At 57.1% G+C, this 57,671-nt stretch carries 44 protein-coding genes (1 of these 44 running past the window's edge); 23 read left to right on the top strand and 21 right to left on the bottom strand.

Annotation, left to right across the window (positions count from 1 at the left end):
• Nucleotides 1–1,068 (bottom strand): right-handed parallel beta-helix repeat-containing protein (locus AC2FFD_RS20405; protein WP_496873972.1); only part of this gene is annotated, 1,068 nt, incomplete at its 3' end.
• A 481-nt stretch (nucleotides 1,069–1,549) separates the two neighbouring features.
• On the opposite strand from AC2FFD_RS20405, the gene AC2FFD_RS20410 reads away from it, so the two are divergent.
• Complete coding sequence (locus tag AC2FFD_RS20410; protein ID WP_496873973.1) at nucleotides 1,550–2,821, top strand: right-handed parallel beta-helix repeat-containing protein; 1,272 nt, start codon at nucleotides 1,550–1,552, stop codon at nucleotides 2,819–2,821.
• A 506-nt stretch (nucleotides 2,822–3,327) separates the two neighbouring features.
• On the top strand, nucleotides 3,328–4,371 hold the full coding sequence (locus AC2FFD_RS20415; protein ID WP_496873974.1) for an O-antigen ligase family protein: 1,044 nt from the start codon (nucleotides 3,328–3,330) through the stop codon (nucleotides 4,369–4,371).
• Here AC2FFD_RS20415 and AC2FFD_RS20420 read toward each other — a convergent pair.
• The 4 genes from AC2FFD_RS20420 to AC2FFD_RS20435 are packed head-to-tail and all read right to left on the bottom strand — an operon-like array spanning nucleotide 4,291 to nucleotide 8,178.
• A complete protein-coding gene (locus tag AC2FFD_RS20420) occupies nucleotides 4,291–4,971 on the bottom strand; it encodes a polysaccharide deacetylase family protein (RefSeq protein WP_496873975.1) in 681 nt (226 codons plus the stop codon). The genes AC2FFD_RS20415 and AC2FFD_RS20420 overlap by 81 nt on opposite strands.
• Nucleotides 4,968–6,011 (bottom strand): lipid II:glycine glycyltransferase FemX, encoded by a 1,044-nt coding sequence (locus AC2FFD_RS20425; RefSeq protein ID WP_496873976.1) that lies wholly within the window; start codon nucleotides 6,009–6,011, stop codon nucleotides 4,968–4,970. Before AC2FFD_RS20425 ends, AC2FFD_RS20420 begins: the two co-directional genes overlap by 4 nt.
• Entirely contained in the window at nucleotides 6,008–7,228 is a 1,221-nt protein-coding gene (locus AC2FFD_RS20430; RefSeq protein WP_496873977.1) for a GNAT family N-acetyltransferase, read from the bottom strand. The genes AC2FFD_RS20425 and AC2FFD_RS20430 overlap by 4 nt, the downstream gene beginning before the upstream one ends.
• On the bottom strand, nucleotides 7,225–8,178 hold the full coding sequence (locus AC2FFD_RS20435; protein ID WP_496873978.1) for a glycosyltransferase family 2 protein: 954 nt from the start codon (nucleotides 8,176–8,178) through the stop codon (nucleotides 7,225–7,227). Before AC2FFD_RS20435 ends, AC2FFD_RS20430 begins: the two co-directional genes overlap by 4 nt.
• Nucleotides 8,179–8,409: 231 nt before the next feature.
• On the opposite strand from AC2FFD_RS20435, the gene AC2FFD_RS20440 reads away from it, so the two are divergent.
• Nucleotides 8,410–9,564: a DegT/DnrJ/EryC1/StrS family aminotransferase gene (locus tag AC2FFD_RS20440; protein ID WP_496873979.1), complete on the top strand. Its 1,155-nt coding sequence runs from the start codon at nucleotides 8,410–8,412 to the stop codon at nucleotides 9,562–9,564.
• Nucleotides 9,565–9,610: 46 nt separating this feature from the next.
• Here the strand turns inward: AC2FFD_RS20440 and AC2FFD_RS20445 are convergent, their stop codons facing one another.
• Nucleotides 9,611–11,137, bottom strand: a complete 1,527-nt coding sequence (locus AC2FFD_RS20445) for an oligosaccharide flippase family protein (RefSeq protein WP_496873980.1) — start codon at nucleotides 11,135–11,137, stop codon at nucleotides 9,611–9,613.
• Nucleotides 11,138–11,518: 381 nt separating this feature from the next.
• Here AC2FFD_RS20445 and AC2FFD_RS20450 point away from each other — a divergent pair, with 381 nt between their 5' ends.
• Together AC2FFD_RS20450 and AC2FFD_RS20455 are read left to right on the top strand one after the other, a co-directional pair.
• Nucleotides 11,519–12,781 (top strand): nucleotide sugar dehydrogenase, encoded by a 1,263-nt coding sequence (locus tag AC2FFD_RS20450; protein WP_170346987.1) that lies wholly within the window; start codon nucleotides 11,519–11,521, stop codon nucleotides 12,779–12,781.
• The gene (locus tag AC2FFD_RS20455) at nucleotides 12,768–14,024 is read left to right on the top strand and encodes a glycosyltransferase family 4 protein (protein ID WP_496873981.1); all 1,257 of its coding nucleotides are present in this window, start codon (nucleotides 12,768–12,770) and stop codon (nucleotides 14,022–14,024) included. Before AC2FFD_RS20450 ends, AC2FFD_RS20455 begins: the two co-directional genes overlap by 14 nt.
• 12 nt (nucleotides 14,025–14,036) lie before the next feature.
• On the opposite strand, the gene AC2FFD_RS20460 is transcribed toward AC2FFD_RS20455, so the two are convergent.
• The 7 genes from AC2FFD_RS20460 to AC2FFD_RS20490 form a co-directional block, all read right to left on the bottom strand.
• The gene (locus AC2FFD_RS20460) at nucleotides 14,037–15,125 is read right to left on the bottom strand and encodes an acyltransferase family protein (RefSeq protein ID WP_496873982.1); all 1,089 of its coding nucleotides are present in this window, start codon (nucleotides 15,123–15,125) and stop codon (nucleotides 14,037–14,039) included.
• A gap of 57 nt (nucleotides 15,126–15,182) precedes the next feature.
• The gene (locus tag AC2FFD_RS20465; protein ID WP_496873983.1) at nucleotides 15,183–16,730 is read right to left on the bottom strand and encodes a hypothetical protein; all 1,548 of its coding nucleotides are present in this window, start codon (nucleotides 16,728–16,730) and stop codon (nucleotides 15,183–15,185) included.
• A 182-nt stretch (nucleotides 16,731–16,912) separates the two neighbouring features.
• Complete coding sequence (xrtD, locus tag AC2FFD_RS20470; protein ID WP_496873984.1) at nucleotides 16,913–18,463, bottom strand: VPLPA-CTERM-specific exosortase XrtD; 1,551 nt, start codon at nucleotides 18,461–18,463, stop codon at nucleotides 16,913–16,915.
• Between the two features lie 201 nt (nucleotides 18,464–18,664).
• A complete protein-coding gene (locus AC2FFD_RS20475; protein WP_170346997.1) occupies nucleotides 18,665–20,098 on the bottom strand; it encodes a hypothetical protein in 1,434 nt (477 codons plus the stop codon).
• A gap of 156 nt (nucleotides 20,099–20,254) precedes the next feature.
• The gene (locus AC2FFD_RS20480; protein ID WP_496873985.1) at nucleotides 20,255–20,866 is read right to left on the bottom strand and encodes a polysaccharide biosynthesis/export family protein; all 612 of its coding nucleotides are present in this window, start codon (nucleotides 20,864–20,866) and stop codon (nucleotides 20,255–20,257) included.
• A gap of 115 nt (nucleotides 20,867–20,981) precedes the next feature.
• A complete protein-coding gene (locus tag AC2FFD_RS20485) occupies nucleotides 20,982–23,435 on the bottom strand; it encodes a tetratricopeptide repeat protein (RefSeq protein WP_496873986.1) in 2,454 nt (817 codons plus the stop codon).
• 70 nt (nucleotides 23,436–23,505) lie between these two features.
• On the bottom strand, nucleotides 23,506–24,195 hold the full coding sequence (locus AC2FFD_RS20490) for a sugar transferase (RefSeq protein ID WP_496873987.1): 690 nt from the start codon (nucleotides 24,193–24,195) through the stop codon (nucleotides 23,506–23,508).
• A 654-nt stretch (nucleotides 24,196–24,849) separates the two neighbouring features.
• On the opposite strand from AC2FFD_RS20490, the gene AC2FFD_RS20495 reads away from it, so the two are divergent.
• The 4 genes from AC2FFD_RS20495 to AC2FFD_RS20510 are packed head-to-tail and all read left to right on the top strand — an operon-like array spanning nucleotide 24,850 to nucleotide 28,971.
• Nucleotides 24,850–25,707 carry an ExeA family protein gene (locus AC2FFD_RS20495; protein WP_496873988.1) on the top strand — a complete coding sequence of 286 codons (858 nt, stop codon included), beginning with the start codon at nucleotides 24,850–24,852 and terminating at the stop codon, nucleotides 25,705–25,707.
• A gap of 1 nt (nucleotide 25,708) precedes the next feature.
• Nucleotides 25,709–27,247, top strand: coding sequence for a GumC family protein (locus tag AC2FFD_RS20500; protein ID WP_496873989.1), 1,539 nt, complete (start codon nucleotides 25,709–25,711; stop codon nucleotides 27,245–27,247).
• A 31-nt stretch (nucleotides 27,248–27,278) separates the two neighbouring features.
• Nucleotides 27,279–28,106: a CpsD/CapB family tyrosine-protein kinase gene (locus AC2FFD_RS20505; RefSeq protein WP_170347007.1), complete on the top strand. Its 828-nt coding sequence runs from the start codon at nucleotides 27,279–27,281 to the stop codon at nucleotides 28,104–28,106.
• On the top strand, nucleotides 28,087–28,971 hold the full coding sequence (locus AC2FFD_RS20510) for a glycosyltransferase family 2 protein (protein WP_480719026.1): 885 nt from the start codon (nucleotides 28,087–28,089) through the stop codon (nucleotides 28,969–28,971). Before AC2FFD_RS20505 ends, AC2FFD_RS20510 begins: the two co-directional genes overlap by 20 nt.
• 59 nt (nucleotides 28,972–29,030) lie before the next feature.
• Here AC2FFD_RS20510 and AC2FFD_RS20515 read toward each other — a convergent pair whose 3' ends face one another.
• Nucleotides 29,031–29,597, bottom strand: a complete 567-nt coding sequence (locus AC2FFD_RS20515; RefSeq protein WP_496873990.1) for a VPLPA-CTERM sorting domain-containing protein — start codon at nucleotides 29,595–29,597, stop codon at nucleotides 29,031–29,033.
• 631 nt (nucleotides 29,598–30,228) lie between these two features.
• On the opposite strand from AC2FFD_RS20515, the gene AC2FFD_RS20520 reads away from it, so the two are divergent.
• The 3 genes from AC2FFD_RS20520 (at nucleotide 30,229) to AC2FFD_RS20530 (ending at nucleotide 33,639) form a co-directional block, all read left to right on the top strand.
• On the top strand, nucleotides 30,229–30,939 hold the full coding sequence (locus AC2FFD_RS20520; protein ID WP_170347013.1) for a methyltransferase domain-containing protein: 711 nt from the start codon (nucleotides 30,229–30,231) through the stop codon (nucleotides 30,937–30,939).
• A gap of 184 nt (nucleotides 30,940–31,123) precedes the next feature.
• Complete coding sequence (locus AC2FFD_RS20525) at nucleotides 31,124–32,617, top strand: hypothetical protein (protein ID WP_496873991.1); 1,494 nt, start codon at nucleotides 31,124–31,126, stop codon at nucleotides 32,615–32,617.
• Nucleotides 32,614–33,639 carry a glycosyltransferase family 2 protein gene (locus AC2FFD_RS20530; RefSeq protein ID WP_496873992.1) on the top strand — a complete coding sequence of 342 codons (1,026 nt, stop codon included), beginning with the start codon at nucleotides 32,614–32,616 and terminating at the stop codon, nucleotides 33,637–33,639. Before AC2FFD_RS20525 ends, AC2FFD_RS20530 begins: the two co-directional genes overlap by 4 nt.
• Before the next feature lie 37 nt (nucleotides 33,640–33,676).
• Here AC2FFD_RS20530 and AC2FFD_RS20535 read toward each other — a convergent pair whose 3' ends face one another.
• From AC2FFD_RS20535 to AC2FFD_RS20545, 3 genes are all read right to left on the bottom strand, one after another.
• The gene (locus tag AC2FFD_RS20535; protein WP_496873993.1) at nucleotides 33,677–34,324 is read right to left on the bottom strand and encodes an FkbM family methyltransferase; all 648 of its coding nucleotides are present in this window, start codon (nucleotides 34,322–34,324) and stop codon (nucleotides 33,677–33,679) included.
• A 229-nt stretch (nucleotides 34,325–34,553) separates the two neighbouring features.
• On the bottom strand, nucleotides 34,554–36,521 hold the full coding sequence (locus tag AC2FFD_RS20540; protein ID WP_496873994.1) for a hypothetical protein: 1,968 nt from the start codon (nucleotides 36,519–36,521) through the stop codon (nucleotides 34,554–34,556).
• A gap of 472 nt (nucleotides 36,522–36,993) precedes the next feature.
• On the bottom strand, nucleotides 36,994–38,481 hold the full coding sequence (locus tag AC2FFD_RS20545; protein WP_496873995.1) for an NAD(P)/FAD-dependent oxidoreductase: 1,488 nt from the start codon (nucleotides 38,479–38,481) through the stop codon (nucleotides 36,994–36,996).
• 671 nt (nucleotides 38,482–39,152) lie between these two features.
• On the opposite strand from AC2FFD_RS20545, the gene rfbF reads away from it, so the two are divergent.
• The 6 genes from rfbF (at nucleotide 39,153) to AC2FFD_RS20575 (ending at nucleotide 45,671) form a co-directional block, all read left to right on the top strand.
• Nucleotides 39,153–39,926, top strand: a complete 774-nt coding sequence (rfbF, locus tag AC2FFD_RS20550; RefSeq protein ID WP_496873996.1) for a glucose-1-phosphate cytidylyltransferase — start codon at nucleotides 39,153–39,155, stop codon at nucleotides 39,924–39,926.
• Nucleotides 39,923–41,002 (top strand): CDP-glucose 4,6-dehydratase, encoded by a 1,080-nt coding sequence (rfbG, locus tag AC2FFD_RS20555; protein WP_496873997.1) that lies wholly within the window; start codon nucleotides 39,923–39,925, stop codon nucleotides 41,000–41,002. Before rfbF ends, rfbG begins: the two co-directional genes overlap by 4 nt.
• Nucleotides 40,999–42,240: a methyltransferase domain-containing protein gene (locus AC2FFD_RS20560; protein WP_496873998.1), complete on the top strand. Its 1,242-nt coding sequence runs from the start codon at nucleotides 40,999–41,001 to the stop codon at nucleotides 42,238–42,240. The genes rfbG and AC2FFD_RS20560 overlap by 4 nt, the downstream gene beginning before the upstream one ends.
• A complete protein-coding gene (locus AC2FFD_RS20565) occupies nucleotides 42,240–43,118 on the top strand; it encodes an NAD-dependent epimerase/dehydratase family protein (RefSeq protein ID WP_425080224.1) in 879 nt (292 codons plus the stop codon). Before AC2FFD_RS20560 ends, AC2FFD_RS20565 begins: the two co-directional genes overlap by 1 nt.
• The gene (locus AC2FFD_RS20570) at nucleotides 43,115–43,516 is read left to right on the top strand and encodes a GtrA family protein (RefSeq protein ID WP_170347032.1); all 402 of its coding nucleotides are present in this window, start codon (nucleotides 43,115–43,117) and stop codon (nucleotides 43,514–43,516) included. The genes AC2FFD_RS20565 and AC2FFD_RS20570 overlap by 4 nt, the downstream gene beginning before the upstream one ends.
• Nucleotides 43,517–43,634: 118 nt before the next feature.
• Nucleotides 43,635–45,671: a B12-binding domain-containing radical SAM protein gene (locus tag AC2FFD_RS20575; RefSeq protein ID WP_496873999.1), complete on the top strand. Its 2,037-nt coding sequence runs from the start codon at nucleotides 43,635–43,637 to the stop codon at nucleotides 45,669–45,671.
• 10 nt (nucleotides 45,672–45,681) lie between these two features.
• On the opposite strand, the gene AC2FFD_RS20580 is transcribed toward AC2FFD_RS20575, so the two are convergent.
• Entirely contained in the window at nucleotides 45,682–47,724 is a 2,043-nt protein-coding gene (locus AC2FFD_RS20580) for a hypothetical protein (RefSeq protein ID WP_496874000.1), read from the bottom strand.
• The gene (locus tag AC2FFD_RS20585; RefSeq protein ID WP_496874001.1) at nucleotides 47,721–48,761 is read right to left on the bottom strand and encodes a glycosyltransferase family 2 protein; all 1,041 of its coding nucleotides are present in this window, start codon (nucleotides 48,759–48,761) and stop codon (nucleotides 47,721–47,723) included. The genes AC2FFD_RS20580 and AC2FFD_RS20585 overlap by 4 nt, the downstream gene beginning before the upstream one ends.
• Before the next feature lie 185 nt (nucleotides 48,762–48,946).
• Between AC2FFD_RS20585 and AC2FFD_RS20590 the strand changes: the two genes are divergently transcribed.
• Together AC2FFD_RS20590 and AC2FFD_RS20595 are read left to right on the top strand one after the other, a co-directional pair.
• Complete coding sequence (locus tag AC2FFD_RS20590) at nucleotides 48,947–50,452, top strand: PepSY-associated TM helix domain-containing protein (protein WP_496874002.1); 1,506 nt, start codon at nucleotides 48,947–48,949, stop codon at nucleotides 50,450–50,452.
• A 47-nt stretch (nucleotides 50,453–50,499) separates the two neighbouring features.
• On the top strand, nucleotides 50,500–51,630 hold the full coding sequence (locus AC2FFD_RS20595) for a glycosyltransferase family 4 protein (RefSeq protein ID WP_496874022.1): 1,131 nt from the start codon (nucleotides 50,500–50,502) through the stop codon (nucleotides 51,628–51,630).
• A gap of 7 nt (nucleotides 51,631–51,637) precedes the next feature.
• Here the strand turns inward: AC2FFD_RS20595 and AC2FFD_RS20600 are convergent, their stop codons facing one another.
• Both AC2FFD_RS20600 and AC2FFD_RS20605 read right to left on the bottom strand, forming a co-directional pair.
• On the bottom strand, nucleotides 51,638–52,906 hold the full coding sequence (locus AC2FFD_RS20600; RefSeq protein ID WP_170347043.1) for a glycosyltransferase: 1,269 nt from the start codon (nucleotides 52,904–52,906) through the stop codon (nucleotides 51,638–51,640).
• On the bottom strand, nucleotides 52,907–54,343 hold the full coding sequence (locus AC2FFD_RS20605; protein WP_496874003.1) for a lipopolysaccharide biosynthesis protein: 1,437 nt from the start codon (nucleotides 54,341–54,343) through the stop codon (nucleotides 52,907–52,909).
• 308 nt (nucleotides 54,344–54,651) lie between these two features.
• Here AC2FFD_RS20605 and AC2FFD_RS20610 point away from each other — a divergent pair, with 308 nt between their 5' ends.
• The 3 genes in view from AC2FFD_RS20610 to AC2FFD_RS20620 are tightly spaced (at most 44 nt apart) and all read left to right on the top strand, a layout consistent with a single transcriptional unit that may run on beyond the window.
• Nucleotides 54,652–55,578: a glycosyltransferase family 2 protein gene (locus AC2FFD_RS20610; protein ID WP_496874004.1), complete on the top strand. Its 927-nt coding sequence runs from the start codon at nucleotides 54,652–54,654 to the stop codon at nucleotides 55,576–55,578.
• Between the two features lie 44 nt (nucleotides 55,579–55,622).
• Nucleotides 55,623–57,065: a protoporphyrinogen/coproporphyrinogen oxidase gene (locus tag AC2FFD_RS20615; RefSeq protein WP_496874005.1), complete on the top strand. Its 1,443-nt coding sequence runs from the start codon at nucleotides 55,623–55,625 to the stop codon at nucleotides 57,063–57,065.
• Between the two features lie 3 nt (nucleotides 57,066–57,068).
• Nucleotides 57,069–57,671: the 5' portion of a polysaccharide deacetylase family protein gene (locus tag AC2FFD_RS20620; protein ID WP_496874006.1), read on the top strand. Its footprint extends 147 nt past the window's final position; 603 of the gene's 750 nt are visible here — the first part of the coding sequence; its start codon is at nucleotides 57,069–57,071; its stop codon lies off the right edge, out of view.

Below are 57,671 nucleotides of genomic sequence, written 5' to 3' on the forward strand. Positions count from 1 at the left end.
GTCCGTCTGCGCCGTGGCCTGATAGGTAAAGTGCTGGTCGTATTCGGTGGGCTTGATCAGGACGTTGTCAGAAACAGTCCAGCCCGCCTGACCATTATGCCCCAGAATCTGCGATGTGATGTTTTGGGTGATCGCGACATTGCTGGAGCCGTTCGAGACGAAGATGAGCGGAATTTCAATGCCGCCTGTCTGTGTTTTTTCATCTACGTGCAGAACGGAGTTCTTTGTGATGGTGATACCATCCGCGCCGTAAACCGAAATGCCATGCAGATGGCCGTTATAGATCACGTTCCCTTCGATCAGGACATTGTGGTGGATGACGTTCGGGTCGCTGAGATCCTTGCCGTCCCCACCAAACCAGATGGTCTGGGTGTAATCTCCGTTGCCCATGTCGAAGACGTTGTTGCGGATGGTGATGTTGTCACTGCCGCTGCCGTTTGCACGCTGGACCTGGATCATGTCACGGTGATCGCCCGCGCCCGCAGCGCCGCCGAAATCGTGAATATAGTTGTTCTCTACCAGGATATTGTCGACATTGTCGAACACCAGACCATCCGAGCGGATCGAATGAACATCGTTCCCGGTGAAGCTCACCCCATCGGAGTTAAGAGCGATGGCGCCCTTCCACCATTTCGAGAATTCGGTATTGATGACGTCGATATTGTTGGAACCGGAGATCATCAGACCGGTGCCATATCCGGTGCCATCCGCAGATGTTCCGGTGCCGCTGGCAAAATCACCGTCGAAGTTCGAATTCTGGAATGTGATGTTCGAACTGTTGGTGACGCTGAATTTATTCTGGAAGTGATAGTCGCCAGGGCTGTACGTGTAATCGAATTTGATCGTGTCGAACGTTACATTCGACGCCCCATTGAGATGCGCTTCAGAGAAGCTTGCGCTTGCATTCGGATCAGCGGATTTAATCGTTACGTTAGATGAAAACTGTTTACCATTCAGGCTGAGCTTGCCGTAATTGCCGGCCGCAAGCAGTATTGTTTCCCCACCTGTTGCCTGTGACAAGGCCTGGTTCAGCTCTGCCGCAGAGGTTACCGTAATTGTCGTCGACATATTTCACCTTCTGTTTCATAGGCGCTGTGAGTGGCAGCGCACGAGTTCCCGCACACCCAGGACAAATGGAACAGCTGCCCGAGGGCAGTAGAGTGGCCTAAATATGGCTATGTTTGGAAATTGTTGCCTGCATTGGGACAATGACGTCCCTTTGCCTTCATTTCCGAGTGAACTCGATACTCGATACTGGGAATTGTTCCACTTCCCTTGGCGGTTGACGTCTGTTTGGGTAATTGATTCCCGTTAAGCAACAATGAACACATAATTGCCACTATTCCGGCGCGTCCTTGCGTATCTCTGGTAGGTGTCGGCAATGAATTGCCCGGTGCCCCTACGGAAGCTTGCAGATTTAATTGAGACCACCCCGGAAAAGCACCGCTGAGTGTCTCGGAAATGTCATGCGATCCGAGGGGCACCACAATAGACAGTATGCGGGGGTTCGCCTAAGCTTCCGAACGGTCGCAGATCAGAAAGGTACGTCATGCCCAGATCACGTATTCTTGCGCTGGCAGGTATGATCCTGCTGTTCATTAGCCCCGCCTTGCATGCAAAGACCCCTTGCGACAGGCAGCAATTCAAACCCAGATTCACGGCCCAGACCCAAGGTCAGGCCATTTCCGACGCAGCAACGCTGGCAAGTGCTTTGCAGAATGCCCGTGGCGGTGAGGTCTATCTGCTTGCACCCGGAAACTATGGTACTCTGAAACTGGGTAAGGCTTTCCCGTCACCGGTGGTGATCAGATCGGCTGATCCTGCCAGCCTCGCGTGTTTCAGTGCCGCCATTCTTGACGGGGCCGAGAATGTCCATCTGGATGGCATCAGGTTCGACTATACCTTCAAGAACGCTGACCCGTATCACCTGGCCAACTTTGTTGTTCGCAACAGCCGGAACATCACTATCTCCAACTCCGCGTTCAGCGGGGATGTCGCACGCGGCACCGGAACGCCAGAAGACGGGGCGGGGTTTGGTACAGGTCTGTTGGTGTTCCACGCCGCCAATGTAGATATTTCAAATTCCGAGTTTCTCACATGGTGGAAGGCGATCATCGCTATTAATACAGACGGCATAAAGATCACTGACAGCGACGTGCATTCGATCCGCTCGGATGGTCTGGTGTTCGACAATGTCGACGACATCTTGGTTCAGAACAATTACATCCATAACTTTGGCGGGGCCGATGGCGTTGGCGATCACCGCGATATGATCCAGATCCAGCGGGCCAATAACAGCGGAAGCGCCAATATCACGATCCGGGACAATGTCTTCGATGTAGGTGCCGGCGACTTTGCCCAGACGATCTGGGCTGGCGGAGATGGAAAGAACATCGGAGACCCAGAGGTGCGGCATCGGAACGTGCTGATCGAAAACAACATGATTTACAACGGCCATGTCCACGGCATTTCCATCTACGGTTCCGACAACATTTCGGTCAGAAAGAACTCTCTGATCAATGTGCCCGGTGGCCATTCTGTGCCGGTAATCAATATCTCACCGGACTCGACATCCGTTGTCATCGAACAGAACGCCGCGGCAAACATCATGGGGTATGAAAACCAGCGCGATTGGGTGCTTCTTAACAATGCCATGATTCAGGATCAAAACCCGTCTCAGGAAGGGTATTATGATCAGCAGTTCATCTACCATGCGTTGGGGCGGGAAAAGGGGTACAATGAGTTTGGCGTGCGTCCCGGCAGTCTCATGGATCGCCTGAATGCCGGATCAACGCTGGCAAAGAACTATCCCACTCAATGAAGACTGACATGGAAGATTTTCGCTGGCGTGTTTAATGGCAAGGGCGTGGCCATGAAAGCCACCAGTTTTTTTGATTTTTGAAGAGTTACTTGAGTTAAGGGCAGGATATTCGAATGATTGCTGTGTCATCAGCCAAAACGAGAGAACAGGTGACAAAACCGCTTGTCCTGATGTTGCTCGTCATATCTTTTGCGATGCCATTCTATTTCTTTCTTGGCGGGCTGAAACTCAACGGCTATCGCGTGATCCTGCTTCTTTACATGTTCCCTGCTGTTTTTGGATGGCTGAGCGGTAAGGCAGGTAAAATCAGGGCGGTCGATTTCCTGGTGATCGGATTTGCGTTCTGGGCCAGCCTGACTTTGGCCGTCAATCACGGCATTCAGGAACTGTGGCAGTTCATCGGAATGTTCATGATAGAAACGCTAACCCCCTATTTCATCGCCCGAACTTATATTCGCAATTTGGATGCGTTCCGGTTCTTTGTGAAATGCCTCTTCATTCTGATCATGGTTCTCTTGCCGTTTGCGGCTTATGAAGCTGTCACGGGCAAGATGCCGCTCCTGAATCTGTTCGGGAAGGTGATGAGTGTTTATCAAAAGTGGTATTTTCCGCCGAGACTGGGATTGCTGCGCGCCCAGACAACGATGCCGCATCCGATTTTGTTCGGAGTGTTCTGTGCGCCGGCCTTTGCGCTTACCTGGTATGTGTTGGGGTGGAACAAGCCCCTCAATAAAAGGGTCGGTCTTGTTTCCATCGTTGGGGGCACCGTGTTCTGTTCCCTGTCGTCCGGGGCGTTCATGAATGTCATCCTGCAGATGATGCTGATGGCGTGGAACAGGATATTCTGGTTCCTGAAGAACAGATGGAAAATCCTTCTCTATATTTTCTCCTTTTTGTATTTCGTCGGCGAAGTCAGCTCCAATCGGAGTATGTTTCAGATCTTCGCAACACACTTCACTTTGACACCGGGCACCGCATTTACGCGGATCAATATTTTCACCTTCGCCTCTGACGATGTCCTGCAGAATCCACTGTTTGGAATCGGGTTGAATGACTATACGCGACCCCACTGGATGGCCATGTTGACCACGGTGGACAATTTCTGGCTGGTGATAGCATTGCGGCATGGATTCCCGGGGCTGTTTCTGCTGTTGGGTGCGGTGTTGGTTGTCTTTTTCCAACTGGGCAGAAGGAACCTGACCGGAGCCCTCGCAGACGCCCGTCTTGGGTATCTGATTGCGTTGCTGGGTCTGTGCATTTCCGCCATCACGGTGCATTTGTGGGATTCCACTTTCTGTTTCTTCATGTTTCTTTTGGGGGCGGGAACCTGGCTTCTTGATACGGATGACCAAGAAGATCAGGACGGCGACAGGGTGAAGTTGCCAGTCGAAGGCGGGAAGATGCGCTATACGCGGTTCCCGCAGGTCGTTCCGGGTGAGTTAACAGCAAGACGGACGGCCAGGTCCGGTTCAACCAGTCGTCATCCAGCGCCGGCGAGACATTCCCAAAGCCCGCCGCAAACGGCGCAGGGGCGGCATTTGACCGGATAAAGTGGCAGTCATCTCGTGCGTGGACATGTCACCACGCAACGAAGTCCGCGGCCGCAGAAAACTGTTTGCGCGCCAATTGCCGCCATCGCTTGACCAGGCCGCGGTGTACCCCGCAGCGCGCAAGGCCCGAAGGACCCTTGCGTCATAACGCCCGAAGGGGATGCCGGCCTCTGTCACCGGATGTCCGCAGATGTCCTCAAGCTGCGTCCGTGATGCGCACAGCTCTTCGGTCAGTGCATCATCATCCAGGGTGGGCCACGCCGTGTGAGCAATGCCATGACTTCCAATTGTCATGCCCGCGTCGCGCAGGGTGTGAAGATGCTCGACATCCAACGAGCCCACCTGCCCGATCCGATCGGTGAGAACAAAAAAGCGCCCCCGGAGGTTACGGGCCGCAAGGGCGGGCAGGGCAATACTGTAATCTGACAGATTGCCATCATCGAAAGTGATCGTGAAATGGCCCGGATCGGGGGCTTGGGCGATCTGATCCAGCGCATATTCGAATTGACTGACTGACAGCCAGTAAGGGGCCTCGTCTGGCTCCAGGGCACGTTCCGGTGTGCCGATGCCGTGAAAAATGATACTCGTTCCAGTGGTCATTGGCGTGTTTTTTTCAAGCGGGAATGAAGCGTTTCGGCGGTGCCTATCAAAGCCGAACCCAATCCGGCGGGCCGGTACTCATAAGGTCCGGCCGCCAACAAGTCCGTTCCGCCGGTCCGTTGTTTGAATTCTGTGACGGTCGGATTGGTGTCAGGGTCGATACCGTCCAGATCGTACCATTTTATACCCTGTGTCCGATGCCTCAGGATGGATTCCCACATCAGATAATGGCCGGCATTGCAGCGACGCCCCACATCTGTCGTCGCGCCAAACAGATAGACCGCGAAATTTTCTGTCCGGCCGATTGTCATGCCAGCTATGTCGACACCATCTTTTTGGGCAAACAGAACCTCATGGGAAAAATCAGCGCCCTGAAGCGGATAGTAGAATTCGGGGGGAATATCAGGTTGCTCGAACCCCTTGGCGGCCTGCACCAGCTGATAGAGCTTATGAAATCTGCCCGAGGCTTCGGAAATCGGGGCGCTTTCCAGCGACAGACCGCTTTTCAACGCTTTGCGCAGGTGGTTGCGCCATTTGCCATGTTGCGCCTTGAGCAATGTTTCTTCGTCCTGTTCACAGTCGATGACGACTGTCCGATAAGGCCGAGAGCGATCGGTGGTGCAAAAACCCGCTGCTGCGGCAGACTGATCTATTGCTGGTACGTCGTAAAAGGGCAGTGCGGGAAGCCGCAGCCGAAGGATATGCCCGGTTTTCTGGGCATAGGCGCGCAGTGCCGCAAATGTTGCATCCAGCCGGTCCTGGTCGATTTCGGGCTGCTCGCGGTGATGCATCATGGGGCCTGCTGCGATCCAGGCGATACCGCGCCCCAGGCCGGGCACGCGCTTTACGCGCAGGCAGGCGGCAGCGGTCAGCTGACCTGCCTGATCTGACAGGGTGATAAAATCAGTCGTGGCGCCGATCCGTTGTGCTGCGGCCTGCGCATACGTCAGGGTCTGTTCGTATGTCAGATCGTGAAAACCGGCGCTGATCCGGGGCCAGTCTTCCGCGGTGACTTTCTGAAACGAGAGGGTCGTGTTCATAATTGCATCCGTATCCAGCTGCTCCAGAGGCTGTTCGGCCGGATTCCCAGCCGCGGGCGGACTTTCAGGAACCAGACACGGTAGTAAAAGAAATGCAGTGCATCCGCCCACAAAAGCAATAAGCGGGCTCGTAATCGCGCTGAAGCCCGATCAGGTGCCAGAACGATATTGTAAAGCGGCACCAGATCTCCTCCGTAGCTCAGCTTGTATTCATACTCGCCGGCGCCGGCTTCAATCAGGTGCGCATCCTGATCGATCAACTCTTCAACACGCGTGACCAGACCGACGCGGCCCAGGCCTGCCTTTGCAAATTCGGCATCGACTTCCCGTGCATTCAGCCACCAAAGCACCTTGCCGTTCAGGGTGTAACGCAACTGGCTGGACAGCAGCGTTTCATCCCGCCACTGTTCATCGATTGCCGCATGGCCTTTCGGGCTCAGGCCTTGCATCAGGCTGCGATAGAACGCTGCCGCAACCGGCCAGTCGGAAAAATGCCCCCCTTTTCCGGCGGCCTCCCATTGTCGCGTATGCAATGCGATGAACCGATCCATCATTGCATCGACGGTTTCCGGCGTGGAACTTACAGTGCGCAAGACCTCACCTGCCGGGGTCAGGCGTTTGATGTCCCGCCGGACCTCGCGGCGGCGGCTTTTCGAAAGCGAGGCCATAAACGCATCAAAGGTATCAGGCAGAGTCATCAGTGTATGCCCGCGGGTGCTGATGTCGCGCAAAACGGATAGGCCACGCCCATTCAGGGCACGCAGGTTTTCCAATTGCCCTGCGCGTTCTGACAAGGGCGACAGGCTTACGACGCTACATTTCAAATGATCGGTCAGGTGTTCAATGACAGCCCCGAGAACTGTGTTTTCGTAACCGGCGGCAATGGGCAGTTCCATGACCGCGAAATTAGGATCCACGCCCGCCAGCCGGGCGACGCGCACCGGAATGGGGCCGGCCCAAAGGGTTTCAACGCAAAAGGGCAGAACGCTAACAATCTCTGAACCGTTCCGCAGAATATAGCTGACGGGATGCCGGCTGGCGGCAAACGTTTTGCCGTAATGGTCCCACCAGGCAGATTGCCAGTCGGACAGGAAATATATCTCGGCACCGGATGCCGAGACAAAACTGTCCCAACTGGCTTGTATGCTCAGCTTGTGTGCAGGTTTTTCGACACACTCAAGCTCGATATCTGCATTGTTGGAAATGGCGTCCCTCATGCCATCGGTTCCTGACCGAAGAGGTGATATCGGATTGCCGCTCCGGACAGGCGCAGCCTGGCCTTGCGATCAGGCGTGGCGCGCAGCAGCCCGATCAGTCCAAAGGCAATTCCGCGCAACATTGCGCTGCTGAGGAAGATCGCGCGCGTTATCAACTCACCACTGCGGCCATAGTGCTTTCTGGCGTAGATCGTCTTGCTTTTCTGCTTTTGCACATACATGCGCGATTTGATCTGAGCGGTGCTTTTCGAGCCGCCTTCAAGATGCAGAATCCGCGCCTCGGGTGCGAAGACGCAACGTTTGCCCACATTGCGGATACGCCGGCACCAGTCAGCTTCTTCCGAATAGATAAAGAACGCGTCATCCAGCAGACCAACTTTTTCAAAGACTGGACGCGGCACCAGCATGAACATGCCCGATACCACATCCACGTCGCGCTGTGTTGTCCGGTCCCAGCCCCCATATTCGGGCCAGGTAAACAGCCGTTTCAGCCCAAATTCGATCACTGCCAGGCTGAGCGGTCCGGGATCGGCAAAACAGGTCAGCTGGATGGTTTCAGGGTCTTCGAAGACCTGACAGCCGACGCATCCGACATCCGGATGCGCGTCGAGCCAGGCGCTCATGACATCAATCGCATGATCCAGGATGATCGTATCGGGATTGAGCAGCAGCAGCTTGGCACCTGTAGCAATCTCGAGCCCTTGATTGTTGGCAGCGGCAAAGCCCAGATTTTCGGTATTCGCGATCAACCGGACCTGGGGAAATTCATCGGCCACCATTTCAGGTGAGCCATCGCTGGAGGCGTTGTCGACAACGATGATTTCGTGCGGCAGCCGGGTCTCATGCGCAATGGACGCCAGGCAATCCCGAAGAATCTCCCGGGTGTTCCAGTTCACGATAATGATAGATACAGCGTATTCGGTACTCGTGCCGGGCGGCGATGAAACCATGATGCTTCGCTCTCGTTAACCACTTACATTCCAAATTTTTAACCACTGCCACATTCTGTGAACACTTAAAACGTGACCGTACCGGGACCGTTGTTGTCGAAAAGTAGCTATAAAAGTCAAATCATTTAGATCAGTATATTGAGGTAATATTTTGACGGTGCGAAACCTTGAAAGACAAGACTGTATCAAGATCGGGCGCGGGTAAATTTTGGCCTCTGTGTTTGGCATCGAATGACTGACCGTGGGAACGCACTTTATTGCGGCGATCCTGTCATGCGGTTGCCCGATCTGTTTCGCCGGGATTCTGCTGGCGGGTACACGGCCCTGTTCCAGGACCGGTCGGTGTTTTGGAGCTATAATACCCGCGTGGCAATCCGGGCGTCCTGTGACCTTTTGGGGTTGCAGCCCGGGGATGAAGTTCTGGCCCCTGCCTATAATTGCGGTTCCGAGGTCGACCCGCTGATTGATGCGGGCCTTTCGGTTCGGTTGTATCCGGTTTCCGAAAACCTGCGTGCCGACCCTGCACGGATTGCGCCACTAGTTACCGGGCGGACGAAGGCGATATATGTGATCCACTATTTTGGTGTGCTGCAGCCAGACCTGGCGGATCTGCGGGCCTTGTGTGATCGACATGGGCTGCGGATGATCGAAGATTGTGCATTGAGCCTTCTCAGCGGTGCTTCGCCGGCAGAAGGCCGCACCGGAGACGTATCGGTTTTCTGCTTCTACAAGTTTGTGCCTGTTCTGGGTGGTGGGGCCATGATCATCAATGCGCCGGACCTGAGCGTCAGGCATCCGTTTCCGCGGCCTGCTCCGGGCAAGGCCGTGGCCAAAGCATTTTTGCGCGCTGGTCTGGCAACCGTATTGGGGCCGTCTCGTATGCAGGCCGTGCTTCAGAAGGCACGCGGTCGGCAAGAACCGCCGCCCCGCAGTGACGGGGATCAACCTGAAGACATTCCAGGGCATTATTATTTCGACCCGGCGCTGCGCGGCGCACAGATGAGTGTCTTCACATCCCGTCCATTGCGGGCCTATTCCGTAGCAGAAACCATTGCGATCCGGCGGGCGAACTGGCAGCGGTACCGGGATGTTTTCAACGAGTTGCCCGAGATACGCATGCTTGTTCCGGAACTTCCGGCCGATGCCTGCCCGCTGAATATGCCGATCATAGTCGCGGGGCGTGACCGGGTCGTACGGGCGCTGCAAAAAACCGGGATTGGTGCCACCGCCTGGTGGGCGGGCTTCAACCGCAATCTTGACTGGTCAGGGCAGGCCGAGGCGATGACCCTGAAAGACAATGTCGTATCTTTGCCGGTGCACCAGTACCTTTCGGCTGCGCATATCGATCACATAATAGCGCAGCTCAGAAATGAACTTGTGGCCTGATCAGGCGGGCGGTTTATGCAGAGTGAGGCCAGCGTAACCGGGGCCATCACGCCGCCTTGGACAGCTTGCGTTTGAGTTTTGCGGCAAGCTCCAGCGCCAGGCTTTCGAACCCTTTTGGCTTCCCGGCAAGGCGCCAGAGCAGCAGATGCGTGCCAACATAGACAAAAACTCCGACCAGAACTTTGACCGAGAACCGGATGCGCAGCAGCGGCAGGTCTTCCGCTGTCTCGTAAGCCCATCCTACTGCGTCGCCACTGCCATAGGCGCTGCTGACAAATAGAACGGCAAGCAACATGGCAAAGGTCGACGCAAATGTACGCCAGGCCATCAGGATCGGTGCCAGAAACCCGCCGGTTCCGAAATCCTTGGCCATGATCAGCGCCAGACCGATCGCAAACAGGCTGGCGGCTCCGGAGCCGAGGATCGCGCCGGTAAAGCCATAGTTCGATCCCAGCACCGTCAGCGCTGTTGTGGCGATCAACAGGATCGTGTTGCGGAGAAACAGGCGCTTTGTAGAGCCTTCGACATAGCTTGCAGACCGGACATTGGCCTGCAATGTCTCGATCGCCTTCAAAGGGGCAAGCACCCAGATGACCTGTGCGGCGGCCAGCCACTGATAACCGGCCACGACAACGATCAGGTGATTGGCAACCAGGGCCATGCCGACGCTGGCTGGAACGATGATCCCCAGAAGGATGGCATTGGCCCGTTCGAAGGCGTCCCGACTGGAGCCTTTGGTCCGGGAGGCATTGGCAAGGCTTGGGTAAACCACCCGTTCCAACGGGCCGATGATCTGGCTGGTGAACAGGACCACAAGGCGATAGCCGACCCTGAAAATCCCTGCATCGGCCAGACCCAGCATGCTGCCGATGACAATCTGGGGCATGTTGTTGATCAGAAACTGGGTGATCTGGGCCCCCAGTGACCATGATGACACATCAATGCAGTCATGCCAGCATCTGAGCGTTAACCTGGGCCGCATCGGGGCAACGGAAAAGGACCAGATGACCCGGATGACCTGAGTGATGACGCTGGCGACCACGATGGCCCAGTAATCACGCCAGATCCATGTGAGGCTGATGGCCATCAATGTATATGCAATTCGGCTGGTCGTTTCTTCGCCTGCGATGAAGCCGAACCGGAGATCTCTTTCCAAAAGTGGGAAGCGTGTGCTTTTGATGGAAGTTGCGATGGCAATGAAGCAAAGCGGGGGGATCAGCGATGTCAGTTCCGCAAGCCCGAAGAATGTCATCAGAGGGGCGCTGGCCCAGATCAGGAGTGCCGAAAAGATGCCCAACAGCACCTGCATCGTGAACACGGTGTTCAGGTGATCGTCGGTGATCTCGGGTTGGCGGATCAGAATCATGGAAACGGCCCGCTGGACGATTTCCAGAAACGCGGCCGCGATTATGAAATAGGCAATGATCCCGAAATCTGTTGGCGTCAGAAGACGGGCCGTCACAACCAATGTCAAAACGCCCAGAAACTGGCTGAAAACGCCCGATGCAAACAATGTTGCGGCCCCCCTGGTAAGGGTCGCGCTGTGATCGGGTGTGCCCGGGGCGATAGTCACGCCTGGTTCAACTGGAGGCTTCAAAAGGTTTGCCTTTCCATACTCGGAACAAAAAACTTATCAACGTGCCAATGTTTCTAATCTGGCTACCCTCAACGTCGCTTCAAAAAACCCGCACTTGCTGTTCTAGGAATTTAGTCGGCTGGCTGCTAGTCAAACCTGTAAGTATAATTTTGTGTTGAAATCGCATGTTTTTCCAGTTTCAGAGAGATACACCATGTTTCAATCAGTACCGACGCGGCGAGTCGGCGCAGAATATCACATAGCAAAATGAAGTTTCGCCTCAGTGTCTCAGATTGGATTCTGACTGCGCAAGGGTAACAAGTAGAAGAGCCCGGTGTTTTCTGGACCCGGCACCTGTTTTCAAGATGGTATAACAGTATGAAGATTGCGATTTTTGGTCTGGGGTATGTGGGGTTCACGGCAGCATGCTGTCTGACCCGTGAGGGGCATGAGGTGGTCGGCGTCGATGTGAATGCCGACAAGGTCTCGGAAATCAATGCCGGGCAGCCTCCGATCAAGGAACCCAAGGTGGCCGAGCTGCTGACCGAGGCGCTTGCAAAGAACCTGATCCGCGCAACGGTTGAAATCCCCGACCTGTCCGATGTCGACCTGGCCATCGTTTGCGTCGGCACGCCCAGTTCCACTGACGGCTCGCACAACATGAATTTCGTGGCCGAGGTGACGCGACAGATTGCCAAGGCCGTGTCACCGGACCGCGCGCGGCCGCTGACCGTAGCGTACCGATCCACCTTCCGACCCGGCACGGTGCGGCAACTGATCGAGCCGATCTTTCACAGCTATCTGGGCGATCGGACGGGGCAGGCGATCGAGATCGTCTATAACCCCGAATTCCTGCGCGAGGCATCGGCGGTGGATGATTTCTTCAACCCGCCCAAGATCGTTGTCGGCACGGCCGATGGCAATCGCTCGGCGGTGATGGACGAAATGCACGAAGGCCTGGACGCGCCGGTGTTCTACACCGCGTTCGAAGAGGCCGAGATCACCAAATTCGTCGACAACACCTGGCACGCCACCAAGGTGGCCTTTGCCAATGAGGTCGGCCGGATCTGCCACAGCATGGGCGTGTCGGCAAAAACCATGCACGAGATTTTCGTCTCGGACACCAAGCTGAACATCTCGGCCTATTATACCCGTCCGGGCGGGGCGTTCGGGGGGTCCTGCCTGCCCAAGGATGTGCGTGCGTTGCAACACATCGCCGGTGAGGTGGGTGCGCATACGCATCTGATCGACAGCCTGTTGCAGACCAATCAGGCACATAAAACCTATCAGGCGCAGGACATCATGGCGCGGCTGCCCGATGGGGGCCGGGTGCTGATGGCCGGGCTAGCCTTCAAGGCCGGAACCGACGATCTGCGCGAAAGCCCCAATGTCGATATCGCCCGGCGTCTGTTGCAGGCGGGCTATCAGCTGTCGGTCTATGATCCGGCCATCAAACCGGCCGATCTGCGGGGGCAGAACCTGGGCTATGCCTTTACCCACCTGCCCAACGTGGGCAGCCTGCTGGTGGACCGCGCCACGGCCGAGGCCGGACCCTGGGATCTGGTGGTCGGGTCAAACCGGATCGTGAATGATCTGAACCTGGGTGATGCAGAGGTGGTAAGAACCTATGAATATGACTAGCCCTGCACCCGCCGTTCAGCCGATTTCATTCGAAGAGCTGCGCCAGAGCCAGCCCCTGAAGGGCCTCAAGGTTCTGATCGTGGTGGAAAACCTGCCCGTCCCCTTTGACCGCCGCGTCTGGATGGAGGCGCGCACGCTGGCCGCCGCAGGCGCGCTGGTCTCGGTCATCTGCCCCACCGGCAAGGGCCATGAGGAACGCGTGTGGGAAGACGAGGGCATCAAGGTCTATCGCCACCCGCTGCCGCTGGATGCCAGCGGGGCGCTGGGGTATCTGCTGGAATATGGCGCGGCGCTGTTCTGGGAAAGCTGGCTGGCGCTGAAGATCAAGTTCACCCGCGGCTTTCACGTCATCCATGGCTGCAACCCGCCCGATCTGATCTTTCTGGTGGCGTTGCCGTTCAAGCTGTTTGGTGTGCGCTATCTGTTTGATCACCACGATATCAACCCCGAGCTTTACGAGGCCAAGTTCGACAAGCGCGGTTTCTTCTGGAAGCTCATGAAGACGTGCGAGCGGCTGACCTTTGCCTCGGCGCGGGTGTCGATCGCCACCAATGAAAGCTATCGCAAGATCGCCATCGAACGCGGCAGCATGGCGCCCGAGGATGTGTTTATCGTCCGGTCCGGTCCTGATCTGAGCCGGTTGCAGCACCTGCCCCCGAACCCGGCCTGGCGCAACGGGCGGAAATACATGGTGGGCTATGTCGGCGTGATGGGCGATCAGGAAGGCATCGACCTGCTGCTGGAATCCGTGGCGCATCTGGTACAGGTGCAGGGCCGCGACGACATCCAGTTCTGCCTTGTGGGCGGGGGCCCCAGCCTGGACAAGCTGCGCGAACAATCTGCTGAAATGGGCCTGTCGGATTACGTCACTTTCACCGGCCGTGCCCCGGATCAGGACCTGTTCGAGATCCTGTCGACCGCGGATGTCTGCGTGAACCCGGACCGGGTGAACGAGATGAACGACAAATCCACCATGAACAAGATCCTCGAATACATGGCCTTCGAGAAACCCATCGTTCAGTTCGACGTGACCGAAGGGCGGTTCTCGGCGCAGGAGGCCTCGCTTTACGCCAGGGCCAATGATCCGGTGGATATGGCTGACAAGATCACCGAATTGCTGGCCGATGACGACCGTCGCGCCGTCATGGGCCGCTATGGGCGTGCCCGGGTCGAATCCGAGATGGCCTGGCCGCATCAGGTGCCCGCGCTGATCGCGGCGTATCAGCGGATCTGGAAAGGGTAATCGGCCAGAGTGTTACTTTGCTACTTGTTTTGTTCCTGCCTGCCCATGCGCTTTCCTCGGAAACCGAAGCTTCATGGCCGGAGCCTCAATGAAGTGCCATGACAGGACCGCGCATAACAGGGTTAGGGGGAAAGACATCGCCATGTTGACGACTGGCGTCGTGACGCCAGACTGCGCCACCAGTTGCTGGATCGGGAACGCGTAGATGTAGACCCCGTAGGAATAGTCGCCCAGCTTGTTGTAGTGTAAAAGAAGCGGGATTTTGGCATAGCCGGCAAAAATCGCGGCATAAGACAGGCTAATGGCAAAGACAGGTAGAAACAGTGGTGTGAACCAGGCCATAAAGGACAACGCGGCGGACAGGGCCAGCAGCGACCAGGATAATGGTACGTGTCGGCGCCAGATGTAAAAAACCATTCCCGACAGAAAAGGCAGACCAAGCCGTGTGAGGACCTCGATTCTTGGGTTCACGTCGATGAATACGACGATGACTGTATAGAAACACAGGAACAGCAGCGTTAGCCCGGCAAAAATCTTTTTGTTTCCCAGAAATCCAAGCAAGCCACATAAGAGGACGCCGACATAGCAGGTGACCTCGTAGGAGAGGGACCAGAGCGAGCCATTGATCGCAGCACCATATGGATTGGATTCGAACACGCCCGGCAATGTGTACTGCAGTTTGAACAACAGCATGTTGCGGATGAAGTAGCTGCCGGCTTCGTCCCAAAAAACAGAAGGGGGCGCTTGTGTTAACAGAAGCCCGGCAACCAGAATGGTGATCACGGTTACCACGGCAAGTGCTGGGAACAGCCTCAGGGCTCTGGCGATCAGGAATGATGCTGCAGACGGGTTACGGTCGAAACTGCGCGTAATGAAAAACCCCGAAATTGCAAAGAAAGCCCATACGCACATCAGACCAAGCGACAGCCCATGCAGTGTGGATTCAAGCGGTTGCCCGAACTCGGCACCCAAGCTCAGAGGATAGGCATGCGCCACCAGCACAAGGCTGGCCGCGATGATCCGGATCAGATTGAAATTGTTATCCCGCCCGTCTGATCGATCTGCGATAAACAGCGCAGGCTTCCCCGAGATCACATGCACATTATGCTCACTCATCTGCGGTTCTCTGGGTCACTGGCACTATCATGGGATACACAATTATTTGGAAGCTGATCTTTGATACAATATCCATGGTGCGGTTGTCGCAAGAATATTGAATCCCTGGATCTGAGGCGGAAACGATTCCGTCGAGCAAACGATAATTGTATCAGCTTTGGCGTCAGACAATGCGGCTATCGCGGACGGCACTGTATGATGTGCGTCCGAGGCAACGTTCTGAACCACGTTTTGAACATGGGCCAGCGGTCCGATGACGTGCAGCGGTTGCTGGGTGGGATCGGCGAAGGTGGGGATCGCGGTGCCGTTAAAAATCATGAGAAAGGACAGGGGGCGGCAGTTGGGCCGGAATAAGCGTGGATCCCTGGCGTCTTCGACATAGGCGCCTGCGCCCAGGCTGCGCGTATCATGGATGTTCAGTGCCTCAAGATACGAGGCGTAACTTCTGCCGTCCTGATACCATCCGATGCTCAGCACCAGGTTTCGTGCCAGAAACAGCCCTGCGATCATCGCAATGACGATTTCGCGGGACGGTGATTTCACATCGGGAGCCAGAGACAGGCTTGCGGCCAGAAGCGCCAGAAGCAAAAGCGGGATGCGTTCGCCCAAATGCCCGACGCCGAACAGGGTCGGGGGTACGATCAGGATCAGCAGCACGCACAGGGCCACCGCAAGCTTCATGCGTCTGTCGATCTGCCAGATCCCGGTCACGAGCCCGCCGATCAGTACGCCCCACAATACGATGCCAAAGCCCCAGTCGATCGATTGCCATGTGGTTTCGGCCACGCGAAGGAAACCATCGACTCTCAGATAGGCTTCGGTGCTCAGTCGAGCCCATAATGTTCCCTGTTCGGCATGGGCGAGAAGACTTTCTATCGGTGTGGTGCTTCCGGCACCTATGGTTTTCGTTTGGGTAAACAACAGGGTTGGTATGACGGCGACCAGCGCAAGCCTTGTAGCTTTGTAAAAAAGCGTACGCACCCCCGGGTTGCCGGATCCAAGAGCAAGTGACAGCTCGACCGCACCCAACAGCAACCCCCACAGCGCAAAGGCCAGCCCGTGAATGAAAAACAGGAGCACGCCTATGCACATAGTCACGGTCAATTGCCGGACGGGACGGTCCTGTGTCGCAATCCAATAGCCGGTTGCGCCCAGCAGAACCCCCAATCCAAGCAGGAAATTCGAAAAACCCCAGATCAGAATATGGTTATACGCCACCAGACCGGCCAGAAACACGGTCAGTGCCGAAAGGCGGCCGTGCAGAACGCGTGACAGGTACAAAATGCCTGCGAAAGGAGCTGCAATGATCAACCCCGCTATCAGCTTGGCCCCCAAAAGCGGGGGCAGCACATGCATGATACCTGTGCCCAGAATGTCCAACCCGAGATTGGGCAGCAGTTGCCAGGCGGCCTCATAGTTCTGTTGCAACACGGCCGAGCCCGGCAACTTGGCCAGAATATAGTAGCGGGCAATATGGGCGTAGAAATCTGTCAGCGGCAGAACAGGGGTTACGCACAGGGGAACGAGGCAGGCAAACAGAGTCAGTGCCAGAACCGGGCGCAGTGAACGGCGTCGAAGTGTCGTAATCATTTCTGCCGCAGGCACATCTCTACCTACTTACTAAGAACCAAAAAACCTGATCTCTCAGATATCAGCAACACATCATTGTGCAATCTAATTTGCTTAATGCCATCTGACGCCCGGGATGCAATGACTTCGGGGTAAAGATTTGGTGGCCAGGGCGCTGCGATCGCGTCGAGCTTGCCGTCTTTCTAAAACGGTACAAACCGCGGCAGGCGGTTCAGGCTTGGCTCCATGAAACGTTGCAACCTTGCATCCGCATCCGCTTCGGTTTCGCCGGGAAGGATGGGGGTCACAAAGCGAACCAGTGCGCCATCGGTGCGGCCCATGGTGAAGCCGTCCTGAATGACGCTCATCTTGGCCCGGAAATCATTGACCATACGCTTGCCGCGCTGCTCGAACCAGTAATAGACCAGCTGTTTCGATAGTTCTTTCTGGATCACGGCGCGGTTGACCATAAAGCTGCCATAAGGCGTGTTGCCAGGATTGATCTCATAAGGTTCAAGGCTGAAGATTTCCCAGCCACCCACCGGCAGGCAGACCTCGGGAGAATGGATGCCGTCACCTTCGGTCTGCTTGTCGTAGAAGGCTACGAACATGTTCACGAAGTCGCCCGAACCGGTGTCGATATAGGTAGCATGAAGGTAATCGCTGGCACCCAGAACCTGTTCAACCTGTGGATCCAACGTGGTGGGCGACCCGGACCAGGGGCCAAGCTGCCGTGGATAGAGAACAAACGGGTCACGTTCCACAGGCCGCGCTTCGGAAGCGGGCCGCAGGGTCCAGGCGGTTGAAACCGCAAGCGTCAGAAGACCCGCGACCGCCAGTGCCACCGATGCGCGAATGCCAAAGATACGCAAGGCAACAGAACCCAGCCCCTGGGTATCCAGATCAATGGTCTCGGCAAAGGGTTGCGGATTCGGCGCCAGACGCTGCAACCCGATGGCCATCAGGAACAGAATGGCGACGCAGAGCAGGAAGATGATCCAGCCTTCGAAGAAATGCATGAAGCCTTCAGCCTGCTCGATGCCATGCTGATTGACCAGCACGCCGATCACACCGATGCGGATCGAGTTCATCAGTACGGTCAGCGGAGCGGCCGAGACCAGCAGAACCACCTTGTGCCAGATCGGGCCACGGTAAAGCAGGGCAAAGAGATACGAGAAGCTCAGGATCGGGAACAGATAGCGCAGCCCGGAACAGGCCTCGGCCACCTGTAGTTTGTAGACCCCCAGATCGATGATGTTGCCTTCGATGAAAACCGAAACACCGGCCATCTGCACGAACCAGACGCCCAGCTCGGACGAAATCCATTGCAGGAAGATCGTGAGCTTCCAATAGACGAACTGCGGCAGGGGCAGCATGAACACCAGATGCAGCACGGGCAACTGATGGTATTTGCCCCGCTGCCAGCCGAACACGGTCAGCATGACGCCGCCCGTCCAGATGATCATGGCATAGGTGACGATATCGGGAATACGGGCCAGGTTGCCCAGAATGGCGATGGTCAGGGCCACGGCAATCACCGCCACACCCGGCCAGCGATCATGCACAACCGGGTTGGGTGGTGGCATGTCCCGCAGTTCACGCAGGAACAGATACAGCGAGATGATCGGGATCAGCGGGCCATGGCTGTATTCGGGGGTGCTCCAGGCGGCGCCCAGAGACACGATCCCGATCCAGAAGACGGGTATCGACCCAAGCAGCAGCAGGACAAACCAGAACAGCCCGACGGTGTTCATGACCGGCAAGCCTCTTCTGGCCGCTTCAAGGATATTACTGCGGCTGTTTTTCGAATCGAGGTGATGCATCACGGTCCATCATGCACAATAAGGTGTGGCCTGAAATTATGACGGCCCAAGCTCCCGCTATTTTGATCCGTTTTCGGGACATTGAGCGCGGGTTGTCCTGATTGTCGATACCATGGACCGCGTGAATGAACGTCAGGGTTTGAGAGAAAAGCGTCGGCCCAAAGTCAGAAAGACCGAGTTTGAAGTTGCCTTAAAGCCGTTCTGATCGTCCATTTCATATTGGTATCCCACGTTTACAGCCCAGTCTTTCGTGACCGCCCGTGTATAGGACGCGCTGAACGTACCGCGCTGGCGCGGGTTGGGTTGACCGGTTCCCTCGTCTTCCTGGTCGATGTAATCGACGCTGAAAGACAGACCCGATACCGGGTTGATGAAATAGTCATATGTCAGAAACACCAGTGTTTCACGTGTTTCTATGCTCTGCGTACTGGTGCCGACCCGGCGTTGCACCGTTGCTCCGATCCGGGAACTGGCCAGCTGGTAGCTGTAGTCAAGCTGCCCGATCGGCGTGACTTCGTCGAATGGTCCTCTGGTCAGGCCCAGGTTGAAGCTGAATAGTCCGTTGGCGCGCTGAAAACTGCGGCCGGCCGTTGCGTTTATCCGTGACCCATTGACCCCGAATGTCTGGTCAATCTGAAAATCCGCCGAGCCGTCTGGCAGGGTTTTGTTCCATGCGAAATCCCAGACGAAATCCTCGGTCACGGTGTTGGTATTGGTTGTGCGCTGGGTGTCATCCACCTGACTGTAACCGATATTCGCACTGACGGTGGTGACAGGGGATATGTCATAGGTCCCCCCTACTGTCACAACCGTCGTTTGCTCATCGGTTCGCACGTTGTCTTCTGCCGAGAAATCAGTGTAGCCGAGACGCAAGTTGGCCTGGAAAACCGGTGACACCCGCAATGTCGTGATCGCCGTGTAATCGCTTGACTTGTTGTCGAACAGGTTCGGATCGATTGTGTTTGTATAAGTGCGTTCGCTATAGCTGTAGATGAATTGGAACCCGATTGGATCATTCAGGCCGGTTTGCCAATTCAGGTTGCCCAGGGAGTTGACCTGATCCCCGATGGTTCCGGTCACATCGGCGGCATCAATTCTGCCATCCAGATTGGTGTCGGTCAGTGAACGATTAAAAGCCAGATCCTGTTCGCGGTAATCCAATAGCAGGTCAAGCTGGCTGTTCTGGCGCGACCGCTGATACGACAGGCGGGCAGTCGGGTCCGCAAAACTGGAATCCGTCCCGATAATCGGCTCATTGGCGATCCGGTACAGCCCGGAAAGGTCAAGAGCCAGTCTCGAATCCGAGGTCTGTTTCAGAATACCCAGGGCCAGCGTATTCTCCCACCAGGTCGTGGACCCAAGCGAAGGGTCGGTCAGGCGAAGATTGCTGTCATGTCTGAGCGACGAGAGATAATCCAGGGTCACACTCAGGCCGGTCCCGGTCCCAATCTGCTGACCGGTCGGCAGGCCGACCCTTCGGGCCGGATTTCGCTGTGCCTGTTGTGCGATCAGTTGCTGGCTGGGTGTCTGCTGCACAACCGTCGATGCGACGGTTGTCTGCTGCACGGATGTTTGCTGTGTCGAGGTTTGTGTTTGCTGCGCAGTCGTTTGCTGTGTCGAGGCCTGCTGCCCGACGGCTGGTGTAAACGAACTTATGACAGCGATCCCACCCCCCAGAATGGTGGACAGCCTGCTCCTGGATTTCCCCACCTGTATCAGCCCCTATTCGAACAAGCGGCGTGCTGGTACGACAACCACGTCTCCGGGTCTAAGCACTGTATTGCCTTGGATGCCACCGCCCGAGCCTTTGTAGTTATAGGTATATTTTCTCATCACGCCTGTTTTACTGTCAGCCCGGCGCAATTCGATGCGCTTGCGAGCCGCGAAATTGGTCAGACCACCGGCCTGAGCCAAAACCTGAAGAATTGTCGTGCCTTCGGTTGCCAGATGCTTGCCGGGCACATTGACCTCACCCATGATGAAAACATCGATGGTTGGTCCGGATGCGGCCTGTCCGCCCAGAAGCGGCGGCGGAGCCAGCGACGCCACTGAAATAAAGACTGTCGGCGGCGTATTGAAATTCGAGGCCAACGCCGATGAAAGCGACGCGCTCAATCCGCTGGTCGACTGGCCGGCCGCACGGATCGAGCCGGCAAGCGGAAAGTTGATGGACCCGTCCGGCAGAACCAGGATGGTCCGATTCAGGGTGGGGTCTTCGAGAACTTCAACCTGCAGCGCATCACCCGGTTGGATTTGATAGGATTGCGCCCATGATGCGGTGGCCACGATCATGGTAATGACAAGAGCGATTAATGATCCGAGGACTGTACGCATATTCAAATCTCTCACTTTTTCCTACTTATGCCTTCCCACAAGCTGCAAAACAATCAGCAGGGAGTCTGATACATACAAGATGCGGCAGAAATGCAGCGGCATCATTGGCTCTGTGTTAGTGGCTGTTGGTGGGTACAGCGTTCAGCTGTTCAATCTCAGCCTCCACCAATGACGCGATTTCCGTAGAAGCCCCGCTGAAAGCCCTGGCCTTATGGAAAAGACGCAGCGCATCTTCGTTCCGCTCCAAAGCCGCATATGTTTTTCCCAGATGATATAGTACCAGGGGATGTTCAGGGAACGCCGCTGCCGCAGGTTCAAGATAGGCGGCGGCCTCTTCATAATTTCCCACCCGGTAGGCGACCCAGCCATATGTTTCCTGGAAGACCGGTTCCTGTGTGCCACGCAGACGTTGCGCCAAAACCTGTGCGCGCCGCAGACTCTCCTCATCGTTGCGATATGTTGTCAGCAGGCTTGCAAGATTGTTGGCTACAATCAGAGAGCGATTGGTGATCGGATAAAGCTTTTCGTATGTTGCGATTGCCTGGTCCAGATCTCCGCTGCGTTCGTAATCCGTCGCCTGCAGCATGAGCAAGGCCGGGTTTTCAGGCAGATTGGCCAATGCCTCGGTCAGAATTTCCCTGGCCTGATCGGGCGCGTTCCGTTCCGTTGCCAATCCGTGCAGCGCAATCCATGCCCGCGTCGTAGTCGGATACTCCTCAAGAATGACACGGTAGAGCTGCTCAGCCTCACCGCGGTCGCCTTCACTGATCAACGCATGGGCTTTGATCAGACGGATTGGCAAAGAATCTGGGTCTTCCGCAAGCAACTGGTCAAGATGGGTGAAGGCTTCGACCGTCTGCCCTTTTGTAAGCATCAGGCGAACAAGCGCGATATCGGCGGGCAGGCCAAATTCGGGATCATCCGCCAGCTCGTTCAGGAAAGAGGTCAGCTCCTGTGTGCGTTGCTGTGCGGCCAGCATATGCGCCCTGAGCTCATTCGCAGAGCGTCGTGTTCCCGGGCTGTCCAGATCCCTGATGGCATCAAGGACGGTTTCCAGGCGGTCCCAATCCTGCATGCTCAGATATACTTCTCCCAACAGAAGCAGAAGCTCGGAATGTTCCGGAGCCTGGTGCAGGGCTTGGGCCAAAACACGTTCGGCGATCACCAGATCACCTTCCGCGATCAGAAATCGGGCATAGCGCAGCGTTTCGTCCGGTGCGTTCCCGGAAATTTCCGTCGCCAGCGCCAGCATCTCGCCCATCAGTTCCCTGTCTCCGTTGCGCTCATGCGCCTGGGCCATCAGGGTCATCAATTGCGGGTCGCGGGGTGCCTGACCGAGCGCTTCGCGCAAAAGCACAATCGCATCGCCGGTCTTGTCCTCGTCAATCAGCCAGGACGCCTTGAACTTGAGAGCGCTGACCTGAGCTGCATCCTCGGACAGGACTTTTTCAACCAAAGCACGGGCTTCATCAGGCTGGCCGACCTGGAACAGCATGAGGGCAAACTCTACCTCACTGGCGCGGGTCTGTATGTTTCTTTCCGCCCCTTCCAGCAGTGTCTGCATCTCGGCGATCGCGGTCTGTTCATCACCCGATCGGAATTTCAGCGCTGCACGCACCGTCTTGAATTGGAACGTGTTCGGGCCGTTCTGAGAGATGATCGTATCCAGCTCGGCAATGGCCGCCGCAGAGTCGCGGTTATCGTTCAGAAAGGCGATCAGCCGCTGTGTCGGCATGTGATCTTCAGCAAGCGGATCCACCTCGGCCCGCAGCATCTGTTCTGCCGCATCCAGATTCCCCTGATCGATATAGTGTTCCACAAGCAACTGCTCGACGCCCTCATCGTCAGGGAATGTCACGGCCATCTGCCGAAGAAACGCCTCGATTTCTGCGGGCATATCCAGTTCCTGAAGTGCGCGGAGCCGGATTCCATAAAGGCTTTCTTCCATTGGATCGGTGGCTATGGCCACCTCTGTTTCCTCCAGAACACCGGGCCAGTCCTCATCGCGGATCAGATGGTCAATTACGATCTGGCGCGCGGTCATCAGTTTCGGATGGCTTTTGATCATCTCGCGGGCCCTATGGACGGCGACGTCCACACCTGCGAAATCCCCATCCCTGACAGCGTCGGTATAAGCCAGCATGTTATTGATGGATTTGATTTCGATATCATCCGGAGCCAGAGCGCTTGCCAATGCGCCGTGACGCCTGACATCTTCCCAATTCCCCACTTCCAGAGCCATCTCAGCAAGGTTGCGATGGCCCTCAAGGTTGTCTGGATACTGTTCTATCAGCCGCAGATACTGACCATATGCAACCGAGATGTTGCCGCGCTCGCGCTCCACCCTGGCAAAGGTCAGGCGTGCTTCTTTATGCTGGCCGTTGAGGTTGAAAACATTCCTGAACTCAACAAGTGCGCGTTCGACATCACCGGCTTCCAGATGGGCCAGCCCGGCCTGGAAATGCGCTTCGGCCCGTTCCTCGGCCGAGTCGCATGCGCTCAGCAGGAGCGCCGCCGCAAAAAGGGCCGCGATCAGCCGTGCGCCAATAGGAGGTACGATCCAGCTCATTGCTGTTCTCCTGCAAAACTCAAGGAAAAAGCATACAACCAATCAACCTGTTCGGCTGTATGGCCCGTTCTCAGCAACCCGTGCCGCGCAGGACAACAAAGATGGTCCGGAACACGATTGAAACATCTGTGCTGAACGACATGCTTTTCCAATATTCGGTATCGTGAAACGCACGCTCAGCAAATGTGGACTGATTGCGTTTCGAAACCTGCCAGGGTCCCGAAAGGCCGGGGCGCATGGCGGTATAGAATTTTCCAGGATAAAGTTCTTTCTGGTTCACCATCATCGGGCGGGGGCCGACCACGGACATTTCACCGATAAAAACGTTCCAGAACTGCGGCAGCTCATCCATCGAGGATTTGCGCAGGAAAGTTCCGAACTTGATGATACGCGGGTCATTGCGCAGCTTCTGATCACGGTCCCATTCTTCCTGGGCTTCGGGGTTCTTCGCCAGATGTTCCTGAAGCACGGCTTCAGCATCATGGACCATGGTGCGCAATTTAAGCATCTTGAAGGCTTTGCCATTCTTGCCGACACGTTCCTGCCGATAAAACGGGGTCACGCCCTGACAGGCAAGAAACGCAGCCAGCAACAGCACCACCGGCACGACAAAAGGCGCTGCAAGCACTGCGAACGCTATGTCAAAAAGACGCTTGCCTCCGCTTCTGTATATCCCTGGATATGACACTGCGGCAGGCACAACAGAAATGCCGGAGTAGCCCGCGCCAGCGTTGGCCACTTCTTTCGAATGACTTGTCACTATTTAAACCCCCAACACACACAATTACTCACGAACCACTCACCAAACTTACGAACCGAACACGCTCGACCTCAACCACATATATTTAAAATCTTATATTTTTATACCACTTCGGCCCTGCACTTACTCACTTGCGAGGCCGCTTTCCCGTATCCAACTGTTAACAAATTCCACCTGCCTTGCAAAACATTAATGCGGGCGAACGTGTTCTTTGGTTGCTGAATACAGGTGCTTTTTTACGGTATCGTAAAGCTGCGCCCAGCTGATCCGACGAAAATTCATGAATTTTCGTTTCCTCACGGGACACAATGAGCGAAAATTTCACCCTTTAGGTTTGATTTCCACCTTTAGAATCTTTTTTAATGTGTGATCACACCAGGTTCTGGTCGCCTCTTTCTCGGTCAACCCAATATGGGCGCAACGGAAACAATCGCACCGATCACCTCAGATTGAGAAAGCGGAAAGGTCAATTCACCGCGTGTGCAGTTTAGTGGTGCCTGCTATCTTGATTTTGTGACAAACTAGTACCCAAGTACTTTTTGTTTTGTGATGTGTTCTTTGTGTAAGGGATTTCTGGTGGTTCAGAGTATGAGTTTGGATAATCTCCGGGGGGCCAGTACGAGGTTTGACAAGGCAGAAGGCAACCGAGGTGCAATGGCGTCCAGCGACGGGTTTTATCTAGATTATTTCGGGCTTGACCGACGGCCCTTCACGCTGCTTCCGGATCCCGGATTCATGTACTGGTCGCCGCTGCACAAGCGCGGTTACTCGGTCCTGCAATTCGGCATCATGAGCTGTGCGCCCATCACCGTGCTGACCGGGGAAATCGGGGCCGGAAAAACCACCCTGGTACAGCATCTTCTCAGCGAGATGGAGCAGTCGATCACCGTAGGGCTGATCTCGAATGCCCAAGGCGGCCGAGGAGAGCTGCTGCAATGGGTCCTGCACGCTTTAGGCCTGCCAATCGACAACGACGCCCCCTATGTACAGCTGTTCCGGGAATTACAGGATTTCCTGGTCGCGGAATATGCAGAAGGGCGGCGTGTGGTTCTGATCTTTGACGAAGCGCAGAACCTGACCGTCGAAGGGTTGGAAGAAATCCGGATGCTGACCAATATCAACTCGAACACGGATGAGCTGATCCAGCTTGTTCTGGTTGGTCAGCCTGAATTGCGCGACATGGTTCTTGATCCCAAGATGCGCCAGCTGACACAGCGCGTGGCCGCAAGTTTTCATCTTGAACGGATGGATGAGTCTTCGGTCGAAGCCTATATCAGGCATAGGATGAAAACGGCTGGCGGTTCAGGCGATGAGTTCACCGAAGAGGCCTGCAAGCAGATTTTCAAGCAAACGCGCGGTGTTCCGCGACTTGTGAACCAGTTCTGCGACTTTGCCCTGCTTTATGCCTGGACGAATGAGGCCGAGAAGGTGGATGAAGAGGTTGTAGAGCAGGTGGTCAAAGATGGCGTGTTCTTTGGCGGAAACTCACTCGAGAAGGAGCTGACAGTCTGATATGGGCCCGGTTCGCTATTACTTTTCCATTTTCCTGAGACGGTTTCCGTATTTCCTGATCGTCGCCCTGATCGTGTCTGTAGCGTCATTCATTGTCGCCAGAACGTTGCCTGCCACGTATGTCTCGACCATGCGCCTGATTGTTGAATCGCCTCAGATTCCGGGCAACCTGGCGGCCAGCACCGTCACGACACCCGCGGCGGAACAGCTTCAGATCATCGAACAGCGCCTGCTGACCCGTCCGATCCTTCTGGAAATTGCGCGCGAGTTTCAGGTGCTGCCCGACCAGGATGAAGCAAGCCCTGACCAGATCGTCAAAGCCATGCGCAAGAACACCTCGATCTGGATTTCAAGCGGTCTCAATCAGGCCAACCTGATGACCATCAGTTTCGAGGCGCGAACCGGTCCGATCGCAGCTGGTGTATTGAATGCGTATCTGACGGAAATCCAGAAGCTGGACGTCTCGTATCGCAAGGAGCGCGCGACCGACACGCTGGCCTTTTTCCAGCTGGAAGTTGACCGCCTGAGCAACGAGCTAAGCAGACGCAGCGCCCGCATTCTCGAGTTCAAGAATGATAATTCCGATGCGCTCCCCGACAGTCTGCAGTTCAGGCTGGCGCAGCAAGGGGCATTGCAGACCAATCTTGAACAGACGGATCAGCAGATATTTTCCCTTAAGTCACAGCGGGAAAATCTCATGAATATCTTCAGTTCGACAGGGCAGGTTGTCGGGCCTCCGCAACAAAACCAGACCCCGGCACAACAGCAGTTAAGTCAGCTGCAGTCACAGCTCGACAATCAGCTTGTGGTCTATTCCGAGAACAGCCCGCAGATCAAACTGCTGCGCGCCAGGATTGAAAAGCTTGAGAAAGTTGTAGCTGCCGAACAAGCAAACGCCCCGGCGCCATCTAACCAGACGGGAAATTCATCCCTTGACCTGCAACTGGCGCAGATCGACTCGCAGATTGCAGCGCTCGAAGATCAGCGCCGGGTGCTTCAGGACAGGCTCGACGCGCTGACCCTGACGATTGACCAGACCCCGGCCAACGCCATCACGCTTGCAGAACTGCAACGCGAACACGACAATATTCAGAACCAGTACAACGTCGCGATCAGTCGCCTGGCCGATGCTTCAACCGGGGAACGGATCGAAGTCACGTCCCAGGGGCAACGTATTTCCGTCATCGAGCATCCCTCTACGCCAAGCGAGCCGGCCAAGCCAAACCGCTTGATGATCGCCGGCGGGGGCGCTGCCTTTGGCATCGCACTGGGGCTGGGGCTTGTGGTCCTGCTGGAGATCCTGAATCGCTCCGTGCGTCGGCCCGAAGACCTGATCAGCAAGCTTGATGTCTGGCCGATCGCCACTATTCCCTATGCTCCGTCCCGCGGTGAAGTGTTGATGCAGCGCGCGGTATGGGGTGGGATCATACTGGCCATTCTAATCGGAGTGCCGGCCGGGGTCTGGGCAGTGCATACCTATTACCTGCCTCTCGATCTTATTACCGAGAGAGTGATGGATAAACTGGAGACATACTGGTGAGTATTGTTTCGATTGATTTGGTGAATGTGTGATGGACCGTCTTCAGAAAGCGATTCAAAAGGCGCGCGAGGAACGGCAGAGCCGCGAAAGCCCGCCGCCGGTCATGGAACAACCGCCCCGTCATGCCCCGTCAGAAGACGCTCGTGACGCCCGGTGGCAAAGCGTGCCCGAGATACAGATCGACCCCAAACTTGCAGTGCGCAACCGGCTTGCATCGCTTGCTGGCGGCGGAGACGCCACCCCCTATGACATGTTGCGGACCAAGATGCTGCAACAGATCTTGTCCAACAAATGGCGCAGGGTGGCATTGACCTCCCCGTACAGCGGGTGCGGCAAAAGCACGACGACGGCCAACCTGGCGTTCAGCCTGGGGCGGCAGGAAGATCTGCGGACGATCGTGATCGATTTCGACATGCGGCGCAGGGGGCTGGCCGAGATTCTGAAGCAAACCGGCAACCACAGCATGGCCGACGTCATTCAGGGATCGGTGCCGTTTCACGAACATGCGCTGCGGTATGGCAAGAACGTGATTTTCGGGCTGAATTACACGCCCACGCGCAACCCGGCGGAAATCTTGCAAAGCCGACGGGCGATCGAATTTCTCGAACAGCTCGAGGCGGATTACAAACCCGACGTCATTCTGTTCGACACGCCCCCCCTGATGATGAGCGATGACAGCCACGGCTTTCTCAGGAATGTCGATTGTGCCCTGCTTCTGGCTGCGGCCGAAGAAACCAGCATCGACCATATCGACGTTTCCGAACAGCAACTGGCGGAACTGACCAGCGTCATGGGGATCGTGCTGAACAAATGCCGATACATCAGCGGGACGTTTGGCAATGAGTACGGATCCTACTGATACGGCTCCGGCCGATGCGGTGATCATTCCCCATTACAACGATTTGCCCCGGCTGGAACGATGTCTTCTTGCCCTGAGAGAGAACGATCTGACGGCGACCGAAATCGTTGTCGTTGACAATAACTCTCCGGTGTCGCTGGACACGATGCGCCAGGCCTTCCCCGAGGTGCGTTTCGTGGTGGAAACCCAAAAGGGCGCGGCCCATGCCCGCAATCGCGGGGTTGCAGAAACCAGGGCGCCCCGGCTGTTTTTCATCGATGCCGATTGCGTACCCGCGCCGGACTGGTTGAGCGTCGGGCGTCAGGTCGCGGATCAAGCCGATCTGATTGGTGGCCGGGTAGATGTCTTTGACGAAACCCCGCCCCCGCGCAGCGGCGCAGAAGCGTTCGAGGCCGTTTTTGCATTCAACTTCCGCAGGTATATCGAGGTTCAAGGGTTTTCCGGCGCCGGCAACCTGCTGACCCGGCGCGATGTGTTCGATGCGATCGGCGGGTTCATCAACGGTGTCTCGGAAGATCGGGAATGGACCATGCGCGCGGTCGCGCGCGGGTATAGCCTGATCTACCGGGACGACTTTCGTGTCAGCCATCCATCCCGGCAGAACTGGCCCGCCCTCAAGGCCAAGTGGCGGCGCACGACCCAAGAGGCATATCTGCTGCATGGCACCAACGCCGCCGCGCGCATGCGGTGGGCGATCCGTGGATTGGCCATGCCGGCCAGTGCAATTGTGCATACCCCGAAAATCCTTACCAGCGACAAGCTGGCCTCGGCGGGCGAAACCAGTCGGGCGGTCATCACGTTGTTCCGGCTCAGATGTCAGCGGATGATCTGGATGTTGCGCCAGGCAGCAGGTGGCGACATCTGATCAAAAGAAAAGGGACCGCGAAACGGCCCCTTGTCCTGTTTGTCAGGTTTGTGTGTCGCTTAGGCGGCCTTGCGGCGACGCGTCAGAGCCAAACCACCAAGCGCTGTCAGAAGCAGCAGACCACCGGCGGGCAGCGGAACTGGTGCGACGTCGAAATCAAACGTAACCGGCACCGGATTGCCATTGGCATCGGTCGCCCCTTGAGAGTTGGCCCAGCTGAACACCAAATTCTGGCTCAAGCTGTTCGGGCTGACGCTGCTGAACAGTGTGCTGAGTGTCGTCTGAACACCGCCCAGAACCGACGTTGATGCCAATACGTTGGCAGGATTTAATGCGTCGACCCAGCTCACTGTCAGAGCCGTGAAGGTACCCAGCAAATTTACAGTGATCGAAGCATTCGCTACACCAAAAAGAGGATCACGGGGCGACTGGAAGTTGACTGCGTACATTCCAGGTCCACCCATCGTGGAAACCGTACCGGAGAAGAGCGTGTCGGAGGTGATGTCATATCCACCCCCCAGCAGAGGACCACCACCCGCTGACACCGAGGTCAGAGCGCTGGCCGATCCGGCCATCATCACAGCAGCAACAATCCCTGCCGCCATCATTTTCAAACTTTTAAACATACAAAGTCCCACCTTTGATTTTTATAACACAACCCGCTCGAAATCCCGGCAGGGCACCTACTGCAATTATTAATAATTCATTTCCATTTGATTGCGAAGGATTTTCCTCGGAATTGTGGCTTTTTTTTGTCGCAAGGGCCCATTGTCCGGCACAATGGATACCTGAGTTACAGTTTGTTTCCCTATCGTGAACCAGAATCACCCGAATAAGGCGAATCTGCGTCTGGAGAACATGCCGACTTGCCGGCGATTCCAAGCGTTTTCACATTGCACCAAGCATAATCCGAACCGGTTCAGGCAATGCAGAACCACGCCCGATCACTCTGTCATGAAATGCAGCCGGCACGTCTTTTCACATGACGGGCGCCCCCGTGCCGCACAAGGCAAGAAACAATACAAATCATTTCAGCGCACTGTCCACTTTCGGCCCGCGACAAGGGCCCTGCGGATCGCGACAGAAGGGAAAAAGGCCACAAACCCGGGCTCCGCCATATTTCTTCTTCGACGGTCCGAAAGTTTCGTGTAGCTTTGGATTGTTATTGTACCAAGTTCAGGCACGCATTTTCAATCGGAAGCCCTTGTTTAGCCGTTTGTCTATTGTGCCTGCCTATTTAGCGAGGAGACATTGCGCATGGGCGTTGGCCAGAACATAGCCGCTGAGAATGCGAACTGGACCTTTGGGGGCAGTGTTCCCGATACGTTTGTAGACCACATCAAATTGTCTGTTCCTCTTTATGAAATGGGTCACGGCCTGATCTGTCAGGTTTCCGATTTCTTCGTCCGCAATGACAGTCTCTGCTATGAAATCGGCACATCGACCGGAGAGTTGATCCGCAAGCTGGCAGAACACAATGCGGGAAAGCCGGACGCACGCTGGATCGGCATCGATGTCGAACCCGAAATGGTGAAGGTCGCCGAAGCTCATTGCGCGGACGTCCCGAACATTTCCATTCTTCATGACGATGCCCGTCATATGGAGATGGAAAAGGCGGACATGATCGTCAGCTATTATACAATGCAGTTCATCCCGCCCCGGTACCGGCAGGAACTGTTCACCAAGATCTACAACACCCTGAACTGGGGCGGTGCGTTTGTCATGTTCGAAAAGGTCCGGGGGCCGGATGCGCGGTTTCAAGATCTTGTGACTCAGCTCTACAACGAATTCAAAATCGGCAACGGATTCTCAAGCGAGGAAATCGTCGAAAAGGCGCGCAGCCTGAAAAGCGTGCTGGAGCCATTTTCCACCCAGGGCAATCTGGATCTGCTGGGCCGGGCCGGTTTCAAGGATGTGATGAGTATTCAGAAGTATATTTGTTTCGAAGGTTTTCTTGCTATCAAATGATTGCTTAACGCGATTTTGGGCGGTGGCCACAGTGGAATTCGGCCCCACAGCCCGCTGGACAGAGGCAGCCAGGAACGCTGATGAACACGTCTGTTTCAAATCTCAATGACACGCGCCCGGACATCGGGCCCGGTCCAGATGTGGCTGCATCCCGCGAGACCAGACCAAATGCTGCGGAAATGACATGAGCGTATCGGCACCTTCGGACAAACTGGCCTTGCAGACCCGGTCGGCCCTGCTGGCCACGCTGGCGGTTCTTGCCTGCCTGTCCGTGTTTCTGGTCAACGGTGGTCCGCTCTATTATTTTGACACAGGCAGTTACATCCGGCAGGGCAGCGTGGCCCTCAACAGCCTTCTGCCGCCGGTGAACGAGACCAGCACGACAGGCGGCACTTACACCGCAGATGAGGACGGGACTGCAACCGGCTCCCGCTCGCTGATTTATGGCCTCATCATGGCCGCGTTTTTTCGCGCCGACGCCCTTTACGCTGTTCCGGTCATCCATCTGGCTGCCACGCTTTTTACAGCCTGGATGCTGGCGCGGACGGCGGGCCGGTCTCTGGGCGGTGCGCAGAACACAATGCTGATGACGGCAATCCCGCTTCTGGCGGCGGCCAGCACCTCTTTGCCGTTTTACATCGCCTATATGATGCCGGACATATTCGCACCAATTCTCCTGATCGCGATTGCCGCACTCACCGCCTTTGGGCAGACAATGCGCCTCTGGGAGCTTTTTCTGATCTCGGGGCTGGCTCTGTTCTGCATTGTGCTGCATCCGTCGCATCTGGCGATCACAGGGCTGATGATCCCTTTTGTCGCCCTGACGGCTCTGGGTCGCAGGATGCCGGGGCGCTGGCGCGCAACGGTCCTGATGGTGATGCTCCTGACGCTTGCGGCGGCCGAGCGCAAGGCCTTCCAGATCACCGTTGAAGCCCAGATGAACAAGGAAGTTGTCTATACCCCGCATATCACTGCGCGGCTTATCGTTGACGGGCCGGGGATGGACTATCTGAAGGATGTCTGCCCGGATGCAAGTATACCAACCTGCGCGCTGCATGAGGCGCTTTCATGGTCGGATGACCCTTACAGACTGACCGCATCCCATATCATTTTCGAGCGCTCCTCTCAGTTGGGGTCGTTCCGTCTGCTGTCGCCGGAGGAGCAAAAACAAGTGGCGCTGGCACAGGGGAACTTTGCCAAGGCAGTCTTCCTGTCCAGGCCGATTGCGACGTCTTTCGCATTGGCCAAAAACGGCTATCACCAGATTATGCGCTATAGCGTCAACATGACAATTCCGACGGATGTGGAATTGACCAACGCGCGCACCCTGGCTCGCCTCGACGAGGCGCAGTACGATTTGATTCAGAAAGGGAATCTGGCCTGGGACAGGGGCTGGATAGAAACGGCCGATATCGTGCACGGCGCGATCTATGCCGTGTCTTTTGCCTTTATCGTGTTTGTTCTGCTGCGGCCGGGTCGTGTGTCGCGTGACATGAAGCTGTTTGCGCTGTTCATCCTGATCGGAATAGCGGTCAACGCTCTGGTCTGCGGAGGAGTATCTCAACCCGCGGATCGTTACGGCGCGCGCGTGATGTGGTTGTTGCCCTTTACAGCGGCCTTTCTTTTCCTTGTTCAGCGCTCAGGCGCTTCGCGTATCATTGCCGGAGATCCTTCGTGAGTTCAGATCAATCCCTTTCCATCAGCGTGGTCATGCCGGCCTACAACGCCGAACATCTGCTGCCGCGCGTTTTGCCCCCATTGATTGAAATGCTGAATACCGGACAGGTGCAGCAGGTTCTGGTGGTGGATGACCAGTCCCCGGACGGCACTGCGGCGCTGGCACGGGAAATGGGCGCAACCGTTCTGGCCACGCCCGTCAATGGCGGTCCCGGAGCCGCCCGCAACCTGGCCGCCCAGCAGGCCACGGGCGATATCCTGTGGTTCGTGGATTCCGATGTCATCGCCTGGCCCGATGGCCCGGAACATATTCGCCGGGCGATGTCCGAAGACAATGTCGGTGCCGTGTTCGGATCCTATGATGATGCCCCGGACGGGCAGGCCTGGTTTTCACGCTACAAGAACCTTCTGCATCGCTATCACCATCAACGGGCCCGCCGCGAGGCGCGCACCTTCTGGGCCGGGTGCGGCGCCATCCGGCGCGACGTGTTTCTGGAGGTCGGTGGGTTCGACGTAAAAACCTATGAGGTCCCCTCGATCGAGGATATCGAACTGGGCTACCGGATCGCGGCCACCGGCCGCCGCATCCTGGTCGAGCCGCAGTTGCAGGGCAAACATCTGAAAGTCTGGACCATCCGCAACAGCCTGAGCACGGATATCTTCTGCCGCGCCCTGCCCTGGGCCCGGCTGATGATCTCGCGCGAGGGGCTGACCGATGACCTGAACACCTCGATGGCCGAGCGGGCACGGGCCGCAATTGCCGGGCTGTTGCTGCTGTCGCTTCTGGCCCTGCCGTTCTGGCCCGGAAGCTGGCCTCTGCCCCTTCTGTTACTGGCCGCGGCCTTTGTCGCCAATCTGGATCTGGTGCGCGCCATGTCCGGGCATGGCGGGCCGTGGTTTGCGTTCAAGTGTCTGCTCTACCATCAGGTCTATTACGTCTATTCCGCCACCACCTACGTCTGGTGCCTGTTCGAATATCACATACTGGGGCAAAAGCAAAAGCTGCGCGTCACACGAAGCTAGAGACCCGTGTGACATGGCAGAGCATTGAGGTCAAACATCAGAACTGTTTTGCCGGCAATTGTTCAAATGGCAGTTTTTCGACCTGATCGAAACGCGGATTGCGCTCATGAACATAGAATGTATCGTAGAGCGAGTTGCGTACAAAGTGATAACCGTTGGCAAACAGCAATTCATTCAGTTCCGGCGTCGGGCGCTCAATGGTCATTGCCAGAAAGCGGTATTTGTCGAACGGAAAATCACGCAGAATTCGTGTTTCCGACCCTTCCACATCCAAGCTGAAATAGTCGATGTCTTTTGGTGCCTTATAGCGATCGAACACCTCGTCCAGCGGCACGGCCTCAACCGTAACGACTTTGCCTTTTTCCCGAAACTTGGTCAGCTTCGAGGCGCGGCGTTCGTTCATGTTGTCGGCCTCATCCACCAGCAAGCTGCTACGCTGGCCGTCGATCATGAATTCCAGTTGACCGGGCTCGGGGTCGACTGCTAACGGAACCGGGGTTGCCGTGCGGTGATGCCAGTGAGTGATCCGGTGGTAATTAACAGGGTTCGGTTCGATCAGCAGCCCGTTCCAGCCATAATGCTTTTCCAGAACAAACGTGTTGGAATCTGAAAACCCATCAGCCGCGCCAAGTTCAACAAAAAAGCCCTTGCGCTTGCCGTTATAAACTTCGTTTATAACCCACATATCCTGCCCCCCGGTCCGAGACGCGTTTGGGCAGGTAACCAAGATTGTTCATCGCGAAGCGGCGACTTAGATTTCGAGCACTGACGACGCCAATATACGCAAAATAGGCTGGCTTCTGGAGGAGCGGATATGCTTCGACCAGCTTGGTAAGATTCTGCTTCATAAAGTTCTCCACTTAACTGCCCACTGTCGTTTTTTGCGGGCAAATACATCGTTTCACAGTCACCGACTATCTCAGTCCCAAAACCTTTGCGATATCCCAGACCGGATGCGGTGTTTCGCGCACACCGCGTCCGAAAATGATGTCAAATGACACACGATAGACTGGGGCGATACTGACCGGCACCTGGGTGTTGTGCAGATCGCTTTCATAAATCGCACTGCCCCGTGTCACCAACACCTGACCGTCGATCGCATCGCCAATTATTCTTTCATCAGCATGTAATGGCGTATCCACTGCTCGAACGAAATAGTCTGCCGCAGTGTCATTCGGTGTCATTATCCTGGCATACACGTAAACGGACAGCGCCCCGGCCATATAGCGCTTTTCCAGCTCGGCCTGTGTCCAGATCGGCGGAAAGGCCTCGTCGATCAGCCCCTCTACGGTGCCTATTTCCTCCACATCGGGAAATGGCTCGGCATCGGTCTCGAACGCGATGCGATGGCCCAGATGCCGGGTTAAAGTAAAGGGGCGCAACGTTTCAGGCCAGCTGATCCAAACGCTGACCGCCAGCCCGGCCAGTGCGCCTACAAGCGCCAGTGTAGGGGCCGCCTGAACCAGGCGCAGGCGCCAGAATACGATTAGCGGTATGATCGCTGCAGGCACGAAATGATGTGGCAGAATGCGGTAAGCCTGCACATAAAAGAACAAAACATACGCGATGACGGAGAGTGTCAGCGCTCTGGACAACTTGTCCTGCCAAGGCCAGGCCAGCAAGGCCAGACCGGGCAGAATCCCGCAGGGCAATAACCAGAACAGGATCCGTCCGGTATCAAAGATCGTAATGAAACGCAGGCGGTTCAGGATGCTGCTGGTATTGAACTCCGTGGACAAGCCCATCAACCCCAGCCGGTCTAACAGAATTTCGAACAGCGATGCCATAACCAGGATGGCTACGGCAATTCCCCCCCCGATTGTTACCTGTCTGAATGGTAAAGGGCGGGTTAGAAGGAAATAAGATATCAGGAAAAAACCGATCAGAAGAAAACCATTCGGCGCAGTAAACAAGGCCAGCGTGGACACAATCGCCATCCAGCCAAACTTCTGCTCTTGGAAAAACAAGATATAACCCAGTACTCCGAGCAAGATCATCGGCTCGCGGACCATAGGCAGAGCAATGTCAGCGAAATACGGATTGTAAGATGGGTTGAATGCCATCACGAAAGAAAACAAAAGTAGAGCCATGCCCAACCCAAACACCGTCTGCATGTTGCTGCGTGTCTTGGTGGGGCGGACAAAGGCCAGCATAACCCCGAACAGGATCGAGATACCCGGCAGATAGGCAAGGCGAATAGAAACTTCATACGGCCCAAATATCCGCATAAACCCGGATTGCAGGAATGTCTCCGTCATCATTTTGGGGCTAGGGTACCCTCCGATCGTACCAGAGTTCGGAGGCCAGAATGGCAGACCCTTGGTCATAAACAGCATTGCGTTCAGAAAGCTGTGTGCGCCGTCGTCATTCAGCACCTCCCAATAGAATTTCGGAGACATCAGCAACAGCACAGCCAGAGGCAGCAGGATCATGCCGGTTACATCCCAGCCTTTGCCCCGAAACATCTCTGTCTCAAAAGAACGGGCCTGAAACAGATAAAGGCCCAGCACGCAAAGCAGCAGGATCAGCAAGATGAAGGCTGCTTCCGTCATCTGCACGCCACTGACAGCCTGAACCAGTGCTGCAATGGTGGGAATACCGAACAGGGAAAGTGTAAACCCTTTGAGCAACCAATGCTCGAACCGATCACCGGGCGCGCGGATACCCCATGCCAATATCAGCCCCGGAGCCAAAAATAACGCCGAAGCTGACAGGGTGACCAATGGAACCCAGATGTAAAGAAACAGTGCGTCATCCACTACGAAATAAGGGGATGCTCCATCTGCCAAGGCGGCCTTTGCAGACAATGTTGCCGCAATATCCTGTCCGGCCAGTAAGATACCGGCCAATACAATAAGAAGCAAAGAAAGGCGAAATACCATCACGTCTTATATAAACTCGTTAAAAATAGTAGGTGAAAATTAACCGATGGCGGATATCCCGTTATCCTGCTGAATACCGTTCCTTTAAACCACCAACTTGTTGATAACATGCAAGTCATGTTGCTTTGTCAGTTTCTTCTGGATGAGTAAATTACACCTACAATGCGACATCAATACGGCAAATTAAGCAGCATTGGCGATCCATTGAAAACAAAAGGAGCAGGTACAGTATTCGGCGTCAGAGTTGGCCTCAGCAATGAGAAAGAAAAGCCTAGCCTGTTTTCAATTTCGGATTACACAGATGACACCCTGCACGGAAACAGGCCTTAAATTGTACGCCGTGCAAGATCGCACGACGTACCCAATCTGTGAATCAGAGCAGGCATGTACCGGATCACCAGCACTATCCTGGTCAGTGTCACCTCCGATTATCTGGCAGCGGAAAAACCGCTGATATGATCAATAACCCGGCTCAGAGCGCCGCTCTGTTACTAAGTTTGTCTGAAGACGTCTGGTTCTTTTTCTTGGGCTTGGCTTCAAACTCTTCGTGATACGAGCGCTCAACATTGACATCCCAGACGTCATGATCCTCGCCCAGAATATTGCGCGCGGCATACATCGCCGACAGCATGGAATGATCCTGGTTGTTGTAGCGGTGCAGACCATTGCGACCCACGGTCTGGAAGTTTTCCAGCGTCTTCAGCCAGCCGCTGACCGTGTCCAGGGCGTCCTTGTATTCACTGTCATAGACCGGATAGGCCTTGGGCTGCCGGATAACCGCGTGATCGATGACATCGCTGGCCTTGGCCAGACCCAGCTTTTCAAGCTCTTCACTGGCGAGATGTCTGAGATCCTCGTCACTTGACGACCACAACCCGTCACCTTTCTGGCAGAAATACTCCATCCCGATCGACGCGGTGTTCTGATCGGGCAGCATTTCCGCGGACCAGGCCCGGAAATTCTGGATGCGCCCCACCTTCACCTGCGGGCTGTGGATGTAGATCCAGTTGTCCGGGAACGGGTCCGCGTGATCCAGGATCAGAGTCACGATCAGGAAATCACGATACCGCAGACGGTCTGCCGCCTCGACGACCTCGGGCGGTGGCGGCGGATCAAACGCATGGATCAGATCACGAACGGCCATTGAATTGACGAACTCCGTGCCTTCCACCCGTTCTGTGTGTTTTTCGCCATCTTCAGTCCAGTGGCGCACATCGATCGAGGTGACGCGATTGCCATCACGGTTCACCTGGATCACTTCGGAATGGGTCTCGACCGAACCGCCCTTTTCCTTGATCAGATCGCGGGTTTTTTCCCACATCATGCCGGGGCCCAGGCGTGGATACTGGAACTCCTCAATCAGGCTGGCGGTGTCATTGGCCCCCGAAATCGCGTTCCAGACAGCCTTGGGCAGGGACAGGTTCTTGATCCGCTGCGCGGCCCAGTCGGCCCGGATTTCCGACGGTGGAATACCCCAGACCTTCTTGGTGTAGCTGTGGAAGAAATGCATATAGAGCCGCCCACCAAAGCGGTTGATCACCCATTCTTCGAACGTGTCTTCCTGCGGCTTGGGCCGCAACTTCCATTTCACAAAGCTGCCGATGATCTTGTAGGTCTCGTAGGGACCGATATTGCCAAGGGCATTGAAGATACGCAGCGGGTAATCGTAGAACTTATTTCTGTAAAAAATGCGGCTCAGGCGTTGCACGGTGATGAAATCATCTCCCATCACCTCGTGCCACATCTCTTCGACCTCACGCACCTTGGTGAAAAACCGGTGCCCGCCAATGTCGAAGCGATAACCTTTGTGCGTTTCGGTTCGTGAGATGCCACCAACCATATCCGAGGCTTCAAACACCCGGGGAACATGTGTGTCGCTCAGTTTCTGAAGTTCATAGGCTGCTGTCAGCCCTGCAGGACCACCACCAATGACGACAACGGGAACAATATCTTTTTTCAAATGACTAACACCCATACCAAAACACTGACCTAAAGCTACAAGAGGTTATCCGAGATTCACAACAAAATCCTGTCAGCCCCCGAAACGGGGCTCCTGCGTATTAAGTTCCACCCCTTCCGTGCAGAAAAATCAACCATTCCGTTTGACGAACCGCACTCGCGTCCTTCTCTGCAAATCGATGGCAGACCCAAACCGGGTCGCCTGTACCGAAAGCCGGTTTGGGTTTTGCGAAACCGACGGTCTTTCACACCGCCCGAAACAGCACGCGTTTTCCACAATGCCCTGAAACATAATGATGATTGCTGGCTGGCACAGCCAGCCGAAACTCCCCGCCCGGAAGCGAAACATAGATTGGATCCATACACCCCTTGCACGGCGCCTGACCTGAACCATGACCGCTTTTTTCAGGCTGCGTCTGTGATGTCCTTCACTGTATCGGCGGGCCGAAAGCGCGCATCAACAATGCTGTGACTTTTCCCGCATTGTGTATGGTTGAGCGCCAGAGCATCAGGAAATTCAGCGCCTCACGACTCGTGGCCTTGTGAATCTTGACAGGGTGGCAGCACTGCCGTCCTAATGCGTGCGAATGTTTGCAAAAGACCATATGCCCAGATCCGGGTTAAGACGAGTGTATTGGTAGCCAGTCTCGTTGTTAACGAGGGAGCGATTTTATGAAGTGTGTTATTCTGGCCGGCGGCTTGGGAACCCGGCTCAGCGAAGAAACCGTCAAGATTCCAAAACCCATGGTCGAGATCGGCGGCAAACCGATCATCTGGCATATCATGAAAATCTACGCGGCACACGGCATCACGGATTTCATCGTCTGCCTCGGCTACAAGGGTTACGTGATCAAGGAATACTTCGCGAATTTCTTTCTGCACAGTTCAGACGTCACGATCGATCTGGCCAATGGCGGGCTTGAGATTGCAAACAGTAAATCGGAACCGTGGCGCGTGACGCTGGTCGATACCGGCGAGGACAGCCAGACTGGCGGGCGACTTAAGCAGGTCATGCATCTTCTCAAAGAGGAAGAAGCGTTCTGCCTGACTTATGGCGACGGTGTTGGTGATGTCGACATTCGTGCCGGGATCAATTTTCATCGGGCGCATGGCAAGCTTGCAACCGTCACGGCAGTTCCTCCGCCCCGCCGCTTCGGCCAGCTCGAACTCCAAAGCAACCAGGTTCTGAATTTCTCCGAGAAACCCGTCGGAGATGGTGGGCTGATCAATGGCGGGTTTTTCGTGCTGTCCCCGAAAGTGGGCGATTACATTGACGGCGACAATACCGCTTGGGAACGCAGCCCCCTAATGAATCTGACACGCGATGGCGAGCTGATGGCCTTTGAACATAAAGGCTTCTGGCAGCCCATGGACACCATTCGTGAACGTCAGGAACTGGAAGAGCACTGGGCCACAGGCAACGCACCGTGGAAAATCTGGGAATGAGTGCGAGCGCGTTTTCTGGACGCAGGGTGCTTGTTACCGGGCATACCGGCTTCAAAGGCGCCTGGCTGGCTGCCTGGCTGGCCGAGGCAGGTGCGAAAGTCACCGGGTATGCCCTCTCCCCCGAGACGAAACCCAATCTCTGGACGTTGCTGGATCAAAGCAAAATACGGTCGGTCATCGGTGACTTGAATGATCGCGTGGCCCTGGACCGGATCATCGCGGAAACCGATCCTGAATTCGTCTTTCACCTGGCCGCGCAATCGCTGGTGCGGCGATCCTATAGCACGCCGGTCGAGACTTTTGCGACCAACGTTATGGGCACGGTTCAGCTTTTGGACGCGTTGCGGGCCGCGCCCAACCTGCGCGCGGTGGTGGTCGCCACCTCGGACAAGGCCTATGAGAATGTCGAACAGGTCTGGGGCTATCGCGAAACCGATCCGATGGGCGGGCATGACCCTTATTCTGCATCGAAAGGTGCAACCGAAATAGCGGTCGCAGCAATGCGGCGCAGCTATTATTCGCCGGGTGCTGCCGATCCGCACCCGGCCCGGGTTGCCAGCGCACGCGCAGGCAACGTCATTGGCGGCGGCGATTGGGCCGAAGACCGTTTGGTTCCCGATATCGTGCGCGGCTGCCTGAGCGATGAAGGGCGTGTCGTATTGCGCCACCCCGGCGCAATACGCCCTTGGCAGCATGTTCTGGAACCTCTCAGGGGGTACATGGTGCTGGCCCAGAAGCTCGAACAAAGCGATGCCTTCGCGACGGGCTGGAATTTTGGCCCCGAACGTGACGATGAGCGTCCGGTTCTGGATGTGGCCCAGGCGATCATCAAGGCACTTGGACAGGGCCGGATCGATATCGATACCCCGGCAGACACCCCGCATGAGGCCACAATGCTCCGGCTGGATGTATCGCAGGCGCGTGCAATGCTTGGCTGGCGCCCGGTCCTGAGCTTTGACGATACCGTCAGGCTGACGGCAGGCTGGTATGCGGGCTGGGCCCGTGGCACCCCGGCAACCGAGCTGTGCCACGCCCAGATTGCTGAATTCGAAACACTGAGCATGAGACAGGTATGACCGGCACAACCAATCCCACCTGCCGCCATTGCGGCGCGGCCCTTGAGATGACGCTTGTCGATCTCGGGCTGTCCCCTCTGGCCAATTCCTATGTCGACCCCGCAGAGGCAGACACGCCGGACCCGGTCTATCCATTGCACGCCCGTGTTTGCACGGAATGCTGGCTGGTTCAGGTGGATGATGTCGTGCCGGCGGAAGAGATATTTTCAACCGATTACGCCTATTTCTCCAGCTTCTCGGACAGCTGGCTGGCCCATTGCCGGGGCTACGTGGAAAAAATGGTAAATCGGTTGGATCTCGGGCCAGACGATCTGGTGATCGAGATCGCCTCGAATGACGGGTATCTGTTGCAGTATTTCGTCGAGAAAGGCATCCCGGTTCTGGGGATCGAACCTTCGGGCAGCGTGGCAGCGGCAGCCGAAGAAAAAGGCGTGCGCACGCTGGTCGATTATTTCGGCGAGGCGCTGGCCCTCAAGGTGGCCGCGACCGAGAAACCTCCGGCGCTGATCGCATCGGCCAATGTGCTGGCGCATGTGCCTGACATCAACGATTTCGTCGCCGGGATCGCCACGCTTCTGACCGGCGATGCGGTCTATACGGTCGAATTCCCGCATCTTCTGAACCTGATCAGGGAAGTGCAGTTCGACACGATCTATCACGAACATTACTCCTATCTGTCGCTGCTGGCGGTGGAAAAGATTTTTGCCAAGGCGGGCCTGCGTGTCTTCGACGTCGAGGAACTGCCCACCCATGGCGGTTCGCTGCGGGTGTTCGCCTGCCTTGAGGGTGCCAGCCACCGCGAAGGGCCCGGTCTGGCCAAGGTCCGCGCGGATGAGGCTGCGGCGCAGTTCGACCGGCCTGAGGGCTATATGAATTTCACCATTCAGGTCGAAGCGCTGCGCGACGGATTGCTCGCCTTTCTGCGCGAAGCAAATGCCAGGGGGGACACCATTGCCGCCTATGGTGCCGCCGCCAAGGGCAACACGCTGCTGAACTATGCCGGGATCGGCCCCGACCTGATTTCCTACTGCGTTGATCGCAACCCGGCCAAGCAGAACACGCTGCTGCCCGGCAGCCATATCCCCGTGCACGGGGTCGAAGCCCTGCGCGAGACGCCGCCGGATTACGTGCTGATCCTGCCCTGGAACATCCGGGACGAGGTCACGGATCAGCTGTCCGACCTGAAGGCGCATGGCACCCGCTTCGTGACCGCCGTGCCAGAGATCAGGATCAGCTGATGGCACGGGTTCTGCTGACGGGCGCAACCGGATTGATCGGGCGCGCGACAGCCACGGCTCTGACAGAGGCGGGCCACGAGGTGGTGACGCTGGGCCGCAACCCGGCAAGCGACATCACCTGCGATCTGCTGGACCCCGGTGCCACCACGACAGCCCTCGACGCCGCCCGCGCCAGCCATCTGGTGCATCTGGCCTGGCATGACGGCGCGCGCGACCGCTGGACCTCTGGGGCCAATCTGGATTGGATGGCCGCAACGCTGCATCTGGTGCGGGAATTCGCGCATACAGGCGGCCAGCGTGCGATCTGCGCCGGAAGCTGTGCCGAATATGACTGGTCGGTACCGGAGCTGGTCGAAACCAGCCCCCTGCGCCCTCGCACCCTTTATGGGGCGGCCAAGGCCGGGGCCGGTCTGGCACTGTGCGCGGGCCAGCAGACACTTGGCCTGTCCCTGGCATGGGCCCGCATCTTTTTTGTCTACGGGCCGGATGAACCGCCGGGGCGACTGTTCGGCGATCTGATGTCAAACCTCGGGGCGGGACGGCCGGTTGATTGCACCGATGGACGGCAGGAGCGGGATTTCCTGCATGTCGATGATCTTGCCCGCGCCTTGCTGCGCGTGCTGGAAAGCGATCTGACCGGCCCGGTCAATGTCGCCAGCGGAACGGCGACCCCGGTTCGAGACCTGATTGCAGAAGTGGCAAACCAGATGCACCGGCCCGATCTGATCCGCCTGGGCACCATCGCCCGCGCGGCGGACGATCCGCCCCGGCTGGCGGCGGACGTAACCCGGTTGCGGGACGAGACCGGTTTTATGCCACAATATGACATTGCTTCCGGAGTCGCCCGGTGTCTTCGGTCAAGGGAGGAGGCCGTATGAAATCTTCATCTTTTCTACGCAAGCAATCCTTCATGCTTTTTGCCCTGGTCGGCATCGTGAATACGGCCTTCGGGTATGCGGTTTTTTCGGTTCTGAGCCTGTCGGGATTGCCCGCACAGGCGGCTCTTGCGATCTCGTTCGTGATCGGCGTGTTGTGGAATTTCATGACCCACGCCCGGATCGTATTCGACACCAAAGGGTTCAGGAAATTGCCCTTCTACCTGCTGGCATATGTCATGGTTTACGTTTTCAACGCCTTTTCGCTCGAAGCTCTTCTGAGCACGGGACTGCATCCGATCCTTGCACAGGGCCTGCTGGTTCTGCCCGCGGCCGTTCTGGCATTCATCCTTGTTTCCCGGGCGCTGACCGATCGCTTCCCGTGGCAGCAGGAGGTCTGATATAATGCCTAAAAACTACAGACATAAACACTTTCGATCCGTAACCGGTCCATCTGATATATAGTAGGATATGGACTGTTAAATGTATTTGGTACCAGTGCTGGAAGGATAATCGTCAATGCGTCTTTATCTTGCTGATCTTGGACATAACCTCGTTACTGCCACGTCGGACACCTACCCGTTGGGTGTTGGAAATCTTGCGACCTATGCCCAGGCTCATGCAAAAAGCCCGACACCGGTCGAGGTCGCGATCTTTCGTGATCCGCAGGAATTCAAAGCGGCCGTCGACACAGCTCCGCCCGATGTGGTCGGCTTTTCCAGCTATTCCTGGAACCACCATCTGGCCCTGTCCTTTGCCAACTACGTCAAGGCGGTCAATCCCAACAGCCTGACCCTGATGGGCGGCCCCAACTTCCCGCTGACCGAAGAAGAACAGGACAGCTGGATCCGGACCATGCCACAGATCGACATGCATGTGCGCGGCCCCACCTATGAGGGCGAGCGCGCGTTCCTCAGCACGCTGCAACGCTTCATCGATGTCGGCGCCCGACGCGAAGGCATGTGGGAAGAGGCCGTCGATGGCGCGCTTTACGTGCACCCAAAAACCGGAGAGATCCTGCGCGGGGCCGAGCCGCCCCGCATCCGCGATCTGGATGAAATCCCCTCGCCCTATCTGGCCGGGCTGATGGACAAGTTCTTTGACACCGGCCTGTTTGCACTGATGCAGCTGGCACGGGGCTGCCCGTTCACCTGCGCGTTCTGCAATTCGGCGGTCAAATCGAATTCGAAGGTCTTCCGCCATTCGTTTGAACGCACCAAGGCCGATCTGGATTACATCGTGGCCCGTATCAAACATGCCAGCCCGCTTTGTTTTGCTGACGACAATTTCGGTATGTATGTACAGGACGAAGAGGTGGCCGATTACCTGGGCCATCTGATGGACCGGTACGATTGGCCCAAATATATCCGCACCACCACGGGCAAGAACCGCGGCGACCGGATCATCAAGGTGATGCGCAAAGCCAAGGGCCGGTTGCCGATGACCTCGTCGGTTCAGTCGCTGAATCCGGAAGTTCTGAAAAATATCAAACGCGACAATATCAGCCTGGACACCTATGCCGAGGTACAGCAGGAGCTGCATTCAAAGGGCATGCAATCCTATGGCGAGCTGATCCTGTGCATGCCCGGTGAAACCAGGGAATCCTTCATGGATGCCGTCGATCAACTGATCGAAACCGGCGTCAGCCGGGTCGCGGCGCACCAGTTGATGCTGCTGCACGGCGCACCCCTGGCCAATCCCGACAGCCGCGAGAAATTCGGCTTCAAAACCCTCCATCGCGTGGTTGCCCGATGCCTGGGCAAATATACCGGTCCAACCGTGGTCGAGACCGAGGAAATGGTGGTCCAGTCCGAGAATTTCTCGTTCCAGGATTATCTGGACACCCGTGTTTTCCACCTGCTGCTGACGATCTTCTATTACGAAGACAATTTCGAAGAAGCCTTCCGGCTGGCGCGGTCCCGTGGCATCCGGCCCTTCCTGATCGTCAAGCATATGCAGGACATTCTTGATCAGGCCCCCAAACCCTTCCGGGATGCGGTGGCCGGTTATCTGGAGGAAAACCAGCAGGAGCTGTTTGAAACCCGCGCCGATTGTGTCGCCTGGGCGCAGGAAAATTATGATGATCTGATCAGCGGCGAGTTGGGGGGCAATCTGCTCAGCAAATATTCGATGATTGGCCGGTTCATCGTGCTGGACGAAGCACTTGATTTCCTGAAACGGGCCATCAGCGACCTTTTGGACAAGGACGACCACGAAGCGCACGAGATGCTCGACACGATCATCAATTACTACAGCGCCGTGATGCTGCATGTGCCCTTCTCGGAAACCCTGGAACACGAACCCGTCTGGAGCTCGTCTTTCGATGTCGAGGCCTGGCGGAATTCGGGATACGAGGGCGCCCTGACCGATCATCAGTTCGACGCGCCACGCAAATTTCAGACGCAGGTCGACCCACGCATAAAAACAACTCTGCTGTCCCGGATCAACACCTTTGGTGAACACGCTTCGGGACTGGGCCGGTTCACACGAACGATGTTTGCCAATGATTTCAGACGCGATTTCGTAGCGCTCGAAAACCAGCAGGCGGTCGAATAGGCCCACAAGCCTATTCGCCATCCTTCAGATAGACAGCTTCGCGGCCCGGGAAGGCCGCGATGATGTCTGCGTTCTGCTCGGGGCCCATATCGCGCAGGAAAATCGGTTTGCCTTCGGGCAGGAACGGGTCGTTGAGATAGAGTGCAGACCCGATATCGCCCTGTGTCGAGACAAAGACCAGAGCGTTTCCAAGCCCGGCAGCCTGCCGTCTTATGTCACCGGTATAGCCGCCATACCCATTGTATTTCGACACTCCCCGCCATGGGGTGAAGCTGACAACAGACACCGCACACAGCAATAGGATGACGCACTGCAGACGGCCACGATGCCGTTCGGGCAACCGGTCCCGGACGGTCTCGATCCCGGCCGCCGCCAAAGCCAGCGCCGGCAACAAAGCCGTATGCCAGTAGCGCGGCCCAAGATAGAACGTGCCCGTAAACCAGTAAAAAAACAGGGCCCCCACAAGGATCGCGAACACCACCAGCATGGCCCGGTCGAACCCGGTCAGCTTTCTGCCCCATATGAACGCAATCCAGACCGGAACCAGGGACCCGAATGTCCAGCCCAGAAGTTCGTAATTGAGCGCGGCAAAACCATTGATCAGATTCAGCAGACCCTCGGCCGGGCTATGCCCGACCCAGATGTCGAGCGCGCCCCAGCTCTCGGCCGGTGGCCCTACATTGGGACCAAACCCATAGGCATTCTGCGTGTCGGGCCATAACCGGCTCAGGTAATCCGCTTGCGGGGTCAGCAGCGCGTCTCCGGTGATCATCAGGTTGAGCAGCAAAAAGACCCCACCCGACAGAACACCGCCCAAGGCGCAGGCGATCACCTGTCCGATCCCCCCCGGCAGGCGCCGCAGCAACCACAGGCCGGTCAAAACGCTTATGATCAACCCATCAAGCTGTCGGGTGACAAAGGCCCAGCCCAAAGCCAGACCTGCAACAAGCGCAAGCAAGACATCCCTGCGCGTTGATCCCTCTCCGGCTCTGAGCAGACACCACCATCCCAGCAGCACCATCACCAATGTCGTGGAATGTGCCATCAGCGTGCCCCCGACGGCGAGCACCCAGGGTGACGTGGCCATCAGCAACGCCACCAGATCGGCCCGTTCGCGACTGACGGCACGGCACACGATGCCATGCGCCAGCCAGACAGAGATTCCGGTCAGCACGGGGTTGACCAGCCACGGCACCCCGGCCAGCACGCCAAGGCTCAGAACGATGGCCCAACCCTGTGCCGGCACGCCGATCCACTGATCGCCGCGAATGTCGAACAGATAATATTCCAATGCGGGCTGCGCCGCTGCGGGTGGGGCCGGGCTTCCGAGGACACCCGCAGCAAAGGTGCGCGCCTGAAACAGATAGGCCACCTCATCCTCGACATGAGGCACGCGGTCGAACGCCGCCCAGGCCAGAGCCGCGCTGGCCAGCGTAGCAAAGACGGCCAGGGCCGGAACCGGGATGCGGGGTGCCCTGTCAGGCCCGGCAACTGTGAAAACGGCGACCAGCGTCGCCATCTGCACAAGGTTCAGCGCACCGCCGATCCCGATCTGCAAACCGAAAGCCAGATAGTACCCGTAAGCCACGTAGGGCGTCGCAGAAACGCAAAAGGCCGCAGCCAGCCCCAGCAAAAGGATCAGCCGCCACCGTCCTGCTTCTGCCATCAGGCCCGTTATGGCCGCCCTTCCCTGCGGCCGCACAAGCACAAAGCCCGTCAACACCGTCTGTCCCGCCAGTATCGCCAGCATGATCAGGTTTTCAGGAGGGTTTGCGGAAATCTCGAGCCGTGGAAACCAAAGGGGCTGGGTCAACCACAACCGGGCCGCACTGCCCAAAAGCAGCGCCGCGCCAAGCAGGCCAAAAAGAAGCTGGCCGCGCTGCCGGAAAACACCCACCACAAGCAGTGCAGCGATCGCCATGGCTGCAAACCAAAGGCGCAGGTCCGCCAATGTGGCATTGCTGCCCGCGAGGTCCGCAGCCCAGGCCGAGCTGCCGCATAAGGCCATCGCCCCGGCACAGAGCCACATCGCCCGACCTGAACGCATTTTCATGCCAAATGCTCGTCTTTGACAATCGCCGGGTCCCGTGCGGGACCTTCGATATTGATGCGTTCCTGTTCAGTGACGATCGGACCGCCCCGCACCTGATTGTGGATCGAGGTTATGTATTCCCCCAACATGCCGATAAACAGCATCTGGATGCCCGACAGGAAGAACAGGGAAACGATAATGGTTGTTGTCCCGCGTGGTACCTGATCGGGGTTAATGAAAAACAGCACTGCGGAAATAAGAGAAAACAGAATACAGGCAGCGGCAATCACCAGCCCGCTGATCGTGCAGAAGCGCATGGGCGCGCGCGTAAAGGAAAAGATTGCGTTAAGTGCCTGATCCGTCAATGCCATCAGGCTGTGCTTGGTCAACCCGCTTCTCCGCGCTTGCCAGACATAAGGCTTGATGATCCGGCGAAAACCGCAACTTGCGATGATACCGCGGATATAGGGGTAATGATCCTTGTGTGCCAGAACCGCCTTCAACACTTTGCGGTCGATCAGTTGAAACTCTCCGACAGACGGTTCCAACCACACATCGGATAACCCATTGACAATTCGATAAAAGATGCCGCGCATATTGCGCATAACAAACCCTTCTTCACGGATGCTGCGAGCCCCTGCGACCACGTCATATCCGCTTTCCCACAATTCGACGAATTCAGGGATCAGCTCGGGCGGATCCTGCAGGTCGACCGGCAGCATGACGACGATGCCGTCACCGGTCGCATAGCGCAATCCGTTGAAGGTTGATCGGAACACCCCGAAATTTCGGGCGTTGACCACCACCTTCACGTCCTGATCCTGCGCGGCAATCTCGCGCAGGATGTCCACGGTTCGGTCCGAAGAGGCATTGTCGATAAAAATATGCTCGCGCCTGTAGCCCGGCAGTTCTTTATCGAAAATCGCCTTCACGGTCTCATAACAATTCGCCACGTTGTCTTCTTCATTGAAGCATGGCGAAACAATAGAAATTGTTTTCATAGCTTTATTTAGCATCAAACAGCACCGCTTACCCCACCAATACCCGGGTATAATCATACCATCCCGCGAAGATCGGGATTCGCCAACACTTAACCCGCAGAAATGGTATGGAATAATGCGCGCATATCACCACAGAAGTGTGGCAAAATCATTTTTCCGTGGCAACAATACCCTGCGGCTATTGTTTCCGTTAAACCGACGTCCGTTAAGATTTCACGTGATTGTAAGTAGGCAAGACGCAGATGAATCGTAAACTACGAAATTCACTTTTCAAACTTCACACCTGGCTGGGGCTTCATCTATCACTCTTTTTCGCGTTCATGTTCCTTACGGGCACTTTGCTTGTTGCCGGCTTCGAACTTGAATCAATCGGCCGCCCGGATATCTGGACCACGATAGACAAGGAAGAGCGCACCGCCAGCTTCGGCATGATCTATGACGGCATCAAAGAGGCCCACCCCGAGAGTGGCATTTTTCTGATGATCAAACGCCCGACCCCTTGGTTTGTGGATCGCACATTCGGCCGCACGGGCTGGGGAGAGAATGTCAGTTTCTGGACAGACCCGGTGACCGGTGCCGTCATCGAAGAAACGCGCCCCAATGGATTTCGCGATATCCTACGGGACTTGCATGATACCTTTCTGACCGAGAAGCGGATCGTGTTCATGCTGGTCAGCGCCACATCCATGATCCTGCTGTTTCAGATCATCAGCGGCCTCATTACTTATAGGCGGTTCTGGAAAGGGTTTTTTCGCTGGCCCAGCCGCGCTACCGGATTGCGAACGTGGGCAGGCAGCACACACCGGCTGACAGCTCTATGGTCAGCGCCACTCCTGATTTTGACCGCCGTGACCAGTTTCTATTTCCTATTGGGCAGCCTGGGGTTTGAAGGCACCCAGCCACAGCCCAAACCACCCGTCCCGCGTGAAACCGTCCTGCCAGCCAATTTCGGTTCAGACCTTATCGATCAGGCCGAGGCCAGCGCCCGCGACGCGCTGCCCGGGTTCGAGCCGTTCATCATGTTCCTGCCTGATAAACCCACTGGCTCTTTCGGTTTCACAGGACATGTCGCAGGACAATCGGGATTTTTCGGACCAGGTAATGTATCAATCGATCCGGTAACACTCGAAGTTCTGGGGGCTTACACGGCAAATGAGGTGAGCGGGCTCGCCTACTGGAAACCTCTTATGGACATGCTGCATTTTGGCACATGGGGTGAGGCATATTCGATGGCGCTGTGGATCGTCCTCGGGCTGATTACGACCTGCCTCGCCGTCACCGGCGCTTTGATTTTTGCAGGCCGACTTGCCCCCGAAGCGGCGCATCTCGGTCCCATCAGGCGGATTTGGCGAGGCATGGGATGGACACGGTGGGCGTATTTGCTGCTCATGATGGGTATTATAGCGGTTGCTGTTCTCCGCTTCGGCCCCGGATCCCATTCTAAAACCAGCGCGTTTGCAATTGATGCGCCGCCCTCGGCGGTCTGGATGCTCATGCACGCACCACTCAGACGTGACACCCCCCTGGATATCGAATTGCGGATCAACGAGCCCGATGTCGAAACCGTATCCATCGAGTTCAATGGGAAAGAGGTACAGTCGCTTGAGTTCATGCAAACAGGCGAGACTGCCATAGCATCTTTTCAGCTACTGCCCTCGGACATGGAAAACACCATCGTTGCCCATCTGCAAAAACCGGATACAGACACAAGAACCGCCACCTTCCGCCTGGGACGACCCCTTTGGTAAGCGAAGCCCCGCCGCCTTTAATCAACCGGGATACTCAGCCCGCCGGGTTGTGTATCCTGCAAACCTGTTCCTTCTTCTCCTTCGGTGGGGGCATTCAACGCCATATCAATGACCTCAGCACCTCGCTGATGGCACACGGGCACAAGGTAATCAAAGCCGGAACCCCCGGAAAAGCCACTGCCCCCGAGGATGGCAGTCTGTTTTTGCCCTTACGGTTCGACCGTGTCAGCGATCACGCTGCCAACGGCCAGCTTGGCCTTGTAACGCGGCTTCACTGGCTGGTACGCTCGGCCCTGACCCTGCGGCGGGCGCTCAAGGCACATAAGGTCGATGTCATCCATGCCCATGAAACTGCCCCGCTTCTGACAGCCCGTCTGGCCAGTCTGGGGATGGGGATCCCCATTGTGATGACCTATCACGGCTCGTCGCCCGACCGTCTCAACGCGGTGGCCCGCGCCTGCCGGCAGCAAGCCGATCTGGCAATCTGCCCCAGCGAAACCGTCATGCAATCCCTGCTGGAACGCCAGGTCGACCCCGATAAGGCGCGGGTGATGCTTTTGGGGGTACGTCCCAACCCGCCCGCCGATCCGGCCGCCGCAGAGGCCCTGCGGCGTGAACTGTTGGGCGAAGATGGCACACATCTGGTTCTGTCCTTGTCCCGTCTGGATCACCAGAAAGGCCTCGACGCGATGATCGAAGTGGCCCGGCGTGTGCGGCGGGACCTGCCCGGTCTGCGGATCGTCGTCGGGGGCGAAGGCGTGCTGCGCGGCCAGGTCGAGGCCTGGGCCGAACAGGCCGACGTTTCCGACATCATCCGTTTCCCCGGGGTGATCTCGGATGTCGCCACCTATCTTGCGGCCTCGGATCTTTATCTGCTGACCTCCCGGTGGGAGGCCCTGCCGATTTCAATTGTCGAGGCGTTCCGCGCCGGGCTGCCGGTGATCGCCACCGATTGCGGCGGTGTGCGTGAATTGGTGGATGGTGATGTCGGGCGCCTGTGTGCGGTCGATGATCTTGACGCCCTGTCTCAGGCGCTGCGCGATCTTTGCACCGACCGCGCCGAATATGACCGGCTAAGCGCCAATGCCACGGCCCGCGGTGCAGAAGACAGGTTTTCGCCAGCCCATGTGCATAGCGGGTTTGAAAAGCTGTATCGGCAACTGGCCGGGCGGGGATAACCCCCGGTCAGTCCGCCGCGCCGTTCTCAAAAGCACCAGCTTCCAAGGCATGGGCCAGATCGGCCCGCCCTGCACGATGCGCGGCCTGCGCAAAGGCCGCGCCGAACCGGCCCAATACCTGATCTTCGCGCCAGAGCGTCTCAAACCCGTGCCGCGCCGCTGCCGCCATCTGATCCCGCGCGGTGCCTCCGTCCTGAAAACGGCGCATGGCTGCGATCAGATCATCCTCGGTTTCGAACAGTTCCCCGCCCCCTGCCCGTTCCACGATCTCGGGGAACGGACCCAACCGCCGGGCGATCACCGGCGTGCCCAGCCGGAAGCTTTCGATCAGGATGATGCCGAAGGTTTCATAACAGACCGAGGGCACGATCAGCCCCAATGCACCACGATAGTAGGCGTTCAACTCGTCAGGCGTCTTGCGGCCCAGGAATTTGATCCGGTCATTGCCTGCGGCCTGTGCCTTCAGCTCATCCGCATAATCGCCATCACCGAGGATCAGCAGATCGGCATCCGGGTAACGATCAAAGGCGGGGAAGACATCCTGCAACCCCTTGATCTTTTCCAACCGCCCGACAAACAGGAAATAGGGGCGTTCCTGCGCCGCCGGTTCCGGCAGGGCGCTCTGATCCAGGTCGGGCAGGAAATAGGGCAGCACCTGCATGTCCTGCCGCAGGCCGAATTCACGATGTTTGGCGCGGCTGAATTCGCTTTTGGCGATGATCAGGTCCATGTGATCCAGCGCCCGGTCCAGCGCACCGGTATAGCGCCAGAGCTGCGGCGGACGCTTGTGCTGCAACACGCAGCGCAGGCACTGGCGGTCATCGCACAGCTCGCGCCCATGTCGCCACAGCACATGGGTCGGGCAGACCAGCCAGTGCTCATGCGCTTCATAGACTTTCAACCCCTCGCCCATCGGCAACAGGCCCGGCCCGCCGATCAGGGATGTGTTGTTGTGCCAGATGATATCCGGCTTCCGCTCGGCCAGTATCTCGCGAATGCGGGCGGCGTGCACAACCGGGCGGCCCAGCTGCTGGGTCAGCAGGTTCGACATCACGCCGTTGCGGCTGCGCAGGCCGATCCGCCGCACGCCGTCGGGGTCGCCCTCGGGCTGGGGCTTGCCGCCCAGGATCAGATAGCTGTCTTCGTCATGCACCACCGTCACGTCATGCCCGCGCGCCACAAGCGCCCGCGCCATGCGCTGAATGCCGATGGCGTCACCGCCAAAGGAATAGGGGGGATAAAATGTGGTGAACATCAAAATGCGTAACGATTTCATCTATCTCTCAATTCCTTGAGTGTCAGCCGCAGGCAGGTGCCCGTCTTGCGGCCCAAGCATCGAAACCAGCAGGCGCAGCCTGTCCCGCTGGAGCAGAAAAGCCAGCAAACCATAGGCCAGAACACCCGTCACCGTGCCGGCAAGTAAAAGCAAAGCCGGAGACAGGCCGTCCAGTTGCCACACGACCCCCTGCACTGCCGCCGCCATCCCCCCTGACAGCAGGAGCGGCGCAAGATGCTGCCGTATCAAAGCCGGGCCGGACAGCCCCGCAATATGCCCCAGATTGGCAAATTTGAGCGGCCAGACCAGCAGAAAGACAGCCACAAAACCGGCTGTGACGACCGGCAATCCATACGGGGCCAGCACCACAATCACCCCTGCCGCCAGCGCCACCTCGACCCAGGACAGGATCGCCAGACGACCGGGCTGACCGGCCGCCAGACAAAAGGTCTGCTGCACCTTTTCGGCGCACAGATACATGCCAAACACAGACATCAGGCTCAGGACCGGAGCCGCCGGAGCCCATTTCTGACCGAACAGCAGCACCAGCGCCGGTTCCGACAGAACCGCCAGCCCGGCAAAGGCCGGAAAGGCCAGAAACCCGGTCAGGCGCATGACATCGATCAGCAAATCCGTCGCCGGACCACCATCGCGCGCCGCCGCACCAAAAGCAGGCTGCGCCACGGTGCGCAGCGGTGTGATAACCAGGAACGAGGCGGTCTCGATCACGCGCCAGGCGATTGCGTAATACCCGGCCGGAACCGGCCCCAGCATCGCGCCGATGATCACCGCAGGCGATTGCACCGCAGCCAGTTCCGCCGCGCGCAGGCCCAGAATCCGGTGACTGAAATGCAAGACCCTGCGCATATGATCCCGCGACGCATGGAATGCCGGGCGCCAGGAGACCGCCCCCCAGGCCATCACGATATTGGTGGCCGTCATCGCCAGCCGCTGACCGACCAGACTCCAGACGCCGTATCCCGCCAGCGCCATGCCAATGCCCACGCCCCCTCCGACCGCCGCGCCGAGCGCTGCACGGATGGCCAGAACACGGAACCGCATTTCCCGGCGCAGGATCGCCACCGGCACCGCCGTCAGGGAAATCATCAGCACCGTTGGGGACAATCCGATCAACAATTCACGCGCAACAGGCTCATTGTAGAAATATGAGACCGGCCCCGCGCCCAGATACAGCACAACCGTCAACACGCCCCCCAGCAGCGCCAACAGCCAGAAAACCGAGTTCAACCGCTCCGGTGACAGCGCCTCATGGGTCAGCAGAATGTCGGAAATCGTTTCGCGCACCAGGAATTCGGAAAACAGCACAAAGGCTGCAACCATCGCCAGAAGACCAAAGGCCTCGACCCCTAAAATACGGGCAAGAATGGCAAAAATGATGAAATTGAACGCCTGCTCGACCCAGATACCAGCCGACATCCAGGCAACTCCACTGCTGAAACTCTGCCGCCCTGACATCCGTTTCCTTCCTGCCGCCCGCACCCCGCCAAGTGCCGATGGCACACATGGCTCAAACACTCACACCTGTTGCGCACTGTATGCGCAATTGCAAACTTGACGCCTTAACGGTCGAATTTGGTCAAATTTATTGTCTATGTTCAGTCTGTACGTGTTCGAATACTATACGCAATACAGGGAATTATGCCCGTCACGTTCCAAGCGCCGCGCAAATCTTGCAGCGGGGGCTGGGGCAGGGATTATTGAGTGAATAAAAGGTTTTCATTTTCATGAACAAAGTCGCAGAGCCGATGGAGACGAACAGCACCACACCCGAAGAGCTGATCGCATCGGAAACCGCCGGCATGAGCCTGAGCGTGGTCATTCCCGCCTATAACGAGGAAAACGCCGTCCGCCACACGGTCGAGGACGTGCGCACCCATCTCGAACCGCTGGGCATTCCCTATGAGATCATCGTGGTGGACGATGCCAGCCAGGACAACACCCGCGCCGAGGCCGAGGCCAGCGGCGCGACCGTCACCTTCAACGATGTCAATTCCGGCTATGGCGCCAGCCTCAAGCGCGGGGTGCGGATGGCGCAGCATGAATATGTGGCCATTCTGGATGCCGACAGCACCTATCCCGCGCGCTACCTGCCCGGAATGCTGGCCCTGTGCCGCGATCAGGACATGGTCGTGGGCGACCGGGGCGCGGCGATGAAGAACGTGCCGCTGCTGCGCCGTCCGGCCAAAAAATTCCTGTTCGCTTTCGCCTCGTTCCTGGCCGAGCGCAAGATCAATGACCTCAATTCCGGCCTGCGGGTGTTCCGCAAATCCGAGTTGGTCCCGTTCCTGCCGCTCTTGCCGCAGAATTTCTCGTTCACCACCACGATCACGCTGTGCATGACCTCGAACGGCAAGCGGATGATCTATACGCCGATCGAATACGGCAAGCGGGTGGGCAAATCGAAGATCCGGCCGATTGATTTCATCAATTTTATTATCCTGATCTTGCGGATCAGCACGTTGTTCAATCCGCTGCGGGTATTCATTCCTATGGGGCTGGTGTTTTTTGCTCTGGGGGCTGTGAAGTTCACTATTGACCTCACCTACCTAAACCTCAGCGGAACCACGGTATTCGCGTTCCTTGCTGCGATCATGATCTGGTCATTGGGATTAATCGCCGACATGATCTCACGGCTGCATCTCAGGCCCTGATTGGGCATGACACAAACTTTCTGAAGCAGTAAAGGAATGCACACGTGACGGATGTCTCCCCTTCAGATGGCGGCACTGAAAGACCCCATATCATTATCCTCGGTGCCGGGCCGGCCGGTCTGGCCGCGGCCCATGCCCTGACCGGGCAGGCGAAAGTGACCGTGATCGAACGCGCGCCCAGTGCGGGCGGAAATTCGGCCTCATTCCCGATCGAGGGCGTGATCTGCGATTATGGCTCGCACCGGTTTCATCCGGCGGCCGAGCCCGAGGTTCTGGCCGATGTGAAATCCCTGCTGGGCGACGATCTGCTGCTACGCCCGCGCCACGGGCGCATCCGGCTGGGCGGCAAATGGATTCACTTTCCGCTGAAACTGACCGACGCGCTGATGCGCCTGCCCAAACCCTTTGCCGCGTCGCTGATCGGCGACATGGTGCTGAAACCCTTCCGCAACAAAAGCGAAGGCCCCGAGACATTCTCGACCGTGCTGTATGACGGGCTGGGGCCGACGATTTCGGACAATTTCTATTTCCCATACGTGCGCAAGCTGTGGGGGCTGGATCCAGACAAGCTGGCGGTGAAACTGGCGGAACGACGGGTGGGCAGCGGCTCGGTCGGCAAGATCCTGATGAAGATGCTGCGCCTGCTGCCGGGGCTGCGCAGCGAAACGGCGGGCCGGTTCTTTTATCCGCGCAAGGGGTTCGGGCAGATCTCGGACGCGATGCGCAACAGTGCCGAGGCCAATGGCGCCACCTTCCTGTTCAACACCGAAATCACTGCCATCGAGCGGGACGGCAATCGCATCACCGGGTTGACGATCCGCGACGAAGAAGGCGAGCGGCACCTGACCGGCGATCTGATCCTGTCGACCATCCCGCTGACCGGGCTGACGCGCCTGATCGGCGATGCTCCGGCCGAGGTGGTCGAAGCCGCCCGCGCCATCCGCTTCCGCGGCATGATCCTGCTGTACCTGGTGCTTGAGACCGACCAGTTCACCGAGTTCGATGCGCATTACTTCCCGGAACTGTCGATCCCGATCAGCCGCATGTCGGAGCCCAAGAACTATAACGCCAGCGGCGAACCCAAGGGCGTCACCGTTCTGTGTGCCGAACTGCCCTGCGACCCGGATGAAAAATGGTGGTCCATGTCCGACGAGGAACTGGGGCAGGAGTTCACCAAATGGCTGGGCCAGCTGGGCCTGCCGGTCACGGTACCGGTGCGCCGCTGCGAAACCCGACGGCTGAGCCATGCCTATCCGGTCTACGATGTGGGCTATGAAGACCGGTTCGATACGGTCGATCAATGGCTCTCGGATCTGGACGGATTGCTCGTATTTGGACGGCAAGGCCTGTTCGCCCACGACAATACGCACCACGCCTTTGCCATGGCCTATGGCGCGGCGGATTGCATCGACGACAAGGGCAATGTCGACCGCGCGAAATGGAACTGCTATCGCGAGGTCTTTGCCACCCATGTGGTGGAAGACTGACCCATGCCCGCCTGGCAGGCCGATATCCTGATGTATCATTCGATCTCGGATGCTCCGGGGCCAACCTCGATTGCACCCGACATCTTTGCGGCGCAGATGCAGGCGCTGGCGGCATCCGGCCTGCCGGTGGTCACGCCGGACGCGCTGGCCAACCCGCCTGCCCCCCGTGTGGTCATCATCAGTTTCGATGACGGGTTCCAGGATTTCGCCGATACCGCCTGGCCGATCCTGCGCGAACATGGCTTCTGCCCGATCGTCTATCTGCCCTCGGGCCTGATGGGCGGCACCGACAGCTGGGCCGGGGGCAATATCCCGCCCCGCCCGCTGATGGGCTGGGACCGGGTCGAGGCGCTGGCAGATGAAGGCGTCTGTTTTGGCGCACACAGTATCAGCCATCCCGATCTGTCGACGCTGGATGCAGAGGCCCTGGAGGAAGAAGTCACCGGATCCGGTCAGGATATTGCCGCCCGGCTTGGTCAACCCACCCGGCATTTCGCCCCGCCCTATGGCGCGTCGAACCCGACGGTACGCGCACAGATTGCCCGGCACTACGACACCTCGGTCGGCACCCGTCTGGGCGTGGCCGGGCCAGGGGATGACATCCAC

Source organism: Ruegeria sp. YTSC002, assembly GCF_059609845.1.

What these genes read in the sequence shown, in the direction of transcription:
- AC2FFD_RS20410 (WP_496873973.1), top strand. Translation starts at nt 1,550, where the DNA reads ATGCCCAGATCACGTATTCTTGCGCTGGCAGGTATGATCCTGCTGTTC.
- AC2FFD_RS20415 (WP_496873974.1), top strand. Translation starts at nt 3,328, where the DNA reads ATGGTTCTCTTGCCGTTTGCGGCTTATGAAGCTGTCACGGGCAAGATG.
- AC2FFD_RS20420 (WP_496873975.1), bottom strand. Translation starts at nt 4,971, where the DNA reads ATGACCACTGGAACGAGTATCATTTTTCACGGCATCGGCACACCGGAA.
- AC2FFD_RS20425 (WP_496873976.1), bottom strand. Translation starts at nt 6,011, where the DNA reads ATGAACACGACCCTCTCGTTTCAGAAAGTCACCGCGGAAGACTGGCCC.
- AC2FFD_RS20430 (WP_496873977.1), bottom strand. Translation starts at nt 7,228, where the DNA reads ATGAGGGACGCCATTTCCAACAATGCAGATATCGAGCTTGAGTGTGTC.
- AC2FFD_RS20435 (WP_496873978.1), bottom strand. Translation starts at nt 8,178, where the DNA reads ATGGTTTCATCGCCGCCCGGCACGAGTACCGAATACGCTGTATCTATC.
- AC2FFD_RS20440 (WP_496873979.1), top strand. Translation starts at nt 8,410, where the DNA reads ATGACTGACCGTGGGAACGCACTTTATTGCGGCGATCCTGTCATGCGG.
- AC2FFD_RS20450 (WP_170346987.1), top strand. Translation starts at nt 11,519, where the DNA reads ATGAAGATTGCGATTTTTGGTCTGGGGTATGTGGGGTTCACGGCAGCA.
- AC2FFD_RS20455 (WP_496873981.1), top strand. Translation starts at nt 12,768, where the DNA reads ATGAATATGACTAGCCCTGCACCCGCCGTTCAGCCGATTTCATTCGAA.
- AC2FFD_RS20465 (WP_496873983.1), bottom strand. Translation starts at nt 16,730, where the DNA reads ATGATTACGACACTTCGACGCCGTTCACTGCGCCCGGTTCTGGCACTG.
- xrtD (WP_496873984.1), bottom strand. Translation starts at nt 18,463, where the DNA reads ATGAACACCGTCGGGCTGTTCTGGTTTGTCCTGCTGCTGCTTGGGTCG.
- AC2FFD_RS20480 (WP_496873985.1), bottom strand. Translation starts at nt 20,866, where the DNA reads ATGCGTACAGTCCTCGGATCATTAATCGCTCTTGTCATTACCATGATC.
- AC2FFD_RS20485 (WP_496873986.1), bottom strand. Translation starts at nt 23,435, where the DNA reads ATGAGCTGGATCGTACCTCCTATTGGCGCACGGCTGATCGCGGCCCTT.
- AC2FFD_RS20495 (WP_496873988.1), top strand. Translation starts at nt 24,850, where the DNA reads ATGGCGTCCAGCGACGGGTTTTATCTAGATTATTTCGGGCTTGACCGA.
- AC2FFD_RS20500 (WP_496873989.1), top strand. Translation starts at nt 25,709, where the DNA reads ATGGGCCCGGTTCGCTATTACTTTTCCATTTTCCTGAGACGGTTTCCG.
- AC2FFD_RS20505 (WP_170347007.1), top strand. Translation starts at nt 27,279, where the DNA reads ATGGACCGTCTTCAGAAAGCGATTCAAAAGGCGCGCGAGGAACGGCAG.
- AC2FFD_RS20510 (WP_480719026.1), top strand. Translation starts at nt 28,087, where the DNA reads ATGAGTACGGATCCTACTGATACGGCTCCGGCCGATGCGGTGATCATT.
- AC2FFD_RS20515 (WP_496873990.1), bottom strand. Translation starts at nt 29,597, where the DNA reads ATGTTTAAAAGTTTGAAAATGATGGCGGCAGGGATTGTTGCTGCTGTG.
- AC2FFD_RS20520 (WP_170347013.1), top strand. Translation starts at nt 30,229, where the DNA reads ATGGGCGTTGGCCAGAACATAGCCGCTGAGAATGCGAACTGGACCTTT.
- AC2FFD_RS20525 (WP_496873991.1), top strand. Translation starts at nt 31,124, where the DNA reads ATGAGCGTATCGGCACCTTCGGACAAACTGGCCTTGCAGACCCGGTCG.
- AC2FFD_RS20535 (WP_496873993.1), bottom strand. Translation starts at nt 34,324, where the DNA reads ATGTGGGTTATAAACGAAGTTTATAACGGCAAGCGCAAGGGCTTTTTT.
- AC2FFD_RS20540 (WP_496873994.1), bottom strand. Translation starts at nt 36,521, where the DNA reads ATGGTATTTCGCCTTTCTTTGCTTCTTATTGTATTGGCCGGTATCTTA.
- rfbF (WP_496873996.1), top strand. Translation starts at nt 39,153, where the DNA reads ATGAAGTGTGTTATTCTGGCCGGCGGCTTGGGAACCCGGCTCAGCGAA.
- rfbG (WP_496873997.1), top strand. Translation starts at nt 39,923, where the DNA reads ATGAGTGCGAGCGCGTTTTCTGGACGCAGGGTGCTTGTTACCGGGCAT.
- AC2FFD_RS20560 (WP_496873998.1), top strand. Translation starts at nt 40,999, where the DNA reads ATGACCGGCACAACCAATCCCACCTGCCGCCATTGCGGCGCGGCCCTT.
- AC2FFD_RS20565 (WP_425080224.1), top strand. Translation starts at nt 42,240, where the DNA reads ATGGCACGGGTTCTGCTGACGGGCGCAACCGGATTGATCGGGCGCGCG.
- AC2FFD_RS20570 (WP_170347032.1), top strand. Translation starts at nt 43,115, where the DNA reads ATGAAATCTTCATCTTTTCTACGCAAGCAATCCTTCATGCTTTTTGCC.
- AC2FFD_RS20575 (WP_496873999.1), top strand. Translation starts at nt 43,635, where the DNA reads ATGCGTCTTTATCTTGCTGATCTTGGACATAACCTCGTTACTGCCACG.
- AC2FFD_RS20580 (WP_496874000.1), bottom strand. Translation starts at nt 47,724, where the DNA reads ATGAAAATGCGTTCAGGTCGGGCGATGTGGCTCTGTGCCGGGGCGATG.
- AC2FFD_RS20585 (WP_496874001.1), bottom strand. Translation starts at nt 48,761, where the DNA reads ATGATTATACCCGGGTATTGGTGGGGTAAGCGGTGCTGTTTGATGCTA.
- AC2FFD_RS20590 (WP_496874002.1), top strand. Translation starts at nt 48,947, where the DNA reads ATGAATCGTAAACTACGAAATTCACTTTTCAAACTTCACACCTGGCTG.
- AC2FFD_RS20600 (WP_170347043.1), bottom strand. Translation starts at nt 52,906, where the DNA reads ATGAAATCGTTACGCATTTTGATGTTCACCACATTTTATCCCCCCTAT.
- AC2FFD_RS20605 (WP_496874003.1), bottom strand. Translation starts at nt 54,343, where the DNA reads ATGTCGGCTGGTATCTGGGTCGAGCAGGCGTTCAATTTCATCATTTTT.
- AC2FFD_RS20610 (WP_496874004.1), top strand. Translation starts at nt 54,652, where the DNA reads ATGAACAAAGTCGCAGAGCCGATGGAGACGAACAGCACCACACCCGAA.